Below are 57,671 nucleotides of genomic sequence, written 5' to 3' on the forward strand. Positions count from 1 at the left end.
ACCCGCCAATCCCCAATGGTATCAAATTATTCGGCGCAGATGCGGTGTTCTGAGGTTAAAATTTTTCATTCCATTCCGGTTGGGAATATTTTTCCCGCGCCAACTGGTCAATGCGTTGGCGGGGGAGTTCGGCAAGTGGCTCGGATGCTCCCCAAGCCTGGCATAAAGCAGCTTTGACCTGCGCCGCGTCCAAGGGCAGGTTCACCACAAAGTCGGCATGTCCCCGGTTCAAGCGATAGGCGGGCTGCTGGCTGGGTGGAGGTAAAAAACGGTGGATGGCGGTCAGGTCGAAGTTCAACAGGAAGGTGCCGTGAAACAGCAGACTGTTGCGGAAACGCCGTTGCGCGTTACCGGAGAATTTATGGTCGCCCAGGGTGAGGTCGGTGTGGCCCTGCACATGTACGGGTTGACCCAACACTGTGGCGAGCGCCGCGGCCTGACGCTCCATGATAAACCGGTTGGCGCTGGCAATGCTGGCCAGCGATCCGGCGGGGGTGACCTTTAAAATCAAGGTGTAGTTGAGACAGCCGGGACCCTGCAATACCGTGCCGCCGCCGCTGGGCCGGCGATACACCGGCACACCCGCTGCCGCACAGGCGGCCAGATTGGCTTCCCGGGCCTGTTTGTTGGCATAACCGACCACCACAAACCATTCCCGCGCTTCCCAAAAGCGCAACACCTCGGGCCCGCCCTGCTCGCAGGATTCAGCCAGGGCTTCGTCGCACGCGAGATTTTCCGCCGGCGTGGGCAACGTTTGGTCCAGATAGTTCACGCGCTCATGGTAGCGGTAACCAGGGTTTCGGGTCCATCCTGATTACGCAGGCAAAGGGATTACTCCTCCCGCTCTTTGGGGAGGGTGGCGACGTATTTGGTCCAGAGGTCCAGTTCCACATACATCTCCAGGAACACCGTGGGACGCAGCTCGTAATGGCCCACCATGAGATATTTCTTATTGGATTTCTCGTCCAAATAGGCCTGGAAACGGGAGTTGACGATGATCACGGGCGCGTAGGGATCGGCCGGCAGCGCGTCCCACCAGCCCACTTGCGAAAAATGGCGCAAATACCACGGCAACGGCCAATAGCTTTCATTGGAAATGACCTTGATCAACATCCGGTTGCCTTGCGGGTGTACTTTGGCGATGCCCGCCACTTTTTCCACCAACCGATAAATATCCGGCACGGTTTGCGCATAGACATAGGGATTACGCCAAGTGGCGGCGAATTGGAAGTTGGCACAGCACGCCTGCCAGCCCAAGTGCGTGCCACCACCGAGCAACAGCAGACTCAGCAACAGCTTGAGCCGGAAACCGCGCGTCCAAGTGAATAGGGCCACTACGCCCAGACCCGCCACGAGGATCATCGGTTGCAGGAAGCCCAGCAGGCACCAAGGCGTCTTGTAGCTGATCACGCTGTAGATGGCAGCGAGGAACCAGGTGTAAAACACGAGGCTCCGGGCCAGAAAGGTGTGGACGCCCGGCAGGGAAGTCCGCAAAAACGGTACGACTGACCCGACCAGCGCCAGTACCAGAATCAGCCCTTCCGACCACCGCGGGCCCTTGGGGGCCTGAAACCAGAACAGATGTTCAAAGTAAAAGTACCAGGGATGGATATGAGGAGAATGGCCGCCCGCGCGCTTCAGCCACGGCAGGTACGTGCGCAAGGCATCCACCGGCCCGCGCGCGTTCGTGCCGAAGGAGGAGAAGAATAATTCCGCCACGACCAGCGCGGCCAAGGCGGCGACCAGCAGGTGTCGGCCCGAAACCCATCCGGCGGGCGGCCGCAACGGCTGCCCCTCGCGGCAGCGGGCCACCAGCCGGGCGGCGAACAACGCGGCGAGGGCGGCGGCGACGTTCAACACGAACGTCTCCTTGGTGGCGTACATCAACCCCAACGCGGCACCGCCCAGAATAGCCCATCCCAACCGTGAGGATTGTGAGTAACGCCAGATCGCCGCGAGCAACAACAGGGTGAAAAACACGAACAACATCTCGTGGATGAAGTAGCGGCTGTAAAACACCATGGCCGGGGAAATGGCCGTGAGCACACCGGCGCTAAGGATTACGCCCCAGCCAAGGCCATCCCGCAAGAGGGGCAACAACAGAATCAACGCCACACCGAAAAATACCGGGGTCAGGCGCAACGTCGCATCCTTCATTTGCGCGGCATCTTGGGCCGGACCGAGCCAGAGGAAAGGCAGCGAGAAGTAATACAGGGCGGGACCATGGTATTCATCTGGATCGTACGCGTACTGGCCTTTTTCCCAAAGCGTCTGGAGTTTGAACGCGTTGATGGCCTCGTCGTTGTGCAGGGGACGCTGGTCAAGCCGGGGCAGGCGAAACGCCAGCGCTCCCAACGCGATCAACAACAGCAGCAAAAGCCGGCGGTTCATGCCAATGGAGCAGCGCCAGGCATCATTTCATCAATTCGAGCAATTGCCCACGCACGGCGGTGCCTTCCACTAATTTTGCCGTGGCGGACAACTTGCCCACTTTCTCCACTCGAATCCGTCCGGTCTGGTTGCCGGTAATGGTGTCAATGACATTGCCGGTGGCGGGATCCGTGACGAAGCGCGGTTTCTCACGCACAAGGAATTGATCACCCGGTTTCAGGCTCACATTCTCGCCGCCATTGACAATCACCGCGCCTTGATCAGACTCGGCCACCAAGGGATGCCAATAGTCCACGGGCAGCACCTTGAACAGCTCCTCAATCGCCTCGGTCATCGCCCGTTCCGTGGCCTTGCCCAACGGGGTGCGCATGAACGCTTCCCCGCCAAACTTGATGTTTTTATATTGCCCCGCCGCCCCGGCGCTACCGGAAGCGGAGTGCCCTTGCCCTTTGGCCGAGCCGATGATTTCACCGGTTTCCACGTCGTAAATGCGCATGTGCAGCCCCACCTGGGACCGGCTGCCACCCCCAAAGATTTTGTACGAGGAAACACCGACTCCGCCCGACAGACCTTCACCCCCGGAAAAATCCGTGATCGCCCCGCGAATCAGATATTTGGCGTTTTTCAAGCGACCACCGGCCACGCGGCCCTCCTGCCGGGAGACCCCCTGTTTCTGCAACGCCAGCTCGCCCAGAATGTCACGGATGTTTTGGCGTTCCAACACCACCACTTTTTTCGTATCCATCAGGCGGGTGACCAGCATGTCCGCCATGCTGCTGCCCAGGTTCCATTGGGAGTTGCCGCCGCCTTGGTTTTCAAACTCCATCACGGCGACCACCGGAGGAACTTCGCAGCCTTTCTTGAACGGGATGGCACCGGGGGTTACTGGCCGGTTGTCACTGGTGGTAAAGCATCCGGAGAACGTAAAACAAACCATTCCGGCCACTGCGGCCAGGGAAAGCTGAAGCAAAGCATGTTTTTTCATGGGCTCAACCGTATCCCAATCCCCGGTGCCGGTCAAGCGGGCGCAACACCTAATCCGTCACGGCGTGCCCGGTGTCCGCCATTTCCAGCTTGGGCCAGAAAGCGGCATAAACGGCGACCCCGATGAAGCAAATCATGGGCATCAGGAACCCGACGCGCATCGAGTACGTGTCCGCCAGCCAGCCCATCCACAAGGGCATGATGGCTCCGCCGACAATCGCCATGACGATCAGCGAAGAGGCCAGCTTGGTATGCTCGCCCAAACCCCGGATGCCCAGCGCAAAGATGGTCGGGAACATGATGGACATGAAGAAGAAACTCATGAAGAGGCCCGCGAGGGAAAGCCAACCCCACGGCATTATCACCAGCACCATGGCGGCGGCGCTCAGCACACAATAGACGGCCAGGGTGGAATGCGCCTTGCAGAAACGCAGCACGCCGCTGCCCGTAAACCGGCCCAGCAAAAACAGGCCGAACCCGCCAACCGAAAGCAGCAAGGTGGCCCCCTGCTCGGAAATGCGGAACAAGGAGGCGTTCAGGTACGGGTTGCGGACAATCAGGCTGGCGGGATAAGTGTCTTCCAGCAGACGACGATTGAGGCGCGCCAAGGTTTCACCCTGGGGATTCTGCGCGATGAGTTTTTTGGTTTCCTCCGCCAAGGTTACGCCCGCAAAGCGTTGGGCTTCATAGAGCGTGTTGGTTTGCAGTATCCGGTTGAACTCGGTTTCCAGGGCCGACACCTGTTTGCGCACCAACGTTTTCTGGTCGGCTTCCACCGCCACCGCCAGCGCTTGGGTATTGGTCGCAAATTTACCCCACAAGAATTGGGAAACCGGCTGGGTCTTGGCATCCGCATCCTGCCTTAGCCGGGCATATAACCCTTTGGCGTCCTTGATGTCTTCCGGCGCGAACATCGCCGCCGAATAGGTCATTTTGGCGGGCATTTTGGCGGCGGCCACCTGACTGAGGGTGGGGGTGTCACTGACGACGTAATTGATGAAAAAGCTAAAAATACCCGTCTGCGCCGCAACGTACAGGAATTGGGCCACCACCGCCATGGTGAAATGCCAGCGCTTGAAGAGCGGCTTGCCGGAGGTGGCGCCACCGCCATTGCCGCCTTCCGCTTTCGCTTCGTCTTCCGCCTGCAAATCCGGCACATTGGAAAATGCGAAAATCACAATCAGAATCGTAACGATGATGCCCACCATGAGGTAGGGCTTGTAGAGATTCTCGTTGCTGCGATTCACTTCGCCCGAGCCCGAGAACAGGAAAAAGCCGCCGATGATGGGACCGATAATCCAGCCGATGCCGTTACAGCTTTGCGCCAGGTTGATGCGCGTGGCGCCGGCTTCGGGCGGGCCAAGTACGGTCGTGTACGGATTCGCGATTGTTTCCAGGCAGGTCAGCCCCGTCGCCAAGATAAACAAGCCGGTCAGAAATGCCCAATAGGTGCCAATATGAACCGCCGGGATGAACCAAAAGGCCCCGGTGGCGATCAGCACCAGGCCGATCATGATGCCGCCCTTGTAGCCGAAGCGCCGGGCCAGCAGGCCGGAGGGGATGGCCATCAGAAAATAACCCATGTAATTCGCCATCTGCACCAGTGCCGATTGCGTCTTGCTGACGCTGAGCGAATTTTGAAAATGTTTATTCAACGTGTCGATCAGTCCGTTGCAAAATCCCCACAGGAGAAACAACGTGCAGATAAGCATGAATGTAACGGCGTGATTCCTCCCATCCGCCGTGCGGAACAGATTTGATACTTGCTTCATAGTTTTCAGTGTTCTTAAACGTTATTTATGGCCAGCCAGATAAAAAGGCGCTTTCACACCTTTCCGCCCATACACACATTTACGGCTGACCGTGCTTTGGTAACGGAATCTCACCGGCAGGTCAAGCAATCCCTTCTGCCCGTGGCGCGAGTTACTGGCTTCACCCCGTCAGCATGAGGTGGCGGCGCGCGAAAGGAAATGGCGAGAATTGACTTGTTCCTGTCAGTTTTTGACCTGCGCTACGGGCGATCCTCTTTGCCAGGTGGGATGGTCCGCTTGAGCAGCAGCCAGTCCTGCCCTTTCCGGCTGAGGGAACTGGTGTAGGCCTTTTTAATAACCAGTGTAAATTCAGGGTCGGCGAGCATTTGTTTGATCAAGGCGTCATGAAACTCCGGCGCCGCGCCGCCAATGACGAAATAACGCAAGCCGGTTATTTTAACGTCTTCCAGCGTTGCTTCTCTGGGGAAAAGGGTGACGTGCCGCCTCAGTTTGGGCGGATACCACAGTTGCATCAATGGCTCACCCCAGCCGGTGATGGCGCCGATGTTCTTTTCACTGCTTGGAATTTGCGCCACGACCGCTTCGCCGCAGTAATACCGTTGGGCGAACAGGTCATATTGGCGAATTTGGCTGAGTAGTGCGGCGGGGGCATGTATTTTATCCAGCAGCGCCAGGGTGTATTTCACCGGCCAGAGCGGATTGGTCGGGGTGAAGATGATCGCCCAGGCGGAAACGGTCACCAAGAGAAGTCCCCATCGGCGAACGGAACGGAATGAAATTTGCGCCAACCCCCATAAGGCAAAGGGCATAAAAAAAATGACAAAGCCGACCAGGGAACGGGCAATGCTTCGGGCGGATACTATCAGGGAGGAGAAAATGAACCCATACACGCCCGCCCAGATCAGCCAGTAAAGCCAGCGGGGGTTTTCCATGGACGTTTTCCAAGCCATTTTGGCGCCGAGGATCATGGCCAGGGAGTAGCACAAGCCCAGGCTGGCATTATCCACCAAAGGCAATTCGTGCGTATGCAGATTAAACAGCGGCGCATAATGAGTGATTCCGTGCTGGACCAGCCATTGGTCACTCAGGGTATTCCAACGGGAGGCCAAGGGTACCAATGGGGGTTGCAGCGCATGGTAAACCATCATCACGAAATTCCCGAGAAATTTACCCAAAGGCGTGCCCTGCCACACAATTTGAGCCGGCCCGGTCCAGGAACCATACGTTTCGTAATTCATCCAAAAGCTGTTCAAGGGTGACGTCGCCAGCGCGCCGAGCCCCACCAAGGGGGCATAACGCCAATTGACCACGCGCCAAGGCCGGGAGGGGCTGAACAGAAACCATAAAACCCAAGGCAAACCAAAAACGCAATACTGGGGTTTCGTCCCGGCAGCGACGGTGAAGGCAATCAGAGAAAACCAGGGATTGAGGGGACTTTGCTTTTCCTCGAACACCACGATGAAGTAGCCGGCGGCAATCAACAGCACGCTGGAATACATATCATTCATGCCGCGCGGGGCCTGCAACACGAATTCCATCGGCAAGGCGGCAATCAGCGCCAGCCATCTCGCTTTTTCGGCATCATTGGTCCAAGTTCGCACCCAGGCGCCCATGATCAGATAGAACACCACCCAGGCGATCACATTGGTGACTTCAGAGTAGTTGCCATTATCAATCGTTAATAATGGCAGGGCGGCCAACCCCCAGTTGTACGGCATGGTGTTGAGCCGCTCGTCCGTGACGGGTACGTGCGTTATGTGGCCTTCTTGCAGCCAGATGAACTGCCGGGGAATCCGGTAAGACACCGAGTCATGCACGGTGGCCGGGTAAATATGGGTCACGAGCAAAAACAACAGCACAAAGAACAAGAACGGCTTGAAGAGGAGCTGGGCTTTGAGTGGCGCCAGTTCACTGGGGGAATATTGGCGGAGCTGCCATCTGGCCCACAACAGGATGCCGACGGTCCATGGCACCGCCGTCCAAATATTATAAGGCAAAAGTACGGCCGCACTCCAGAGATAGGCGTTTAACAACAGGCCGGCAATCCACATCAGCCAAGCCTGGACGATTACCTGCGTGACGGGAACCTTAGACACGCCACCCCCTCTCAGCCAGCCTGGCAGGCAGCCGATTTTCAAGAGTGCCGTTGGTTGTGGTGAACGGGTTCTGTCTTATATCCGCAAACACTGGTTGCCTTTATACTGGCTCCGGTAAGCTTGGCAAGGCCTATTGTGTGATCACACAGAACTGGTTGCGTAGCGTATTCCGATGAGCCCCGGCCCCCTCATAGCTCATCCAGAAAACGTGAAGCGCGGATGGCATTCTCAACTTGAAGACAGGCGATGCCCCCGATCATGGGATACACCAGCTTCAGACGCGGATTGAACCACTGGCCATGTGCCTTCACCAACGCCCCGTGGTCTTGGGGACAGCCAAGAAATTCGGCTGCCATCCGGCCGGAGTGAGCGGGCTCTTTTTGAATGATATAAATCGCCGGGCAGTTCATGTGCGAACCGAAGCGGCATAGCTCATGCTTCCGCAAATTAAGGCCGAGCGTTGCGATGGCCTGGGGAATATCGCGCACGTAATCTTGCAGGATGAGCCGGCGCTTTTGAATGCGATCTCCCAGCTCGTAATCGGGCTCGATCAGGATCAAATACGAACCGGCCACCCGATACATTTCCCGCAATGCCTGGACCGTATTAAATGGCGATTGCTCCAGGCAATGAACCGTATAGACCACATCAAACGAGTTGTCCAGAAACGGCAGTTGGAAGATGTTGCCAAGCACGGACAGTTCGATCGGAAGCCCCTGCGAGCGAGCGTAGCGCTCGCCAACCTGCAGGCGGGACCATGACAGATCCATCCCGACGAACCGGCCGGGCGGGGAATTCCCCGAGCGTTTCCACCCGCCTACTGCCGAAGTATATTCGCCCACCCCGAGTTCCAAATACGAGGCGGCTTTCGGATCGAGGCGGAAAACATTTTCGGCGATAAGGCTGTCAAACCCGGCAAGGTATTTATCTGAGCCAATCTTCGCCGGCACGCCGTCAAGGCAGGCAACGATCTCGTGGGGTTGGGCGAGCGAAGCTTCCCGGCTTTTGATGTATTCCCCCGCCAGTTGATCATATTTTTCGAGGACTTGGCTGAGCGTGCGTTTGCGCTTTGGCAAAGCTGCGGCCAGGGCGGATAATCCCGCCGCCAGCGAGTGTGATAACCTTCTTAAAATTCGGCTCGGAATTTTGGTGAAGTAGTGGCGCGTTATCTTGGCCCGTGCGCGCACAATATCCGCCTCTTCCACGGACGGATGCGCACCGTTTTTGCCGGTATCGCCCCTCGTAGCGCCTTGCGGCGTACTGGGGGAAGACACTACCGCGTCTAGCTTATGCTTCATGTGTCGCCTACCGTACTTCCTGGCCTGCCAATCGTCAAGCTGGCCGACAGACTGACGGGAACCCGATCAATAAAACGGGTCACCTTATTCACGTTATTAGTGTAACCGGAGATTGCCCGACTTTAAAACGAAAAACCGCTGGCTTCTTTTTGCGCGCCCCACCTCGCTGAAATATTTGCGGGCAAAAAATCCAAAGGGCGCGGCAAAGCCGCCATGAAAGTGATCGCCGAAGATCAGGTGCGCGTGTTGCTGGTTGATCCGCCCGTGGGCCTGTCCGACCTGGAGTTCACTGGAACTGATAGAATTTGCTTTTTGGCACTGCTCATGCTTTCAATTGTCGCGTTGCGGTAACTTTTGAACTTTGCCAAAGAAATGTCAGATCAAATGAACTCGGAGATGCCATGAAGAATAATTTCATCCTGCCTGCGCTGTTTCTGCTTGCCATGCTGTTCTGTGGGCAAACTCAGGCCCAGGAAAAGACGCCAGAGTCGAACAACCTGTTGGTGGCCAATGTGCGCGAGTTCGGGGCCAAAGGGGACGGCAAAACCGACGACACTGCGGCCATCGAGAAAGCCTGGCGCACCGTGTGCAAGGGGCAGAAGCCGGGGTACCGTGGCAAGGGGCCGTCACCGCGCGGGTATGCGGCCGTGAACGAACCGGCACTCTACTTCCCGCCGGGTGTGTACGTTTACAAGGGCAAGGGACTGGAATGCCCCGACGCGCAGGTGTGGCACATCAAAGGCGACGGGCCAAACCAGGCACGGATTGAGCTTTCCGGCGAGGTGTACTTCCTCACCTGTGGCCGGGTTGAGTCCACCATCTTCGAGGGGCTCTCGTTGGTCGGTGGGAAAGGGGCCTTTCGCAGCATCTGGACGAAGAACATGGTCGGCGGGCGCCACATCTTCCGCGACTGCTACTTCATTGACTACTCCGAGTGCGCGATCGGCAACAACGCCGATGACTCGCCCTATCTTTCCGTCGAGGACTGCATCTTCTACGGGCGAGCCAAGTCGCCATCCATCGGCATTGCTTGGGGAGGATACTTCGACGACAGCCAGATTACGCGCTGCGCCTTCGAGCAGAACAAGTATCACCTCAAGCTGGGCGACCGCCTCAGCGGCAGCCTTCAGGTTGGCCCCCGTAACAGTTTCATCTCTTTCGGTGGCACGAAGAAGGAAGCCGACATCTGGCTGGTGCCCAACAGCGATGCGAAAAGCTGGGGCGTGAACAGCGGGCAGGGCATTCTCATCAGCGACAATAAGTTCGGCAACGAGAACCGTGACACCGACAAGCCGCGGATCCTCATCGCGCTTGAGGACAAGGCCAGCGGCAGCGACCGGCTCGCGCGCCAGCACAGCACGACGGTCGTTCCTGGGCAGGGCAGCTACGTCACCGGCGTGAAGCTCCGCGACAATCTGCTTTCGGGATCGGGTGGCGAGCAACGCGGCATCGTGTACTCGTACATCGCCCAGGCCGGGATCAGCTTCGACCACAACTACCACTACGGCACACCGTACCCGTACCTGATCGAATTCGATCCTGGCATCAAGCGGCTGCAGGATCACACACCCGGCAACACGAGCTACGTTTACTCGCAGGAACGCGACAACAAGCAGTGGGGACCTCTCGGGCCGGCGGTCTCCAATCTTCCCGGCTACGCGATCCCGTTCGATCCCGACCTCTTCCTCGCTGGCAGCCCCGAGGCACCGGCGGTGTGGCAGCGTGGCGACGACCCTGGCTACCAGCCCATCGCCTCGCTCACCGGGAGGGACATGCTGGCCAGCGGCGCGGGGCAGCTCAAGGCCGTGGCCGACGCGCACGGCGGCGAGACTGCGGCGGAGTTTACCGCCGCCGCTAAAAACGCCGGCCTGACGGTGCGGCTGGATGACACGAAGCAGCTCCAGGAGGGGCGGGTGGGGTTCATCGAGGTCGAGTTGAAACGGTCGGACGCCGCGCCGTTGGACACCGTGTACCTGTGGCTGGTGCATAACTACGGGCAGTCCAATGAACGGGTCTCGGCGAGGACGGTTCGCCTGCAGGCCAACTGGCAGCGCATCACCCTCCCCTTCGTGATCCGCAACCTCGACGGAGGGAGGTTCCACTTGGTTCTGCTCGCCGAACAGTTCCAGAAGGGCGAGCAGGAACGTTTCGTCTGCGGGAACGTCCGCGTGTATCATGCCACCGCACCGCATTCCGGGGTACGCGAGGGCTTGCGGAGCATTGGCGACCAGGACGCCGCGATCATGCTGGGCCGAGATCCCGAGCAGATCCATTTCGCTGCCGCACTGACCGCCGACCGCACCCTCACCTTCGCCACGCCGCATGCTTCGATCCAGCCCTTGCCCGGAACGCGGTTTCACCTCTCGCGTTCTGGAACCGGCCCTGGCATCCTGAAGGTCGTGGGCATCGCCACCCTCACCGGGGGTGAGTGGTGCGAGGTGACGCACGATGGCACCGCCTACCGATTGACAGCCAAGGGAAGCCTGAAATAATCCAAGCGATCAGTGGCCGTCCCTTGCGGGATCAAGGGGCGGTATCCACCTTTTCGCTGGCCTGTTTCCAGCCGGAAATGCCGGCGGACAAGTGCTTGACGTTCGTGTAGCCCAATTCCACCGCTGCTTGGGCGGCCGCCTGGTAAGCCCGGCAGCGCGGCCCGCCGCAATACGCCACAATCAGCGCCCCTTTATCCGAGGGTAGCAGCGTGGCCAAACGCTGTTTGTTGCCCTGGTAATCGATGGCTCCAGGAATGTGCCCGGCGTGCCACGATTCGCTGCCGTTTGCGTCCAGCACAACGACTTGCTTGGCCGCAATGGCCGATTTGAGGTCCGTGATGGAGATGTTGGCAAACTCGCCCGCATAAGCCGCCACCGCAAGCATCGCGGTGGCCAGGAGGAGGATCAGTTTTTTCATGGTTTCGATTTCGATTTGAGGGTTTGGATCAGGGATGTCCGCCCCGCTCCGGGACTCCCAGGCGTGGCGGTGATGCGCAGAACACGGCTGCTCGCCATCGGGCTCAGCGCCCGGCGGATACTGCACGTTGACGTAAACTTATGCATCGCATTAGAAGTATATATCTGAAACGCAGAATGCAAAATGCATTTTATTGCGGGTTCGCACCACTTCGCAGGCCGGCCGGGGAGGGGAAAATCGGGAAAGCTCCGGCGTTTCCCTGTGATTTTGGGGCACACGGTGCGATGGCTCAGCCCCACGCAACCACTTAAAGTGTCGTTTACATACCCAGTGTGCTAATCAAGGCAACCTGACACCTATACGATTCAAACCCGCTGGATGTATGTTGGAATTCAGGTGTTGGGTCACGTTGCTGAGGATGGTCGGCGGGAACTGGGCTAAAATCGTGAGGTCAACCCCAGCGCTCCTGCCAGCAGGCCGATGGTGAATGGGAGACGGCATTATGAGTGGCGAATTGGCGGGACAATGGTTGCTCCTTATTTTTCCACGGCAGCACCGGGTGGGAGCAACCGGCAACCCTCGCATAGTACCGCCGCCGGTTCGGGTTGGGATTCGGTCCCCGGCGGCAGCACGACCGGCTGGCTGGCGGACGGGACAGGTGGATGCGCTTTGCCGCAAACGGGACAGGCCGGGAGTCGGGAGGCAACGGAACGCAGCACACTGCGAGTCGCCTTGAGTTCGTCCGAAAGCCGATGGATACGGTCCAGGTCGCCCTTGATTTTGGCGATGGCCACGGCATTGATGACAAAACAGGTGAAGTGAACAATGTTATTCCAGTACAAATAGAAAACACTGGAATATTTCTGACCGGTCAGGGCGTCCGCAAACCCCCACGTCAGGGTTGCCGCCAATGAAATCAGGATGCCCGGCCAACGACCCAATTGCCAGGCCGCAACGCCCACCGGGCCGGAATAAAACACAAAAAAACCAAACTCATAACCCGTGACATAGTCCACCCAGCCCAACAGGGCCAGGCAGGCCAGGCAACCGGCTAAGATGGCGATTTGGCGTAGCAACGGCATGAACGTCATTCACTGGATGGTTCATTCCACCCGTGCGAACGCGAAAGATAGTCCTTGTTTTGCGGATTCCAAGCAACCGAAATCAGGACCGGTTTTTGTTAACACAAGGTGGTATCGAAGCTGTTTATGCCGGGTTGAGGGGGATTTGGCACTCACCTGCATCAAACATGCCGTTTTCGTGATTTTTGAGTTTTTTTGCGGTTAATGCCGTTTTCTATCCCGCCGACTTGGCAATCCCACTATTTGACAGCGCCCGGACGTGGGCTACTTTGCTCCCCAGTTGACTCGCTAATGAATATTATGAGACTAACGAATACTACGTTCTTTTGTGCGGCTGTCTTGAGCCTTGCCACCTTGGCAGGCTCAGCCCAAACCACGTTCACCAAGGTTGCCGATTATGGCACCCCTATCCCCGGGGGCACGGGTAACTTCCTCAGTTTGAGTAGTCCGCTCTTTGACGGAACCACTGTGGTGTTTGAGAGCATCGTGGATCCTGTCTTTAGCGGGGCGGCGAAACCCGGTATCTACCGGTGGTCCGGGGGCACCCTGAAACGCGTGGCAGATGGCACCACCACTGTACCCGGAAGCAGTGTGCTGTTTACCAATTTTGCATATGGTTTCGCCAGTTATGTGGGCAATGGGATCGTGACTTTCAAGGGCGAGAGCAGCGTGGGCGTCGGGTATTATCAACATAACGGCACCAGCCTGTCTCGGGTCTTCGATTCCAGCACGGTATCGGCGGTACCCGGTGGCACCGGGGCCTTTGCCACCTTGTACGCGCCGGTGGTTCAAGGCAATGTGGTATCCTTCATTGGTCAGGATGCCGCCGGATGGCGCGGAATCTTCCAATATAGTAATGGCACCCTTCGGGCGCTGGTACCGCCGGGAGCTGCTTATCCGGGGGGAACGGGAAAAATTTTAACCAGCAGCGACTTGGGATTTGCGGATAACCTTGTGGCGTTTTGGGCCAGTGATTCAACGAATTTCAACCGGAATGCCATTTTCGCGGTAACCGGAGGTTCCTTGATTAAAGCGGTGGAAGCTGGGATAACCACGGTGCCTGGAAAGTCTGAAAAGTTTACCGGTTTGGATAGCCCGCCTATTGTATTCGACGGAAAAATCATATTCCAAGGCCAATCCAGCAGTGGGGCCGGAATATTTTCGGTTAATCCTGACGGCACCGGCCTCACGAAACTGGTGGATTCTAAAACCGCCATACCAGGCCTGACGGGAACCATTTCATACCTCAGTTTGATCGGATACGATGGCACCAACCTGGTGTTCCAGGTGACAGTTCAGTCTAACAATAACTATTATCAAGGTTTTTATTCCCTACGGGGCGGCACCATTAAAAAAATCGTTGATAATAAATCGATGGTGGATGGAAAACCCGTCAGTTACCTCAGTGCCTATGGTCGGGTTTATGGTGCGGATCAAATCGCGTTTCAAGTCGCATTCACCAATGGCACAACCGGCATTTATATCGCCAAGGGTGGCACCACCGGCGGTGGTGGTGGTACCACCGACACCTCCCGTCCCAGCATCTCCATCGGAACCCCCAAGGCGACACGTACTATCTTGACCAATGGGTTCCTGCTGGTTTCCGGCACCGCCACTGACAACGTCGGGGTGGAGCAGGTCTATTGCCGGTTGAACGGCGGCCCTTGGTATTCCGCCGTCAGCACCAACAATCGTGACTGGTCTTATGGTTTCATTGCCACCGCTGGCAGCAACACTGTGAGCGCCTATGCGGTGGATGCCCAAGGAAACGTCTCCCTGACCAACAGCGTCACCATGTTTGACATTGCCTCGGGTTCACTAACCTTAATCACGAACGGGATCGGTGGCATCGTGCGCGTGGGCTTTACCGGTAATCAATTGGAGGTGGGCAAACAATATTCCGTGACCGCCGTACCCGGTCCGGGACAGGTCTTTTCCAACTGGTCCGGTGGCCTAGCCAGCACCACGGCATCGTTGAGTTTTCTCATGCAAAGCAACCTTTCTTTGACGGCCAACTTTGTGCCGAATCCATTTCTGGCAAATATCGGGAATTATGCCGGCATTTTTTCGCCGAAAGGCGCGGTGTATGCCACCAATGCCGGTTATGTTTCCATCTCCCTGACGGATAAAGGTGCGTTCACCGGCAAATTAATTCTCGACGGCAGCGCCATTCCCCTGAGCGGTATGTTCAGCGTGTCGGGAGCCACCATGGTGCAGGCACGTCAAGGCACCAAATTACTACTGGTCAGTTTGCGCTTGGTTGGATCCAGCCAGATGATTTCGGGTCAAGTGTATGGAGATGGCTGGTCTGCTTATCTCGGGGCAGTTCATTTGTTGCCCGCTGCGAGCAACACCTTTGCTGGTACCTACACAATGATAGTCGCCGAGAACAGCCTGACAAAAGGCGTGGGCAGTAGCAGTCCAACAGCCTTTAGTCCCCTCACGCTGTCGGTGACCACTGCTGGGACAGCCACCTTGAAAGGCTTTCTCGCAGATGGCATACCAGTGAGCATCCTCTCCGCGGTGACGGCCAACGGCTCAGTACCCTATTATGCATCGCTATACGGCAACAAGGGCATCCTGGTCGGTTGGTTGCAACTCAACGGCCCGCAGGCCGGTTCGGCTTATTGGACCAAGCCCGAGTCACTTAACGATAAATTCTATCCTGCGGGCTTTAACGAAATACGTCCCGTGACCGTAGCCAAATATTTAACTCCGACGCTCGGGCACAGCCCGGTGACATGGACCAACGGCGTGCTGGTCGTTGGCCAAGGAAACCTGGCCGCGCCATTGACCAACACCTTGACGGTGGTGAATAACCAGTTGCGGGCGGGTAACGGTGCCTTGAGCAATCTGGTGCTGACCGTCTCCGCACGGGACGGCCAAGTTACCGGGAACTTCAAGCTTCCGGGCGCAAAAGTTGTCACTCAGTTTAAGAGCGTCCTGATCCAAGGTGCCAACACCACAGGCGCAGGCTTTTTCCTAGGCACCAACCAATCCGGATTTGTGTGGATTAGCCAGTAATTGCTTGGTTCACCTGTTCTGCAAAACCGGCCACCGGCGCACGCCTCGGTGGCCGGTTTTTTTTCAGGCCCGTGATTTGCAGTTTCCTAACCCGAAATATGTATTCGTCACACCCCAACGAACTTGTGGCAGCTCTGATGGCAAACCCGTTTTGTAAATCGGTACTTGAGAGGTTTGAAATGAATTTGGGCAGTGGTGCTCTAGCAAATATGTCTGGAATCTTTATTTCATTCTCAAAGAAATAACTTCCCCGCGCACTTCCACTTTGACCAGCGCGGATTCAATGGCAATCACCTTGGCTTCGCCAATCGTGTCACCCACGTACATGGTGCGATCGTTGATCACGGCGGAGGGTTTAGACGGGCGATAGAAAATCCCCTGCAAATGCAGCACCACCGGTTCCGGCTTGGGTTGGGAATCCACCACCGGCGAGCGAATTGGCGGCGGTATCACCTTGGCCACGGGAGCGGGCGGGTTAGACCTCACCGGTTCCGGCTTGGCCGAAATCGCTGGCGGAATGACCGCAGGAGTATTCGCTACTGAAGCTGGCGGCGGCACGGGAACCGGAGGGGCCTGAGTGGGAGCCGGGGGGACCAGTTTTGGTTGAGGATTCCTGGCGACCGGAACCACCGGCGGGGAAACGACCGCCCCCACGGGAGACCCTTTAGCGTGGCTGCGATCCCACCACCAGGATCCGACCAGCATCATCCCGCCCAGCACCAGCACCAGCACCACAATGATCAGCCAGGGACCCAAAGCATCCACCGGTCGGCGCTGGTTCAGGGTATCCACCGGACGCAGCGCCTGGCCCAGCGGCGGCGGCTCGGACGGGCGCTGTTTCTGCGCCCGGCTGGCCTGTTTCAGTGCATCGTTGATGAGGCTCATGGCGCGCAGGGAGCGGTTTAACCCAGGTTTCCTTCCAATTCCCGAATGGCCAGGCCCACCATGAAATAATCAATGCGGTCGCTTTGCTTGACGTATCCGGCCAGCAGGCATTTATCGCACACGGCGTTGACCAGGCGCGGAATGCCCTGGCTGTAGCGGCGGATGCGCCAGAGCGCGCCGGGAGTAAAATACGGTTGCCCGTTGCCACCCGAGACATGCAGCCGATGCTGGATGTACTGGTTGATTTCGGGGCGGGTCAGCGGCTTGAGATGGTAACGCACGGTGATGCGCTGCCGGAGCTGGCGCAGCGAGTAATCATTCAGGCGATCCCGCAACTCCGGCTGGCCCATCAGCACAATCTGGAGCAGTTTGCGGTCATCGGTTTCCAGGTTGGAAAGCAGCCGGATTTGTTCCAGCAAATCGTTCGTCAGGTTTTGCGCCTCGTCAATGATCAGCACGCAATCCTTGTCTTTATGCACCATCTCCAGCAGGAACTGGTTGATCAGCGAGAGCGTTTCGAGTTTGTCCCTGCGTTTGACTTCCAGGCCGAATTCCATGGCAATGGCCTTGATGAGGTGGTTGGCATCCAACACCGGGTTGAGGATCAGCGCGGTGGCGTAATGGTCGCCCAACTTTTCCATCAGGGCGCGGCAAAGGGTGGTCTTGCCCGCGCCGACTTCACCGGTCAACTGCACGAACCCCTTGCGCTCGTGAATACCGTACAATAAATGATTGAACGCCTCGCGGTGCTTGGCGCTGTAGAACAGGAACCGGGGGTTCGGCGTGATGTCGAACGGCGGCTCTTTCAACCCATAGTACTCCAAATACACGCGCCGTATTTAACCGATCACCGACGCATTGTCGAGCAAGGAAGCAAGTGGGCGCACCTTTTAGCGGAGCCGCTTGCGGTGCGCGAACGAAATTTGGAAACCAAGGGTCTCGCCATTCGTTGTCTTTTCGGCGGGAACTACGGTAGAGTTGCTGGAGAATGATTCAGCGAAAGCCAAAGTACCGGTGCCGAAAGGAGCCGGCAAGAACATGTTTGCCAACCTGCGGGCAGACCTCGGCAATTAACCCGACAACCGCTTATTGGCGGCCACCTCGATAAATCGGGTGCTGACCTTGCCCTCCGCGGCGGTACAGATAAAGAAACCCTTCTCGCTGGTACGATCATGGTTCCCGCGCTTCAGGGAGCAACAGCGATTGGTATAGATCGGCGCTGCGCCGAACTTCCGTTCGGTAAACCCGTGAAAGTGACCACAGAAGATGGCTTGCAAGTTGAACGGCTTGAATTGCTCCAACACTTCATCCGCATTTTTCGGACGATACCGCACTTCCACTCCCAACGGAAAATGAGTGCACACCACAGTGGGTAATTTTTTATCCAGCTTGGGCAATGCATCCCGCAACCACTGCATCGTCTCGGGTTGAACGGAGGTTTTTTCGTAAAGTTTGCCTTCGGTGGTATCCAGTGCGACAAATTGCCAGCCATTGCTTTCAAACGAATAATTTCGCTGCCGCTCGTACAGCGCATCGTAATCAGCGGCGCTGCTTTGCGTCAGGTAATCGTGGTTGCCCGGCACCACGTAAAACGGTTTTCCAGAACTGCGCAACAGTTCGCGCATGGCGGCCAGGTGTTCCCGCTTGCCGTGCTCGGTGAGATCCCCGGCATGCAGAATGAAGTCAGGTTCTTCCTTTTTCATCAAATCCACCGCCCGGTTCAGCCATCTGCCGCACTCTTCGTCAATGTAATGCGTATCGTTCACCACGATGAAACGGGCCTTGCCGGAGCGATTGGAATCTTCCGCGCGCAATCTTCCCGGCCATTGCCCGGCCAACCATAAGGCTCCAGCGCCGGCCCGAGTCAGCCAATCACGACGATTCAAACTTTGCATGGCGACAGAGTAGCGCTTTCGGCCCCGGACTGCAATTGCGCCTTGAACCCGAAATCCGAAACTGACGCGCCACCACAAAATATGCCCAGCGCTCCCGGGCGACTTCCAATTCCTCGTGGGCGCGGCGGAGTTCCTGGTTCTGCATCTCCAGTTCGACCTGGTGGACGTGCAGTTCGTGGAGCGTCCGGCGAACCTCCTTCATTTCGGATTGCGGAATGCGGAATGCGGAGGGGCGGCTGGCTCCTGGGCTTGGAGCTGGGCTTGGAGCTGGGCTTCGGCGCGGCGGCGTAAATCGGCGGGGTTGGGCGCAGGGTTTTCTTGCATGGGTTGGCCTTTCTTTGGCGTCATCAGCTACAGGGGAGGGCGACCGCGTTTCGTACCGCAGACTTCCAAGTCTGCTGTGTCGCAGGTTTCTTAACCTGCGGAGGGTTAAAAATTCGCGAGCTCCAGGAAATGCCAAACCGTCTGCCGACTGGGAAGTCGGCGATACAGCAGGTTTGGAAACCTGCGCTACGGGGGAACCATGCCGCAGTGTTTTGCTTTCCGTATTCATCGTTTTGCAATACCCCAAAACTTGAAGTCAGGAGGCAAGGCAGTGGGTCGTAAACGTCAGTGGTAGATGGACAGGTACACCGACCTTTAGCAAGTACTATTGCAGTATTTTTTGGGGCGGAGAACAACAGTCTCCACCAAACACAGTGTCCGAGGCGGGCGGTAGGGGATTTCAGTACGCCGGCAGGTCCACCATGGTGAAACCAAGCGGGGACAAATCCCGCGCGAAGGAGCCGGCCCGCACTTCAACGTCCGGCAGTTTTTCCCAGCGCGGATTGCGATCATGCAGGGCGGTACCGGTAAAGGTCCAATTTTTGGCCAGCAGCGTTTTCTGGCTGCCGTTAATTTTTACAGTGACTTCCCGGGCGCTTTTGCCCTGGTTGGCCAGAAAGAGGGTCAGCGCCCGCGTCTGCGGGTTGCGGGTGGCAAACGCAAAGATTTCCTTGTCGCCGGTCTCCACTTTGACCATCTGGCTTTTCAGGTGTTCGTTCCAAATCGCCAGGACCTTGCCCATAGGCAGCAGGTCCCCGTCTATCGTGAACATGTTTTTCCCGCTCATTTTGGCGCAGTCGGCGGCGCGGTCGGTCCAGAAATGCATGTACTTCACGCGCGGCTCGCACAAGTTGATGCCCATGCGGATAAAATTACGCGTCGCTTCTTCCAGGTCGTTGTTGACCGGGTTGCCGGGCCGATAGGAACTGGTCTCCGTCACGCAGATGGGCCATTCCTGTTTGCACCGGTCCGGGATGCTCGCCCGGTCCAGGCTGGTATTGGCGCGCCAGATGCCGCCTTTGCCCGTGGGCGAATAGGCGTGTGCCACCACAAAGTCAATGTCCTGCCACACCTTTGGAATGACCTGGTCGAACCAGTTGGTCGCAAACCCGCCGTTGATGCCGACCTTCGCCTGCGGGTACGCGGCCTTGATGGCCCTGGAAATCTGGACGGTGACGCTGGCGTAGTGTTCCGGCACCCATTTCCGGAGCTTCATTTTATCGCCGTCGTTCAAGTCATTCTCATTCCCGATTTCAAACCAGATGCGCAGGCCCCGCTCCTGGCACCAGCGCGCCTGTGCTCCCGCCCCCGCCGTAATCGTCTCCAGCGGCTTGGGGATGATCCATTGCCATTCGCCCGGCTCCGCATTGATCGCGTCTATGCCGATGATGTAGAAAAAGTCGTTGACCCCGGCGGCCTGGCCGGTGGCGATATACTCTCCGAAATCCATCGCCTTCCGGAGGGTGCCATCGGCGTTGTAGAAGTCGTTGAAATATCCGCGTCCGGGCTGGTAGCAGGTCAGGTGCGGGTTCGGTCCGGCAAATGGCGGCATGGACCAGATGATGAAGTCCCCAATGTTGCCCTCCATGCCCCGGATTGTTTTTCCGCCCAGCATGCGGAGCGTCTCCGCCTGGGAGTGACGCCGGTTCGGGTAATGTTTATCGGAGGAGTAAAACAGGTTTTCTGAAACCCCGATGGGGCAGGCCGGCAAAGCGTCTTTGACGATCACCTCGGGCTGGACGGAGATGGCGACCGGACCATTTGCGCCCCCAGTTTGTGCGGCGGACGCCAGGCTGGTCAGCAGCAGGATTGTGCCCCAAGCGGGTATGAGAAAGGCGTTAAATCTTTTCATGGGTTGTTTTTACCAACGGTAATACCGGTAAGGATCATCCCCGGCCTGTGGGGCCTGGCGATATTTTTCCCGTGCTGGTGGTTATCCATGATTTCCCGCCGGTTTTCCGCGTTCCATCCAAGAGACCATCGGCCATGGGTGATTACCTGGCCCTCGGCATCGTGGACAAACGCTTCTATTTACCCGACTGCACAAACCACCGATGGGTTCCGGTATCGGTCTTGAGAAATTTCAGCAGGAGCTCGGTGACCTTATGGCAGCCGGAATTGCTGGGATGCAAATGATCCTCGCGCACATCTTGTTCGGACCATATCAAGCCATCGGTTTTGCGAGGCTGGTGGCCGCATGTCCACAGATACGGTCCCCAGATGGCAATGGGTGCTTTTTCCTCGCCGCGCGCCGGATCAAAATTCAACTGCGGGTCGCCCGTGATTTGTTTTTGTATCAGCCAGCGCACACTGAAACCTGATTCGTAGGCATACGGCTCCGGGCTGCCGCTGGTGCGGCTGGACCAGCCGCCATACGTGCGGCTGGAAAACAGCGCGACCCGCAGGTTGGGAAACCGTTTTTTGGCAATGATGAGAATATCCGCGAGGTCCGCCGTCAATGCTTTGGCATGGGCCGGGAATTCACCCAGGGCGCTGGCCCCGGCTTCGACGTGCTTCATCCAAACGGCCTGCACCTGTCCGGCACTGACCCCGGCCTCTTTCAGCCGCAATTCCAGCGTGGGCCAGGAATCCCGCTCTTGGGTGACCGCCCTGACACGCCGCCCCTGTTTGGGCATGTGGAGCACGTCCATTTCCTTATCGAGCCGTTCTTGCTCGGACGTTGGCAACACCTCCGATCCGTCATACGCCCACATAACGGCAGCGCGCCCGCCAATGGCGCCATCCACGATGGTGACCCGGGGCGACTTTTCCGGGTCGGCATCGGCGGTGCGCTTGAAGTCTTCCGATTCCATGTGGGTGTTGGAGAAACCGATGGTGAGCAGCACAATCTTGCCGTCCGGGGCTGGTCGACCGGTGGCATCCAGCGGCTGGATTTTCTCCGATTCCTTTTGGTATGCCGCCTGGTGCGCTGCCGGTGGTTCATTGTGCCCGCCACCGTACAGCCCGCCATCCTCACCCTGATAGGTGCTGGTCAAATCAGTCAATGGGATCAACCGGCTCCAATCGTTCGTGTTCCGCGGTCCGCTGGCGGCAGCGGCTGGCCGATCCGTCGGGCGTTGCCCGCTACGCTTGCGTATCTCCTGTCGCACACGATCCAGATAGGCGCGCTCTTCCGGCGTTAACGCTTCGCCACGCTGAAATTTCTGCATCAGTTCGCGGCCCCGAACTGGGTTGATCGGCTCTTCGGTGGCGGCGAATGTGCCAAGGGCGGCACCAACCATGGCACAAAGCAAAAGCTTCAGACCAATCGGCCGGTAAGTCGCTGCGAGCGCGGAACCAAAATATCTTTGCATTGGTTGGTGAGACGCCATGCTGGACCTTGGGGTTACACGCTAATTGATTGGCAATAAACCAATTCGGAACTGCGGATTTTGTGCTTGTCATTGAACCTTGAATCGGGTTGTATCAGGTCAGCTTAACATTAAGCGTGTACGAATGGCGCAAACTGAAAAAACAAAAGGTGCCGATAATGCGGTGGATGTTTTCATCGTGGACGACGATCCTTTACTGCGGGAATTGGCCGTGTTGTTCGTGAAAGAGACTGGGTTTTCCTATCGTGAATTTCCTAATGCCGAACATGCTTGGGAGGCTTATAAGCTTGCTGATCCGCCCCCCAGACTGATTATCAGCGATTATTTCATGGCCAAGATGACGGGGCTGGATTTGTTGGTGCAGTCCAAAGCCATGAACCCCTCGCTCAAAACGTTGTTGGTCAGCGGTACGGTTGAGGAGTCAGTCATTCGGGGCGCCAACGTGGACGGTTTTCTTGCCAAACCATACCGACCAGAAATGCTGGTCGCCAAAATAAACGAATTCATGAATCAAACTCGCCCTGCCGAATAGCTGGTCGGTACGATTCACTTTCTCCAGGAGTCTTCGGTTTGGTGGTTCAATGTGGGAACTCATCTTTTGGAGAATTCGCCCTCCTGAAACAACCGAAATTTTGAGGTGGAAAAACGGCGCCTCCCTTGGCACGCTCAGACAATGGACTTGATTTGTCGAATGGGTTGGCCCCTCGCGGGGGTTGTTACCACCTGGATGGCAGCCAGCCTGGTCGCGTTAGCGGCCATACCCGGGGCCGTCCCCCCAAACATTTTGCTCGCGGTGGCGGACGATTGGTCGTTTGGCCATGCCGGGGTTTACGGTTGCAAATGGGTCAAGACCCCGGGGTTTGACCGCGTGGCCAAAGAAGGGATTCTTTTCAATCGCGCCTATACTCCCAATGCCAAATGCGCGCCATCCCGTGCCTGTATCCTGACGGGACGCAATCCCTGGCAGTTGGAGGCGGCTTGCAATCATTGGTGCTTTTTCCCCGCCAAATTCAAAACCTACGCCGAGGCGCTGACGGAGCATGGGTATTCCGTGGGCATGACTTGCAAGGGGTGGGCGCCGGGAGTTGCCACCAATTTGCAGGGCGCCGCCCGCGCTATGGCCGGCAAACCATTCAACAAACGCAAGGCTACGCCACCGACACCCGACATCAGCAATAATGATTACGCCGGTAACTTTGCGGATTTCCTGGAAGCCACGCCCACCAATACACCCTGGTGTTTCTGGTATGGGTCGGTCGAGCCGCATCGCGGGTACGAATACGGCAGCGGGGTGGCCAAAGGCGACAAAAAGTTGTCTGAGGTGGATTGGATTCCCGCGTATTGGCCGGACAACGAAGTGGTGCGCAATGACTTGCTCGATTATGCCTTTGAAGTGGAGCACTTTGATCGCCACCTGGTGCGTATGTTGGAGCTGCTGGAAAAACGTGGCCAACTTGACAACACGCTGGTGATCGTGACTTCAGACAACGGCATGCCTTTCCCGCGCGCCAAAGGTCAGGCGTATGATGAATCGAATCATTTGCCGCTGGCCGCGATGTGGCGGCAGGGCATCAAAACCACCGGGCGGGTCGTGGAAGATTACGTGGCGTTTATTGATCTGGCACCCACCTTCCTGGAACTTGCCGGATTGCCTTGGGATAAGAGCGGCATGGCACCCATCACCGGACGCAGTCTCACGGATATTTTTTACTCCTCACAAACCGGCCAGGTCAACCCGGCGCGAGATCATGTGTTGCTGGGCAAGGAACGCCACGATGTGGGACGCCCAAACGATTGGGGCTATCCGATCCGGGCGATCTTGAAAAACGAGTCGCTGTACATTCACAACTTTGAAATCGCGCGCTGGCCGGCCGGCAACCCGGAAACCGGGTATTTGAATTGCGACGGTGGCCCCACCAAAACCGAGGTGATCAAGTCTCGTTTAGAACCGGCTACCAAACGTTTCTGGGACCTTTGTTTCGGCAAACGCGGGACCGAGGAACTGTATGACCTGCGACGCGACCCGGATTGCCTGAACAACCTGGCCGCCAGCCCAACGCAACAATCGCTCAAGGAACAACTTCAACAACAGCTTTTCAAGGAACTCAAGGAGCAGGAAGACCTGCGCATGTTCGGCCAAGGGCAAGTGTACGAGCAGTTTCCCTATGCCGATCCGACGGGGCGTAACTTCTACGAGCGCTATCGTAAAGGCGAAAAGGCCAAAGCCGGCTGGGTGAACCTCAGCGATTTTGAGAAGGTACCGCTGGAATAAATTCGAGAGCAGAGAACCGTGTCTTTTTGTTTTGAATTGTTCATCCGTGACAGTGAAAGTTGGCGGATGACTACGGCACCAACCTCAAATTCACTGAAAATCCTTGCGGCGACACTTTATCCAGGCTGTTGCTCAGCTTCTGCCAATGCGCTACTCCATTCGTTCTGACGAAACTCACATATCCCAGCCACATGCCTTTGCCTGAGTATAGCGATTGATACATCACCACTTCGTTCTGCACAGTCAAAGGCAGCGATCCGGTCAATTTCGTTTTATCTGATAAGGTTCCGGTTAGGATTACGGTTCCAGAAGGCAGAACTGACAATTGAAAGGTTCCATTCGTATTGCCAAGCTGAGTTACCGCCGTCATCAAGTAATTCGCCTTCTGCGCTACCTTCAACACCTTATCCGCCCACAAATCAGCAGCCCAGGTCGTTCCTTGCTTGATTCTGCCAGATATTCCATTACCTCCACTCAAATCCAGATTCATCATTATTTGTAGCGCCGGATCTTTGCCACGAGCGATTGAATTCGAGAAAACCCCACCCACATCAAACGTTCCCCCTGCTGGATACGCTTTGCCTTGATAGGTGAGTTGACCAGTGAATGTGCCTTTGTCAGTTACGGTTAGTTTCAAAGTTCCGCTATTCGTCCAGTCAGCATTGGATAAATCATTGCTGGGGCTGAAAATACCCACGTAATCACCTTTGCGGGATAGGAATGCGTTGGTGATGAAGTTGGCGGTTAAGGTCAGGTTGGATCGCATAGTGAACTTTAAGATTGGTCCGCTTGTCATGACGATCCCACCGCCATTAATCCAGTTGGAGAGCTGATAGCCCATTCCCGGTGTCGCCGTCATCATATAGCTTTGCCCAAGTTCCAACAGTTTGCCGTTATAGCTGCCTTTGATCGTGCCGATGCCATTGGTCTGAACCGTTAATGTGTCACTCGCAATGTAGAGAAAACTAACGCTGTTGGTTGCGGAATAGTTGCCGGCAGCGTCCAAGGCGTATGCCTTGACCGTATTGGAGCGCGTCGTCAATGTCATTACCGCCGACCAATTAGTCCAGTTATTGACCGAGACAGCGTTGCTCCAGGCACCACCGTTCAATTGCCACAGTGCATTGGCTACTGCAATATGATCCTTGGCTGCTCCTTTGGCAGTTAATACCATATTGCTCACTCGTTGTCCCGTCACCAGATTGGTAATGCTCAGAATCGGTTTGCTTGTGTCCACAAAGTTGGCCTTCAATACCAAATTGCTTTGCATCACGAACTGCAATGTTGCACCGTTAGTTAGTACTGTCAGCGGCGATGAAATACCGCCCATCCAGTTCGCGAAGGCAAACCCCGCTCCCGCTGTCGCTGTCATGGAATAACTCTTCCCGACTTGCATGAGTGTATTGTTGAAGTTCGGTTTCAGAGATCCCAACCCGTTGGTGCTAACCGCTAGTGCTGTGCTTAAAACTCCGATAAAACTTACACTGTTAGTTGCCGAAATGTTACCAGTGGTGTCCATCGCATAGGTTTGGATTGTGTTGGTACCCGCAATCAGGTTTACTGTCGCCGACCAGTTGCTCCAGTTATCGGTAGTCGTCGCCTTTGTCCAAGCTGTGTCGTTCAATGAATACAAAACATTTGACACCGTTACATTGTCACCGGCCTTGCCTGTCACCGTGAATACTCCGTTGCTCCACCGTTGCCCTGACGTCGGCGAGGTGATGTTGTTGGTTGGCTTTTGAATGTCCACAAAGTTGGCCTTCAATACCAAATTACTTTGCATCACGAACTGCAATGTTGCACCGTTAGTTAGTACTGTCAGCGGCGATGAAATACCGCCCATCCAGTTCGCGAAGGCAAACCCCGCTCCCGCTGTCGCTGTCATGGAATAACTCTTCCCGACTTGCATGAGTGTATTGTTGAAGTTCGGTTTCAGAGATCCCAACCCGTTGGTGCTAACCGCTAGTGCTGTGCTTAAAACTCCGATAAAACTTACACTGTTAGTTGCCGAAATGTTACCAGTGGTGTCCATCGCATAGGTTTGGATTGTGTTGGTACCCGCAATCAGGTTTACTGTCGCCGACCAGTTGCTCCAGTTATCGGTAGTCGTCGCCTGATTCCAACCTGATCCATTTATTTGATACCACACATTGGATAATTGGACATTGTCTCTGGCGGTACCCATTACGGTAATTACAGAATTGGGCCATCGCTGACCGGGCAGAGGCAAAACAATGGTATTCGTCGGTATTCTGATATCAATAAAATTGGCTGTTAACGTGCGGTTGGTGTTAAGAACAAAAATATATTCTGGCGTCGTACTAGCCACAGTTCCATTTTCTGTCCAGTTGGTAAATGCATAACCGGCATTAGCAGACGCGGTTACTGCTTGGGAATTACCAGCCGCAAATGTGCCGCCACCGCTAGTCATGCCACCGATACTTGGTGATGCAGAAACACTAATTGAATACGCTAAAGTGTAAGTACCGAGAAATGCATTGGTAATGTTTTGACTAACGCTAACAGTTTGACTTGCCGGAGCAAGCCACCCGACAATGTTCTTGAATGTCACGGTGTGATTGCCAGCGGAAAGATGGTTCACCACAGCCTCGTTGGTTTGGAAAATCCTGCCATCTACTTGCCATTGCGCGCCATTGGTCACCGCCTCTGCGGGATTTAGCTTCAGTGCCAAAGAGCCGTTTGGCGTGCCCGTTGGCGGATCGAAAATCTCTGCATGGGTACCAATGGAATCGCCTCCTGTAACTAGCACTTCGCCATTGCGCAGCAAGGTTGCCGTGTGTGCAGTACGTGCATAGACCATCGGGGTGGCTGTCGCCCAAGTTCCAATAATCGGATCGTAAAGTTCTGTGCCTACACCAAAGCCTCCGGCGACAAACACTTTGCCATTAGGCAGCAGCGTTGCGGTGTGGCTGCTGCGAGAGCTACTCATCGAACCTGTCACCGCCCACGTTCCCACAGTGGGATCATATAACTCGGAGCTGGAAAGCTTTGCACTGCCGCTATCCCCTCCCGCAACCAGCACAAGCCCATTGGGCAGTAAAGTTGCCGTATGAAAACCGCGTGCAGCAGTCATTGCAGCGGTCGGTATCCAAGTTTCAGTGGATGGATTATATAGTTCTGCGCTAGAAAGATTGTTGCCAGTGGAGGGAGTGTAATAGACACCACCTGCAACCAGCACAAGCCCATTAGGCAGTAAAGTTGCAGTATGACCACAGCGTGCAGAGGCCATTGATCCCGTTTTTGACCACGCCGATGCAGCAGGGTCATATAGCTCCGCGCTAGAACGAGTATATACGGCATAAGGGACCACATCCCATGCTCCCCCGGTAACCAGCACCTTGCCGTTAGTCAGCAAGGTTGCGGTGTGGAGCCCGCGTGTGTCGTTCATTGGGCTGACTAATGCCCATGAGTTGACAATTGGGTCATATAGCTCTGTTCTGGAAATATATACTGGGTTAACCCTCCAGGTTTCACCTCCTGCGACAAGCACCTTCCCATTGGGCAGAACCGTCCCTGAATGGAATTCGCTGGGCGTATTTAAAGGGCCGGTCGCCGTCCATGTCCCACTCGACGAATCATACAGCTCTGTGTTAGAAGCACTTGAATTGCCGCCAGCGACAAGCACATGACCATCTGTCAGCAGGTTGGCTGTATGAAAACTGTGTGAGGCAATCATCGGCCCAACCGTCGTCCAATAACCATCAGGCGCATCGTATAGTTCAGCGCTAGAAAGGGTTGAGCAATAAGAACCAGCGTCCGGACAAATGACACCGCCGCCTGCAAGCAGCAGTTTTCCATCAGGCAGCAAGGTCGCCGTTTGTCCTCCACGCATAGTCGTTAATGGGCTAATAGTCGTCCAAACTCCACTTGGTGGATCGTAAACCTCAGCACTGGAATATGTCACCGTTGCTGCGTTGCCCCTGCGTGACCATCCGCCCGTCACAAGCACCTGTCCGTTAGGCAAAAGGGTCATCGAGTGTCCAGATCGTGGGTTTTGCATACTTGCTACCGGCGACCATACCGGTGACCATGTTCCTGTGGCGGGATCGTATATTTCACAACTAGCCAATTCCGATGCAGACCCACTGCCTCCTGCTACCAGTACTTGGCCGTTGGGAAATAGGATTGCCGCATGACCAGAGCGATTATTATTAAGCGAACCAGTTGTTGTCCATGTCCCAGAAACCGGATCATACAGCTCTGAAATACGTCCAGCTCCCCCTGCAACTAATACCTTTCCGTTAGGTAGCAAGGTGCTTGTGAATGATGTATGTTTGGTACGCATGATCCAAGCAGTCGGAGTCCACATATCACTCAATGGATCATATATCTCAGATGTGGAATGAAGAACATTGGGGCCACGCCACCAATTGGTTGAAGTGCCGCCTACAATCAGCACTTGCCCATTCGTCAGCAGAGTAGCTGTAAGGCTATTTCCACATGCATAATTCATTGGTCTGGTTGAAGCCCAGGTATCCGCCGCAGGATCGTAAAGCGCCGCACCGTCCCCTGCAGCACTTCCCCCCACGACTAAAACCTTACCATTGCGCATCATCACCGCCGCACCGCTACGCGAGGCGACCATGGAGCCTGTAGCGGTCCAGATCCCTGATTCGGGATCGTATATTTCAGCGTTCGCACCCGTGGTATTTCCCCCAACAATTAAAGTCTTTCCGTTGGGTAAAAGAGTGGCAGTATGATTTACGCGCGCTGTAGTCATCGCGCTAGGGACAGAGGTGGCCTTTACTGGTTGAATGACCAGTAAAATAGAAAATAATGAAACCATCACCAACGTCCGAATGAATGAAGTAATAGTTCGCGGTTGAGTTTTCATAGCTGTCATAATCTCGCCAAAGACCTCACTTCGTCCTTAAGTTCAGACTTGTATTTACTACCTGGTTTCCACCGACGCGCGACTTCTGCGAGCGCCAGTTTCAATGCTTTCATGGCGATTCGTGGGCAGTTCTTGGTTTGCTCGCACTGCTGGGCCACCCAAGCCAGAATGAGAAGAGCAGGTGCACTGGGTAACCATCTAAAACGTGAACCACGTGCGTTGGGGTATTCCCTTTGCAGCCTAGGAGCATTAAACTCTGGGTCTAGGCAAACATCTTTGAAGAAGAGAACGTTGTGCCGCTTCAAAGAAGGTGGTAATGAGACCAGCAACTTTTTTGTACTCGTGACGATTTTCAAGTTAACTTTCTGATTGGGGCAAGCACTTAACAATATTAATTTAGTAGCTTCCGCGATGTAGAAGCAAAAGCCAAATGACCATACCCCATTTTTCCATTGCTGCTGCAGAGCTATCATCGACTCGGGCCGTTTAAACTCGGGCCGTAACAGTTTGGTCATGCGCTGAGGATCGGATAGAAATGTTTCACGAATGGCGTTAAGAATCTCAGATTCGTTCCAGCCTTCGAAAATTTTGCTGTCCCCAAAGATTTTTACACATTCCGATTTATTCATTGGGAACCTCGGCGTTTCGGCGTTCATATTAACAGGTGAATTGCTAGAATTTCGTTTTCTGCCGCACTATTTGCATTTACTTGGGAATGGCTATCCGAGAAGCTAAGCGCAAAGGCCATACCACTCAAAGGCAGAATCAGAAGAAATCTTTCCGTTGGGTATCAGATTGGCAGTATGATTTGCGCGCGCTTTAGTCATCGCCCAAGTTGGGACGGAGGTGGCCTTTACCAGTTGGATAAGACAAAGAACAAGTAGCAACTGGACCGACGCCAGCGCTCGCGCGGCAGAGGTACGATTTTCGGGATGCACTTTCATAAGGGCTCGTGATGAAGATCGCCACTCCGATGTATCAAAATTCCGGCTTTATAGCATTTCTCGATTATGAGTTTCCGCGTCTGCGGGCTGCACTCGTCCTCCGCCACAACCCACGCCCCGAGCTTGTAGCCATACCCATTTTTATCTTGCTTTGGACTTGTAAATAACTCTAGTTTCAGGGCGTCGTACTCTTCGGTCTCCCGGTTGCTCCTTTTCTTGACCTCTACAACAAGCAGATTACTTTCATCGTTTCGCCGCTCATGCACGACGATGTCTGGCGCAACTGAGAAGACGTAAAATCCGTCGTCGTCTGCCTCCAGATTCCTGCGCCTCGCCGCCTTTACGATTACCCTAATCCTCTCTTCGGCATCCGCTGCCAGCAACTTCTTTTCCCCAACGTGCCGATTGTATTCGCAGTCCACGACAATTTGGTTGGCTCCCCCCAAGCACAACCTCCGTAGTTCGCATTCGATGTAAACCGCCAAGCGATGGGCTATTGCACGCTCACTGGCTCCAGCCCAATCAGGTGAATGTTCCAGCGTGTCTTCGCTACGGGGACAAAGCAGAGTGCATGGCTCTCCACTTTGGTTGAAGCGGTCAATGCCTTTTCTAAGGCATTGCCAGACGAGGTCTTCCACCCTGGCAGAGGTAGATCCAAGATGTTGACTATCATCCTTATTGCTCATATGTGATGAACCTACGCCCATACCGGCTGGGGAATCAAGCGTAATTGTTTATCGGGAAAGTCAGCAGCCGATCTGCGCCAAACTGACACTTCTCCTTGCATCCGGGCGGGGGCTGATTAAGCTGTTTCCCATGCGAATTTTATCAGGCATACAACCGTCGGGCACGCTGCATCTCGGGAATTATTTCGGGATGATGATGCCGGCCATGGAATTGCAGTCCAAGGGCCAGGCCTATTATTTTATCGCCAATTACCATTCCATGACCTCGCTGTTTGATGCCGAACAGCGCCGCAAAAACACCCTCGAAGTGGCCGTTGACTTTCTGGCGTGCGGTCTGGACCCCAAGCAGGCCACGTTCTTCCGGCAATCCGATGTGCCTGAAGTGTGCGAATTGACCTGGCTGCTCACCACCATCACCCCCATGGGTTTGCTGGAGCGCTGCCACAGTTACAAGGACAAGCTGGCCAAAGGCATTTCGTTCAACCACGGTTTGTTTGCCTACCCGGTGCTCATGGCCGCCGACATCCTGATTTACGATTCCAACATCGTGCCGGTGGGGCGCGACCAAAAACAACACCTGGAAGTCGCCCGCGACATCGCCGGCAAGTTCAACGAACAATATGGCCAGACCTTTGTCATCCCGGAGCCCATGATCCGCGAGGAGGTCGCGGAAGTGCCCGGCGTGGATGGCCAAAAGATGAGCAAGAGCTACGGCAATGCCATCGAAATCTTTGGTGACGAAAAAGTCCTGCGTAAAAAAATTATGAGCCTGGTAATGGACAGCCGTTCGCCGCAGGAACCGAAGCCGGACGCGGAAAAGAACCTGGCGATCAAGCTGCTCAAGCTGGTGGCTCCCCCTGCCGTGGCGCAGGATTTTGAAGACCGTCTGCGGGCGGGCGGGCTGGGTTATGGGGATTTGAAAAAGGCGCTGTTCGAGCATTATTGGAATTGCTTTGCCGCCGCACGCACTCGCCGGGCGGAATTGGTGGCCAACCTGGATTACGTCGAACAGGTTTTACGAGACGGCGCGCAACGCGCCCGGACGGAAGCCGTGAAAGTGCTCGACCGCGCCCGCCGCGCGTCCGGAGTATCAGCCTAGCAGTTCTTTATGAAAACGGGGCCTGTTGTGAATCGTGCCGGGGGCCTGCATCCGGGCCTCGGATGGACTTTGGCCACCGCTGTGGTGCTGGGCTTGCTGATCTGGTTGTTACCCCGGCAGAAAACACCCGGCGGCATGACTGGCGAGCAACCGGCGCTGGTGGTTTATTGCGCGGCGGGCATCCAGTCACCGGTGCAGGAAGTGGCGCGGGAATTCGAGAAACTGTATGGCGTCAAAATCCAACTGCAATACGGCGGCTCGGGAACGTTGCTTGCCAATTTGAAGGTGTCCAAGATCGGCGACCTGTTCATCCCCGGTGACGAGAGTTACATCACCCTGGGAAAACAGCAGGGCTTGCTGGCGGAAGTTCTGCCGCTTGCGCACCAGGTGCCGGTGATCATCGTGCGCCGGGGCAATCCTGCAAAGATTCAAACGGTCAAGGATTTGCTGCGGACCGGCATCAAGGTATCACTGGCCAATCCGGAAGCCGCTTCGATTGGAACGATTGTCAAGCGGGTATTAAGCGCCTCGGGCGACTGGGCCGCCTTGGAAGCCCAGACCCGGAAGTCGGGCGTATTCAAACCCACCGTCAACGATGTGGCCAACGACGTAAAGCTGGGGGCGGTGGATGCCGGCGTGGTCTGGGATGCCACTGCCCAACAGTATCCCGCATTAGAGATGGTGCGGGTGCCGGAATTTGCCCAAGCCGGTCAAACCATCAGTGTGGCCGTCTTGAACAGCACCCGGCAGTCGGCCTTGGCGTTGCGCTTCGCGCGCTACCTGGGGGCGCGCGACAAAGGCCTCAAGGCTTTCACCCGCTGGCATTACAGCGTGGCGGAAGGTGATGCGTGGGCGGAGATCCCCCAAATCACACTGTTCAGCGGTGCAATGCTGCGACCCGGCGTCGAGCAAACCCTCAAAGATTTTGAGCAGCGCGAGGGCGTGCGCATCAACACCATTTACAACGGCTGCGGCATCCTGACCTCCCAGATGCGCGCTGGGCAGCGCCCCGACGCCTATTTTGCGTGCGACACTTCTTTCATGAAATCCGTGCAGGACCTGTACCACGACAGCGTGACCATTTCAGAAAATGAAATCCTCATCATCGTGCCCAAGGGAAACCCGCAAAAAATTCAGACGGTGGAGGATCTGACCAAACCCGGCTTGCGCCTGGGCCTGGCGCATCCGGAGAAATCCGCCATGGGCGCGCTGACGAAAAACATGCTGGTGGCGATGGGACGCTACGAAGCGGTATGCCGGAACCTGAAGTTGGATTCGCCGACCGGCGACTTCCTGATCAACCAACTACGCACCGGCTCGCTGGATGCCATCATCGCCTGCCGCAGCAACGCGCAGAATGTGCGTGAACATGTGGAGGTCATCCGCATTGACCATCCGTTGGCCACGGCGGTACAGCCCTACGGCGTGGCCAAATCCACCCAATACCAGCAACTCATGACCCGGCTCTTGGAGATGATTGAAAGCCCCGCCTCGAGCAACCGTTTTACCGGTGCCGGTTTCTATTGGCGTTTTCAAGCCCGGACCAATTAAATCCGAACTTTGGATCAAACCGCCTTGCGGGCAATGCTGTTACGCTGTGCCCAGGCGGGATCGGCGTTCGGATAATCCAAATTGTGATGCAGCCCGCGGCTTTCGGGGCGTTGCAGGGCGCAACGCACCACCAATTCCGCCACCGTGGCAATGTTGCGCAATTCCAACAAGTCGCTGGTGATGCGAAAATCCCAGTAGTACTCCTGGATTTCCGATTGCAGCAAATCAATGCGGGCCTTGGCGCGTTGCAGGCGTTTGTTGGTGCGCACAATCCCCACATAATCCCACATTACCCGGCGCAGTTCGTCCCAGTTGTGCGACACCACCACAAATTCATCCGCATTGGTGGCGTTACCATAATGCCAGTCGGGAATCTTCACCTCGGTGAGCGGCAACGGATTGGCCACAGACTTCAGGGCCGCTCGGTGGGCGCAAACCACGGCTTCCAACAGCGAATTACTGGCGAGCCGGTTGGCACCATGCAGTCCGGTGCAGGCCACTTCGCCAATCCCATACAGCCCGGCGATTTCCGTTTCGCCGTCCAGGTTGGTCACCACGCCACCGCATTGGTAATGGGCCGCCGGGACCACCGGGATGTATTCCTTCGTGATATCAATGCCGTATTGCAGGCAGCTCTGGTAAATGTTGGGAAAACGGTTCATCAGGAACCGCGCAGATTTGTGCGTGATGTCCAACCAGACGTGTTCTGCGCCGGTGCGCTTCATCTCGCTGTCAATGGCGCGGGCCACAATGTCGCGCGGGGCGAGCGACTTCAACGGATGGACGTGGTCCATGAATTCGTTGCCCTCCAAGTTTTTGAGCACTCCGCCCTCCCCGCGGACCGCCTCGCTGACGAGGAATGATTTCGCTTTGGGATGAAACAGGCAGGTGGGATGAAACTGGACAAACTCCATGTTGGCGATGGACGCTCCCGCCCGGAACGCCATGGCCACGCCATCGCCCGTGGCGATATCAGGATTGGTGGTGTACAGATACACCTTGCCGCAACCGCCGGTGGCCAGTACCACGGTGTTGGCCGCAAAGGTGATGACCTCCCCGGATTCCTTGCTGAGCACATACGCCCCGAGGCAGCGGTTGGTCCCCACATAACCCAGCTTTTGCGTGGTGATCAGGTCCACGCCAAAATGATTCTCGAATATCTCGATGCGCGGTTCGCGGGCACAGGCTTGGAGCAACGCTTGTTCAATTTCCCGTCCGGTCATGTCCTTGGCATGCAGGATGCGGCGGTGCGAATGCCCCCCTTCCATGCCCAAATCCAGCTCTTTTTTGCCGGCGGCGTTTGGGGAGGTTTTTTCGGAGAACTGAATGCCATACTCAATCAGTTCGGCGATGCGCGCCGGGCCCTCGGAAATGATGGCGCGTACCGCCGGTTCGTTGCACAGGCCCGCGCCTGCCGTCAGGGTATCCTGGATATGGCTGTCCAGCGAATCATCCTTGGCCATCACGGCAGCGATGCCCCCTTGGGCGTAGTTGGAATTGGATTCGGCGCTGTTCTTTTTGGTCACCACAGCCACCCGTCCGTGTTTGGACGCCTTGAGCGCGTAAAACAGCCCCGCAATGCCGCTGCCCAGTACCAGGAAATCGTATGATTTCATAGGAGTGCGTTATCAATCAAACGGGTTTTGCCAATGAATACCGCCATCGCCATGTGCGTGCCATGCCGCACCTGCGCGGCCGGTTGCAAGGTTTCCGGATCAAAAAAATGGATGTAATCCACGCGGGCATCCGGGCGGGTTTCAATTTCGGCGCGCAACGTCTGGCGCAAGGCATCTGCCGATAACGGACGCGCGGCGGTCAGCACCGCCTTTTGCGCCGCCTGGATGGTCAGCCACAGGCACATCGCTTGCGGGCGCTGGGTAGGCGTCAGGTATTTGTTGCGTGAACTCATGGCCAGCCCATCGTTCTCGCGGCGCGTATGAGCAACCTCGATTTTCACCGGGAAATTCAAATTCTCCGTCATGCGCTGAAGGATGGCGGCCTGCTGATAATCCTTGGCACCAAACACCGCCACGTCCGGCAGCACCAGATTAAACAACTTGGCCACCACCGTGGTCACGCCGCGAAAGTGTGCGGGGCGGGACTCGCCTTCCATGAACTGCGAAAGATTTTCCTCCACCACGTAGGTGCTGTAACGGCCTTCGGCTTTACCAGGGTACATGTCTGCGTCGTGCGGCGTGAACAGCACATTCACCCCTGCCGCCCGGCATTGCCGGGTGTCCCCGGCCAGGTCGCGCGGATACTTGGCCAAGTCCTCATGCGGTGCGAATTGGGTGGGATTGACATAGAGACTAAGCACCACCACGCCCTGTTTGCCGACCAATTTCCGGGCGCGCTGTACGAGGCTGAGATGCCCCTCATGCAGGTAACCCATGGTGGGTACCAACCCCACCTTTTTACCCTGCCGACGCCATTTTAACGCCAGCAACTGCATTTTTTTCACTGATGGAATGACTTGCATGACTTTGTCTCTACCGCAAACCTAAAACAAATGCACGCTGGAAAAACAAAAATCGGGAAACGAGTTTTCCAGTTGACACGCGGCGACAATTTCCTAGAATGCCCCCCGTAAGTACGCATAAACCATTAACATGCGGCCACCGGGCCGTTGTTCGCGATGTCATTATGACTGAACGACTTCGATGCGCAGTAATTGGCACAGGGGCCATTGGCCTCGACCATTTAAACAGTTTGCTTCATTGTCCACGCGCCACGGCGGTGGCCATCTGTGAAATCCATCCACAGCGCGCGCGGGAAGCCGCTGAACGTTATAAAATCGCCCGTAGTTACTCGGATTATCGCGAGTTGCTCGACCAGCCGGATATTGACGCGGTGATTGTGGCCGTGCCGAATCACTTGCACGCCAAAGTGGCGGTGGATGCCTTGAAGGCGCGCAAGCACGTGCTGCTCGAAAAGCCCATGGCCACCAACGCCAAGGACGCCGCCAAAATCGTGGAGACTGCCCAAGCCATGAAACAGGTGTTGATGGTGGCGCAGAATCTTCGGTTCCATCGCCATACCCAGGTGGCCCGTAGCTTCTTGCAACGCGGCGACTTGGGCCAGATTTACCACGCCCGCGCCTTCTGGCTGCGGCGCAACGGCATCCCTCGTATTGGCTCCTGGTTCACCCAGAAAAAGTTTTCCGGTGGCGGCTGCACCTATGATATCGGTGTCCACATGCTGGATTTATGCCTGCATTTACTGGGTGAATTTGAGGTGACCCGGGTGACCGGCTACCTGGCGGCAAAATTCGGGCCTCGCGGGCTGGCCGAGACAGATTGGGGGCGGAGCGAAATTGATCCTTTGAAACCTTTTGATGTGGAAGACTTTAGCACTGCTCTGCTTCAGCTCAAGAGTGGCCGCACGGTGGCCCTCGAGGCATCCTGGGCCGGGATGCATGCGCCTGACGCGCGTGAACAAGGCGTGGACCTGTTGGGAACAACCGGCGGGTTGAGCCTGTTTCCGGCCCGGCTGTACCGGCAGGGTGCCAACGGCACCGAGGCTACCTGGTTGCACACTCCCAAGGTATCCTGCCCGGAAGACCGGGTGCATCATTTCGTCCAGTGTGTGTTGGAAGGCAAAAAGCTGCTCGTTCCCCCCGAGGAATCCTTGAAAGTTCAGCAGATTCTCGATGCGATTTACACCTCTGCTGCAACCGGCAAGGAAGTGACCTTAAAATGTTAACCCTCAATTCCCGCCAGTCGGCCCCACCGTGTGCTGTTCGGCAATCCGAATTCCGAATTCCGAATTCCGAAATCAGGTGTTCCGCATTCTCTGCTTTCCGTCTCCTTACCTCGACGGCTACTTGGGGCTTGCTGGCCCTCACTTGCGGTTTGTTGGTCCACTCACTCCAAGCCCAATCGGCGGTGGAGGCAGGCGCTCTCGCGAAGGAGATTTTGAAGGCCACTGGTGTCAAAGGCGGCTTAATTGTGCATTTGGGCATTGGCGATGGCCAATTAACCGGCGCGCTGCGCGTCGGCGAGCAATACCAGGTGCAGGGATTGGACCGCAGTTGGCCAAAGGTGGAGGCGGCGCGCGCCAATCTTAAAAAGCTGGACGTGTATGGCCCGGTTTCCGTGGACCGCTTGCAAGGTGGGGTGCTGCCTTACATTGATAACCTGATCAACCTCGTTGTGGTTGAGGACCTGAGCGGGATTTCCATGCCGGAAATCATGCGGGTGCTTTGCCCAAACGGGGTGGCTTATGTCAAACAGGGCGGTGCTTGGCAAAAAACCGTGAAATCCCGTCCGCCGGAAATGGACGAGTGGACCCATTACTACTATGACGCTCGTGGTAATCCGGCATCCAAAGATCTGGTCGTGGCTCCTCCGGAACGCCTCCAGTGGGTGGGTAGCCCCCGTTGGTCACGGCATCACGACCGCATGTCCAGCTTGAGCGCGCAGGTATCGGCAGGCGGGCGCTTGTTCTATATCATGGATGAAGGGTCGCGCATTTCGATTCTGCTGCCCTCGAAATGGTTTCTCACGGCACGTGATGCCTTCAATGGCACCATCCTTTGGAAACGGCCCATTGCCGAATGGCAAACCCATCTTTGGCCGCTAAAGTCAGGCCCCACGCAACTGGCCCGTCGCCTCGTCGCCATGGGGCAGCATGTCTATGCCACGTTATCCATCAATGACCCGGTGAGTTGCCTGGATGCCGCCACCGGTGAGACCGTGCGCGAGTATGCCAATACGGCGGGCGCCGAGGAAATCGTCATGGTCAACGGGGTGCTGTATGTGCTGGTGAACCCGGAACTGTGGGTGCTGCATGACTTTGCCCCGAAGCAAAACACGGGCGACCAAAAGCGCGTGGAAACCGAGTTCAATTGGGATGAGAAAAAGCGGTTGCTGGTGGCGGTGGAAGCGGCGACTGGGAAATTGCTATGGAAACAGGAAGCCAAAGTGGCACCGCTCACCCTGGCTGCCGATGGCCAACGGGTGGTGTATCATAATGGCGAAAGCATCGTGTCCCTTGATCCCGCCAGCGGGAAACAACAATGGAAGAGTACGCCGATGGGAAAACGCCGGTTGTTTGAATTTAATTACGGCCCGCGGGTGGTGCTGCACGGCGAGGTCGTGCTCTACGCCGGCGGGGATGGCGCGATGAAAGGCGTGGCCGCCGCGAGCGGTAAGGAACTCTGGTCCGCCCCCCATCAAAAATCCGGTTATCGCTCGCCGGAAGACCTGATTATCACTGGTGGCTTGGTGTGGAACGCCCCCACCACTTCTGGAACCATGTCGGGCGCATTCTCTGGACGCGATCCGCTTACCGGTGAGGTCAAAGTCGAATTTCCCCCCGACGTGGACACGTACTGGTTTCATCATCGTTGTTACATCGCCAAGGCCACGGAACGCTTCATCCTGCCCTCGCGTACTGGCATTGAATTTGTGGATATCAATAAAAAGAGCTGGGAAATCAACCACTGGGTGCGTGGTGCCTGCCTCTACGGGGTCATGCCGTGCAACGGCTTGGTTTATGCCGGTCCGCATAACTGCGCGTGTTACCCCGAGGCGAAGCTGGATGGCATGAATGCCCTGGCCCCCGGCACGATGTCCGCTCATCCCAAACCCCGGCCGGATGCGGAACGGTTTGAGCAAGGCCCGGCCTACGGGCAACCCCTCCAGGAACTTGCCGCGCATGTGAATGACTGGCCCACGTACCGTCATGATGCCGCCCGGAGCGGACATACCGATCAGCCCTTATCAGACAACCTTGAGGAATCCTGGAAAGTCGAATTGAGCGGGCGGTTGAGCGCGCCCACCATCGCCGATGGCAAGGTATTTGTGGCGCAAGTGGACCAGCACATGGTGCATGCATTGCGCGCGGATTCCGGCGGGATACAGTGGACTTATATCGCCGGTGGACGCGTGGATTCACCGCCCACGTACTGGCAGGGCCGGGTCTTGTTCGGTTGCATGGATGGCTACGTGTATTGCCTGCGCGCGGACGATGGCGCGTTGATTTGGCGGTTCCATGCCGCCGCCATTGACCGGCGGCACACCGCGTTTGAACAGATTGAAAGTGTCTGGCCGGTGCATGGCAGTGTACTGGTCGAAAATGGCGTCGTCAGTTGCGTCGCCGGACGCTCGGTGTTCCTCGATGGTGGGCTGCGATTTGTCCGTCTGGACGCCGCTACGGGTAAAAAATTGGTGGAAACGGTGTTTAACGAAAAGGATCCGGAGACCGGCCTGAACCTGCAAACACGCGTCAAAACCCTGCAAATGCCCGTCGGTCTGAACGACGTGCTCTCCGGCGATGGACATTACATTTACCTGCGCACGCAGAAAATCAAACCGGACGGCATCCGCGTGGATATTGGCCCGATTTCCGGCAACGCCGCCCAGCAAGGCGGCGCGCAACGGGGCGAGGGCGCGCATATTTTCGCGCCTACCGGCTTCCTGGATGACTCCTGGTTCCACCGCAGTTACTGGGTGTACGGCAAAAGCTTTGCTGGCGGCCACAATGGGTATTACCAAGCCGGCAAATACGCGCCCTCCGGTCAAATCCTGGTGTTCGATGATAAAACTGTGTACGGCTATGGGCGCTTGTCGCAATACTTCAAGTGGACCACCACGATGGAACGCCAGATGTTCGCCGCCAGCAAAGAGGCGCCGGAGGTGCCGATCCAAGCGCTTCCAGTTGGCGGAAATCAGAAGAAGGGCAAAGCAAAAGGTAAAGCTGCGGTGGCTGCCCCCGGGCCCAAGACTCCGCGGATTACGTTTGATGATTCGCCAAAACTGGATCCCGCCAACCAGGCGATTACCGTTGCGGCATGGATCGAGCCTCATGACAAAGATGGCGTTATTGTGTCCCACGGCGGCGGAAATCATGGCTATGCACTGACCTTGCAAGACGCCATCCCTGCCTTCTCCGTGCGCGCTACCAAACAGGAAACCACCGCCACCGCCGCCCGGCCCTTGGGTGATGGCTGGCATCATGTCGCGGGCGTGCTGGGTCTCGATAAATCCGTATGCATCTATGTGGATGGCCAACTGGCGGCCCAAACCAAGGCCCCGAGCCTGATCCCGCAAAAACCCAATCTCGGGCTGTTCCTTGGAGGTACCGGTAACTCGCTCGTCACCAGCCATGGTAACGGTGAACCCTTCACCGGCACGCTGGATCAATTCTTCCTGTACCACCGCGCTTTGGACGCCGGGGAAATCGCTGAACTCATGAACCAGGGCAAGCGCGGCAATAAATCGCAGGGACTGGTCCTGGCGTGTTCGTTCGATACCGGTACCGCGCGCGATGAATCCGGCAACGGCATCCATGGCGTGGCCACCGGCACGGAAACCGCCAAGGGCAAAGTGGGAAGCGCCATGTTGTTTCCCAACCCCACCGAGAACCTCGCCGCCGCCGTCCCAGCCGGAAAAGCTGGCATCACCAATGTCCCCGCCCGCGCCGGTTCATTCGTCAAAAACCAGTGGGAACGCAAAGTCCCCTCGTTTACCCGGGCGATGGCCATGGCCGGCAAAAAAATCTTCATCTCTGGACCGCCCGATACCATTGATGAAGAATACGCCTTCGAGCGCCTCACCAAACATGATAAAGCCGTCAAACAAGACCTCGCTGAACAAGATGCCGCGCTGGATGGCAAACGCGGCGCCTCCCTCTTCGCGCTGGACATGGATAGCGGCAAAATGGGTGAAGGCATTGATATGCAAAGTCCACCGGTTTGGGACGGCATGGCCGTCGCTCGCGGCTGCTTGTTCATGTCCACCCAGGACGGCAAAGTCATTTGCTACGGCAAACCGAAAAATTAATTCATGGTGTTTCGGACATTCGGATTTTCTTTTCACTTTTCTGTCCCCCGGGTTTCAGGTTGAATGCGGTCATGAAATGTTTTGTCACGGGCGGGTCCGGCTTCATCGGCGCGAACCTGGTCCATGAACTCAATGCGCGTGGTCACCAAGTAAAAGCGTTACTGCGGCCTGGAGCGGATTTGCGCGGATTGCAGGGCGCCGACTACGAACGCGTCGAGGGCGATGTGGGCAATCCCGCGTTGCTCGAACAGGCCATGCGTGGCTGCGACTGGTGCTTTCATGTGGCCGCCAGTTACCATCTTTGGCTGAAGGAGTACGCCCCCATGTACGCCGCCAACGTGGACGGCACACGCCATGTGCTGGAAGCGGCGGCGCGCGCGGGCTGTGCGCGAATCGTTTATACGAGCACGGTGGGTTGCATCGGCCTGCCACGGGAGGTGGATGGCAAAGTCATCCCCACGGATGAAAACACACCCGTCAGCGAGGCCCAGATGCGCAATCATTACAAGCTTTCCAAATGGCGGGCGGAAGTCGTCGCGCGCGATCTGGCGGGACGCGGCTTGCCCATCGTGATTGTGAATCCCAGCGCCCCCGTCGGCCCGCGCGACGTCAAACCCACGCCCACCGGCCAGGTGATTGTGGATTTTCTGCGCCGCAAAATGCCGGCGTATCTGGACACCGGATTGAACTGGGTACATGTGCGGGATGTGGCCATCGGGCATCTTCTCGCCGCCGAGAAAGGCCGGGTGGGCGAGCGTTATATTCTGGGGCACACCGAAGGAAACTGGACCATGAAAGAAGCGTTTAAGGTGCTCCAGGAGGTCACCGGTGTGCCCGCGCCAAAAGTGCAAATCCCGTACTGGGTGGCGCTGATGGCGGCGCATGTGGACGAAACTTTCGCCAAGGTCACTGGCAAACCGCCCAAAGCGCCGCTGGCCGGCGTGCGCATGGCCAAATACAAAATGTTCTTCAATCCAGCCAAGGCGGTGCGCGAACTGGGCTTGCCGCAAACCCCGCCCCGGCAGGCGCTGGCCGATGCCGTCGCGTGGTTCAAGGCCAACGGCTACGCCTGATTTTTCAGGGCACGCTCCCGCTCTTCCGCAAGTTTGGAGTACCGGCTTCAGCCGGCGGCACATACGTATTCCAATGCACTTTTGAAATACTCAACACGCTTCAGAATCTCATAGCCGCACCGCCTGAAGGCGGGACTCCCAACTCCAGCTTTACGCATTTTTCCGTTAATCTGTACTACAATTTGAGGGCCTGCTCCCGCTCGATCACGGTGGGGTGCGAATAATAGAAGGCGCTATACAGCGGATGCGGCGTCAGGTTGCTCAGGTTCTTCTCGCTCAACCGGCGTAATGCGCCAACCAGAGGTGCGGCCTCACCCACCGCTTCCCGGGCGTAAGCATCCGCCTGATATTCGTATCGGCGCGACCAGAAATTCGAGAGCGGCCCGAACCAGAACGTGACCAAACCACTAACCAAACCAAAGAGCAGCAGCGCGAGCGCCACGTGGGGTTGATTGTGCCCGAACCATTCGTAAAACCACTCCTGCCGGGCTAGCCAGGCCAGCGCATAAAAACCCACGAGTGACGCCAGCGCGGAGAATGCCAACATCTTGGGGATATGCCCTTTCTTGTAATGCCCGATCTCGTGAGCCAACACCGCCTCGAGTTCCGGTTCGGTCAGTTGTTGAACGAGCGTGTCGAATAGCACGATTTTGCGCCAGCGTCCCAGGCTGGTGAAGAAGGCGTTGGAGTGACGCGAACGTTTGCTACCGTCCATCAGGAGGATGTTGCGCGCTGTGAATCCAGTGCGTTCGCCCAAGGCTAACAATCGGTCCCGCAGGGAACCCTCAGGCAAAGGTGTGAGTTTATTGAACAATGGCAGGATGAGGACCGGCGCCAGCACGGACATGACCAGTTGCACCAGCATCAGGCAGGCCCAGGACCAAACCCACCAATAAGCCCCCGTCCACTCCACCAATTTTAATATCAGGAGCAACAGCGGGTAACCGAGCAGCACGGCCAGCACCAGCCCTTTGAGGCGATCCAACCACCAGAGTTTCGGCGTGGTGGTGTTAAAGCCAAACCGGGCTTCGAGCCGGAATTGATGATGCCATTGCAGTGGCAGGCCCGCCAGGGAAAGCACGATCCCCATCGCGAACAAATACGCCGCCATCGCCCCAGCGGAGTTGCCCAGGGTGGCGACGAAGGCGTGGCAGGAAAACGGCAGCCAACCGCTAAACAACACGAGCAGCAGCACCGCCAGATCGTACCCGATTTCAAACTGGGAAAACCGGCTCTGTGCCAGCGTATACGCGATGGATTTCCGGTAGGTGGCATCGTCCATGGTATCGCGGAATGCCGCCGGGATGGCGTTTTCATGTGTACGCGCATGGCGTTGGTTCAACTGTTCGAGCCGGAATTGAACCACCGCGCGCAACAAGAGCAGTATAAGAATGGTCAGCGCAAAAATAGACATATAGAGGATTGGTCTCGGAAATGGACGTGTCGAGAACTTAACTCTTTGGGATCAGCAGGTACCGCCCATCTTTGGCCGTCTCAAAACTTATCGCGCCTTTTCCGGATTTTACGGGAACGGGTTTGCCGGCAGACTCAACCATCACTTCGGCCCCGGTGCGTATCGCACACGATTTGCCAGCCAGAGAACGCAGCGTCGCTTTGGCCAGTTGTCCGTTCTTCCACGCCATATCCACTTCAAAGCCGCCACGCGCGCGCAGCCCTTTCACTTCCCCGGTGGGCCAGGCTTTGGGTAGCGCAGGCAGCAGGTGGATTTCGCCTGTATGGCTTTGCAACAGCATTTCTGCCACGCCTGCCGCCGCGCCGAAATTACCATCAATCTGAAATGGCGGATGACCATCAAACAGGTTCACGTACACACCGCCACCGGTGGAATAATTGTACCCCTCAAAATCAATCACGTTCAATAGGCTGCGTAACAGACGTTCTGCGTGGTCGCCATCCTGCAGCCGGGCCCAGAAGTTGATCTTCCACGCCTTGCTCCAGCCGGTGCCATCGTCACCCCGGGTTTCCAGCGACTTGCGGGCGGCCTCCATGAGCGCTGGCGTGCCAGGGGTAATCATGGTCCCCGGGTGCAACGCAAACAGATGAGAGACATGGCGATGATGCGGCTCAGGCTCCTTGTATTCTTGCGCCCATTCCATCAGGCGGCCATCGCTACCGATGCCGGGCAGCAACAGCTTGGCGCGGGCCTCGGCCACGCGGCGGGTGAAGTCATCCTCGATGCCCAGCACCTTCGCTGCGGCCAGCACATTGCCAAAATTTTCCCAGATGATTTCCTGTTCCATGGAAGGCCCCATGGAGAGCGATCCGCGCTGGCCGTCGGCCGTGAGGAATGCGTTTTCAGGCGAGTTGGCGGGGCCGCTCACCAGCTTGCCGGTCTTCGGATCAGGCACCAGCCAATCCAGCGAGAACTCGGAGGAACCTTTGAGCACCGGCCAGACGCGCCGCAGATAATCCAAATCGCAGGTGAATTGGTAGTGCTCCCAAAGATGCGTGGCCATCCAAGCGCCGCCGGCGGGAAACAGGCCCCAGCCGGGATGCTCGCCCGGCGCGGTAAAGCCCCAGGGATTAAAGATGGTATGCACCGTCCAACCGCGTGCGTTGTAATGAACCTTGGCAGTTTTCGCGCCGGGACCACTCATAGCGCGGGTCAGTTCAATCAGCGGTTCATTGCATTCCAGCAGGTTGCCCACCCCGGCGGGCCAATAGTTCATCTGCACATTAATGTTGGCGTGATAATCGCAGTTCCATGGCGTCTGGATGCCGTCGGCCCAAACGCCCTGCAAGTTCGCCGCCAGATCGCCCGGTCGGGAACTGCTCATCAGCAGATACCGGCCATATTGAAAAAAAAGCGCTTCCAAACCCGGATCAGCCGCCCCTTTGCCAAACGACGCCAACCGCTCATCCGTCGGCAGCTTGGCGTTATCCGTGCTCCCGAGATCGAGGCTCACCCGGCGGAAAAGTTTCTGGTGGTCATTAATGTGAGCGGCGCGTAAAACCGAGAAATCCAGCGCCGCCGCCGTTTTGAGTTGTCGTTCGGTGATGGCTTCCGGACTCTCGCTGCCTCGATAGTTTGGCGCATCAGCCTGGTAATCTGTCGCCGCCGTGAGCAGCAGGATGGCCTGGTCCGCGCCTTCCACGCGCCACTGGTTGCCATCCGCAATTAGTTTGCCGCCGGTCGTCAGAATTTTCAGCCGGGCGGCAAAGCGCATGCCGTTGGTGGCCTGCCCATCAAATAATTGCCCGGTCATCAGCAACTCATCGCTTCCAATGGTCCGGGTGGTACTCATTTCCGGACGAGTCAGTGCGGCGTTGAAATAAAGGAATCCCTGTTTGCTGGCACCCAGCAACACCATAATGGCCTGATGCGGGTGGCTCGCAAAAATCTCCCGGGTAAAGGTGACATCACCCATCTGATACTCCACTTTGGCCAGCGCGGTATCCAAGTCCAGTTGCCGCCGGTATTCAGCGGGGGCCAGATTTGTGTTCCCGGAGAAGTTCAACTGCAAATCACCAAAGGTCTGGTAACAGCCAAACGGGAGTCTGGCACCCTTGGCCTGGCCCGAACCTTTGCCGGCACAAATCAGCTTCTTCACTCCCAATTGATCGGCCTCCTTCTGTTTGCCATCCGCGAGCAGCTTGCGGATCTCCGGTAGCGCGGCGAGCGCCTCTGGGTTATTGGGTTCCTCGGGGCCGCCGGACCATAGGGAATCCTCATTGAACTGGATGCGCTCGGCCCATACGCCGCCATGCACCATGGCACCTAGGCGCCCATTGCCAATGGGCAATGCCTGCGTCCATTTTTTGGCTGGCTGACGGTACCAGAGCGCCATGTCCTCGCCACGCAAGGCACCGGGCAGCAGCACGGCACCCACCAGAACGGCAAAACCGAGATAGTTCATGCCGTCACCATAGGGTAGTCGTTACCAGTTGGCAAGCCACCGGGCAGGCCATTCTAGCTCCTGACTTCAAGCTCCTATCTTCAGGTCAATATTTTTCTGCCGGTTCATTTTTCTGCAAAAGTTTCCCATGCGCGTCCCTTCGCATGATTCGCGGGCTCAACTTTCTGGGTTCGAAATTCGGGTTTCGGACTTCTTTCGGTTTTCGATTTTCGGTCTTCGGATTTGTCATATTCCCTCCATTTTCCCCTTCCATCTCTCGCCCCTTTGTCTTACCTTTTTCGCAAGTTCCTGTTGTTCGTGCGTTTACTGATGAAATGGCACCTGCATAACCAGATCGTGTATGGCTTCTGTCACCGGAAGCGGACGCTTCCCCCCACCTCATAACGCAATCACTAACACATCCATACCCATGCCCACCCTCGTTCCTGAAAAAATCCTGAAGATCGTTGATGACATAGACACGCAAGGGAACGTGTCACTGATGCGGCTGACGGTGTTAAAAAAATGGTTTGAACACCCCGGTCGGTTACCCGCCTTTGGCCTTTGGATCGCGCGCCGGGCGGCGAGTCGCAAGGGGAAGACGGCGGGTGTGCATGGAGCCCTGCTCAATGAGGCGCGGAAACTGTTGGGCACCACGTCCACGCGGGAAAGCCTATTTCAGCAGATTGCTCCAAAGGCGGCAGCGGATCTGCATACGCGGGCAAAGCTGGCCCAGCATGAATTCCAGAACCAACAATGGGGACGGGTGCGGATCATTCGATGCTGGCCGCTCATGCTGGTGGAGCAAGGGTTGGCCCTCCACGCCGGTCTCGCTCGCCATCCCAGCGATGGCTACAAGCTGGCCGCCGACTGGGCGCAGAACTACGACTCCAGCTATGGCAATGGCCTGAATGGTCCCAGTCGCACCAAACTGCTTGAACTGATGCGTTTCATGTTCAACGTTGAAGCGCAGGAGGAAGAACAATGCTCCTTTACCGCAGCGCGACAAATGAAAGCATGAACAGTGCCGAACAGTAATTTCGTATCCGTTTATGAAAACACCCGGCCGCAATCCCATGAAAAAATTCCTATTCCTCCTCGTGATCGTAACCATCGGCGCCCTTTCGCTGCGGGCCGTGCCATTCGACCAGCAGATCAAGTTTATTCAACCGGATGGCACACCCATCATCCTGCACGGTTGGGGTGATGAATTCCAAGCCGTGTTCGAGACGGCAGACGGCTACACGGTGGTCTTCGATCCGGCACAACGGGCTTACTGCTACGCCCAAACCGACGCCGGGGGCGATCTGGTTTCAACGGGCGTGCAAGTTCATCGCCAAAATGCGGCGACCCTGGGACTGGGTCAGCATGTGCGGATGAGCGACGCGGTGCTCAGACCAAAGGTGGAGCAGCGGCGGCAGGAGTGGGAGCGGGTGACGCAAACTACGCAGCGCTGGAACGCGCGCAAGGCGGCCATGCGGCAAGTGCTGGGGCAGCCGGCGGCTGGCGAAGGCGCGATGAGTCCGGCAGAGCTTCAGGCGGTGTCACACACCACGCTGGGAAATAAGATGGGGCTGATCGTGCTGATTGATTTCGATGACGAACCGGCAACCATTCCACAGGCCGAGGTGATGAATTACGCGAACGGCGACAACTACACCGGCTTTGGAAACAACGGCTCCATCAAGCAGTATTTCTTAGACAACTCCAGCGGTGCGCTCACCTACAGCAACGTGGCCACGGTGTATATCCGCATTCCCAATTCGCTCCATCCCAAAAGCTATTACAACGATCCAACCAAGAGTGCGGGCAGCATCGAAGCAGAACTTCTCCGTGACGCGATCAACATCCTGACCAACCTGCCGAATTACACGTCCGACATTCTGCCAACCTTTGCTTCGTTGACCCACGAAAGCGATGGGCGAATTGTGGCAACAAGCGTTTATTTTGCCGGTGCCAACAGCGGGGTTTGGACCAAAGGACTGTGGCCGATGTCCGGCATGTATGGCGGCCAGGAGCTTGGCAATGGCATGCATATCGGTACCTTTTGCGTCATTGATATCGGCGCCAGCCTGACCATTGGCACCTTTTGCCACGAGAACAGCCACATGCTCCTCGGCTACCCGGACGAATATGCTTACGTTGGCAATTCATCCGGCGCGGGCAGTTGGGACCTGATGGGCTCCGGGAACTACAATGGCGGCAGCAAAAATCCCTCCCCGATCAGCGTTTACCTCAAACGGGCCTCGGGCTGGGGCACCACCATTGACCTCACGACCAACAGCTCGCTGTTGGCTTCTTCAATCTGGAGAGGCGCCGACTATGACAAATGCTACCGCTTCCAGAAGCCCGGCGTGTCCACGGAGTATTACCTGATTGAGAATCGCCAGAAGACCGGGCGCGGGGCCGATGGACCTGGTGCGGGGCTGCTGCTTTGGCATGTGGATGAACTGGGCTATCACGACTACGCGAACACCAATTACAATACCACCCACACCAATTACGAAAACGGCCTCGTCCAGGCGGACAACCTGTTTCAACTGGAAAACGGCAGCAATGGTGGCGATGCACAAGATCCCTTCTACCGCGGCAACCCGGCGCTGGCATACACCAACAACGCCTTCACGGATAGCACCGGCCCCAGCGCGCGGTTTTGGGACGGCAGCGCTTCCGGAATTGTGTTTGCCGATTTCAACTCGAACAACGCCACGATGACTTTTCGCGTGGGCAACGCCCGGCTGCCGTTGAGCGTGGCGTCCACGATTTTGGTGGACGGTAATGGCAACGGTAACGTGGACCCGAATGAAACCAACCGGCTCTATGTCGTGCTCCGCAACGAAGACACCCGCACCGCCACCAACATCTCGGCGACCATTTCCTCGACCACGGCCGGAGTGAACGTCGGCACGGCCACGGCCAGTTATCCGAATGCTGCGCCCGGCGCGCTGGTGACGAACACCACGCCGTTTATTTTCTCAACCACGCCGGGATTCGTCTGCGGCACCACGCCCCAGTTTACCAACGTGGCCAGTTGCACCGGTCTGAGCACGACCAATTCTTTTGCCCTGGCCTCAACGGCACCGTGCGTGGACGGCAGCTTCCTGCCGCCGGTGGTCACATTCACCAGTCCAACCAACAACCAAATTTTCCAGAATGGAACCGCCATCACCCTGACGGCCACCGCTACCGACGCTGATGATGCCGTGGCGCGGGTCGAGTTCTACGATGGGACCAACTTGCTAGCGACCGCTACGTCCAGTCCTTACACTTATGTGTGGTCCGGCGCTTCCGGCGGGATGCACACCTTGAAGGCGCGGGCGGTGGATCAGTCCGGGCTATTTGCGGTAACGAACATCACTGTTGGCGTATCCGCCGGCGGCGCGCTCACCTGGGTTGGCGCGGGTGCCAGCGATAATTGGAGCGATGCTTACAACTGGAATCTTTTCCGCGCTCCGACCAACGGCGAGCCAGTGACCTTCACCGGCGCGCTCCGCCTCACCCCGGCCAACGACGCGCTTGCTTCGCTGGGCGCAGTTACGTTGAGCAGTGGCAACTTTGTCGTCAGCGGCAACTGGCTCACGTTGTCCAACGGCATTTCCAGTTCCGGCGACAACACGTGGGCGGCGATCTCCAGGTTGGGCGCGGCCCAGAGTTTCGTCAGCAGCAGCAGCACGCTGAACGTCAGCGGCAACGTGACCAACGCCGGCTTCGGTTTGACCCTGGATGGCGCGGGCAGCGTCAGCGTCAGCGCGCCCATCTACGGTTCTGGCAACTTAACCAAGGCGGGCGCGGGCACCGCGACGCTGGGCGCCCTGACTGATACCAACGCGACCGGCACGACCACGGTCAACGCTGGGCGGCTCATCATCGCGGCGGGTGCGTCCGGATCCGTGCGGGCAATCGGTTCCGGCCTGCTTACCGTCAACAGCGGCGCCACCGTGCAGTTCACCAAAAGCTACGGCTATGGCGGAACGGTCAGCAAACCCGTCACCATCAATGGCGGCACGCTCCAGTTCGACGCGTTTCAATACCTCGGTGCCTTGAACATGACTGGCGGCTCGGTCATCGGCTCCGGCTCCGTTTCTTCGCTGGCCTCGCACACCTTCAACGCCGCCACCACCACGGCGACTATTTCTGTTCCGTTCAAACTCTACTGGACCGGCGACACCACGTTCACCGTCGCCGACGGCGCGGCGGATCCGGATCTTAACATCACCACGTCCATCACGGAGCAGACCAGCCCCGCCAATCTCGTCAAGGCCGGTGCGGGCCGCATGGCCATCGGTGGCGGCACTTATACTGGCACTACGGTCGTCAAAGCGGGCACGCTGGATTTGTGGGGCAGCTTGAGCGGCGGCGGCGGCGTGACCGTGAGCAACAGCGCCGCCCTCACCGTGAAGATTCTTGCCTCCGGAACCAGCGTCTCGGCCTCGGCACTTTCTTTGGGCAGTGGCAGCGGCAGCACCACGCTGAATTTGCTTAACTTCGCCGGCAGTCCCAACGCCCCGATTAACGTCATCACCCTGACGGCCAATGGCACCGCGACGATCAATGTTTCGGGTGGATTCACCGTCGGTCAATACCCGCTCATCAAGTATTCGGCGCTGGCGGGCACCGGATTCCCGGCTTTGCATCTCGGCACGCTGCCAATGGGCATCAGTGCCAGCCTGGTCAACAATTCTGCCAACCTTTCCGTGGACCTGCGCATCACCGGCGTCACTCCGATGGTATGGTCGGGCACGACGAATGGAAATTGGGACATCAACACCACGACGAACTGGACTTCCGGCGGCACGCCGACCACCTATCAGGATTTCAACAGCGCGCAAATGGATGACACCGCCGGCGGCACAACGGCCATCAATCTATCCGCCACCGTCCTGCCCAGTTCGGTGCTGGTGTCCAACACCGCCAAAAGTTACAGCCTGTCCGGCAGCGGCGCGCTGGCCGGCGGCATGGGCCTGACGAAGCAGGGCAGCGGAACGCTCACGGTGGGCACGACTAACAGCTATTCTGGCGCTACCACCATCGGTGGCGGCACGGTGCAGATTGGAAACACCAGCGCGCTCGGCACCAGCACGCTGGTGGTGAGCGCCGGCACGCTCGACTTGAATGGAAACTCCATGACCGTCGGCACGCTCTCCGGCATCGGCGGCACGATCACGGATAACAGCCCGGGGGCCGGCACCACCACGCTGGCGATCAATCAGAGCGCGAACGGAACGTTCAGCGGCGCGATTGCGGATGGCAGTTCGAAGCAACTTGCCGTCACCAAGAAAGGCTCCGGCACATTGACCTTGAGCGGCAACAACACCTTCTCCGGCGTGCTCAATGCGGACGAGGGCTTGAGCGCGGCCAACGACGGCGCGGTCAAGATCACCGCCAGCGCCGCCGTGCAGAATGTTTCCCAAATCACGCTCTACAACCCCGCCGGCGGTGCCTCCACGCTCCAACTCGACGGCTCCGGCGGCCCCATCGTGGTCAACGCCCTCATCGCCCTGAGTTGTCGCGACGCCACCAACTCTGTTCCCCACCTCCAGAACCTCGCCGGCAACATCTCAACTTCGTCCGGTGATCCGAACAACCTCATTCAATGCGACAGTGGCACGCTAAACTTGGGCGGCATTCTGACCTGCCGGAATGGCTCCGCGACTTATACGATCCTCGGAAGCGGCGATGTCGTCGTGTCCGGCACGTTCCAAGGTTTGAGCGCCAACCCCGTGACTGTGCTGAAGACCAACAGCTCCGGCGCGCTGACTTTGAGCGGCCCCCAAACCCACAAAGGCGGGACCGTGGTTTGGGGCGGCCAATTGAACCTGAACAGCGCCACCGCGCTCGGCCACAGCAGCAGCGCCTTCACCAACGCGGGCGTCAGCACCATTGATAACACCAGCGGCGGCTCCATCACGCTGGTCAACAACAACACCAATTACTGGAATGCGGACTTCACGTTCGTCGGCAGCAATCCTTTGAACCTCGGCAACGGCCCGGTCAATTTGGGAGCCAGCGTCCGGACGACGGTGAGCGCCAGCACCTTGACCGTGGGCGGCGCGCTCAGCGGCAGCGGTTTCGGTTTCACGAAAGCGGGCAACGGCACGCTCAGTTTGGGCGGCACCAACACCTACACCGGCCCCACCACGGTAACCGCCGGCGCGTTGAACGTGACGGGTAAACTCGCTGGCGGCGGCGCGGTCACGATCAATGACGGTGCCAGCCTGTTGGTGAACGCCAACGCGGGGCTGACGGCAGCGGGGCTGAACCTGGGCAGCAGCGGAGCCACGACTTTATCGCTCACCAATTTCACCGCCAGCGCCAGTGCTCCCATCAATGCCACCAACCTCACGGCTAACGGCACGGTGACGGTGAATATCTCCGGCATCAGCGCGGGCGCGGGCCAATATCCGCTGATTAAATACACTTCACTCGGCGGCGCAGGATTCCCCGCCTTTGCGCTGGGCACATTGCCGCCCACCTGGCGGGCGGCCAATCTCATCAACAACACCGCCAATCATTCCGTGGATTTGAACCTTACCGGGATCGCTCCGGCGATATTGGCGGTAACGCCCGCTTCCGCGACGGTTTACGCCGGGTCGAACGCAACCTTCACCGTTTCCGCCAGCGGTTCGTCGCTGGCTTACCAATGGCAGTATGGGGAAAACAACGTTCCCGGCGCGAACGGCACCAGCCTCACGCTGGCCGGCGCGCAGTTCACCAACGCCGGCCTTTATCGCGTCATCGTGACCAACAGCTACGGCTCCGTCACCAGCGCGATGTCCGCGCTCACAGTGATCCCATCGCAACCTTACCGGGCGCAACTGCTGGCGGATGCGCCGGTCGCGTGGTGGCGGTTGAACGAAACTTCCGGCACGACCGCTTACGATTCCGCCGCCAGTTACAACGGCGCGAACAGCGGCAGTCTGGTTCTTGGCGTCAGCGGCCCAAATGCGCCGATGTTCCCGGGAATTGAATCCGGCAACACCGCATATCAATTCAGCGGTTCGGGCACGAGCATTTCCCTGCCCGCACTGAATCTCACCAGCAACATCACTCTCACCGCCTGGGTCAAACCCAACGCCGCGCAGGGTTATTACCCGGGCGTCATCGCCTGGAGCAGCGGCGGCAATACCATCTCGTTGGGTTTTGGCAACGCCACCAATCAACTCACCTATGTTCGCAATGGTTCGGTTTACTCATCGACGTCGCAACAGGTACCCACCAACCAGTGGACGTTTATCGCGCTCGCCTTAAGCCCGACCAATGCGGTGCTTTACATGGCGACCAACTCCAATCTGGTGACATACAAACCCAGCACCACCAGCCCGGCCCTGACGTCGTTCACCAATACGGCGTATATCGGCAAAAGTCCCTATGGGAGTTACAACGGAAGCATTGACGAAGTCGCCGTCTTCAACCAGTTACTCACGCCGGCCCAAATCACCAACCTGGTTTCCGCCGCACTCCTGTCGCTGCCCGGCGTGACGCTCACGGCCCCGGCGGATGGCAGTTCATTTCCTGTGTCCTCCAACATCGTGCTGACGGCATCCGTCACGACCAACGGCCATGCGATTTCAAAAGTGCAGTTTTTCAGCGGTGCCAGCCTGCTTGGCGAGTCCGCCGCCGCACCGTATCAATACACCTGGTCTGGCGCGACCGCTGGCGCTTACACGCTGCTCGCGCAGGTCGTTTATGATGGCGGCAACGTTTTGGGTTCATCGCCGGCATACATCACAGTGACAAACGCACTTGTGTCCGTTTCCACCAACCCAACGAACATCCTCGCCACCATCAGCGGCACCAATCTTATCTTAAGCTGGCCGGGTAGTCACACCGGTTGGCGCTTGCTAATGCAGACCAACAACCTGGCCAGCGGCGTCAGCAGGAACACGAACGACTGGGGCCCTGTCTCCGGCTCGACTGCCACCAATCAGATGTTCATCCCAATGGATCCCAGCAAGCTGGTGGAATTCTATCGCCTTGCTTATCCGTAAGGAAAACTGTCTTATACCATTTCCAGTTTGTAACTGCATCATTCAAACCGTTCAGGCGTATGCCTTGTCATCGTAGCGCAGGTTTCCAAACCTGCTGTGTCGCCGACTTCCCAGTCGGCATACCTTTAATTACACAACCACTCGCTGATTGGTAATAGTGCAATTGCATGATGAAAATGGTCTTAGCCGAAACGACCGTACAAGCGACGGGCACTACGGCGGTTGCTGGGGTGGTCCCGCCGATGCTCCGGGTTCCATAAGGAGCGTGCGCGGCAGCGTTCCTGGACAAATCATGTCCAGCGCAAATACGGCCAATGTGCTGGTTTCCGCCGCTGCCTTGGAACATCACTGAACATAGCGGAAGCCGGAAGTCTTTCCACGCGGAGCAATATGCGCCGGCGCATTCTTATCCGTCACCAGTTCCCCCGCGATCCGGAGATTCTCGAAGGTGACATTCGAAATTGTTCCCGGCTCGCTGCCGTTGCCGTCAAACACGCTTGGGTGAAGGGGCAACTGGGCGCTCGTGATGTTCTTTAAGATCATTCCGTCCACGCATCCCCGCCCTTCCCGGTAGCTTGCGTGGCCCGGATCTTCCGCCGCAAGCTTGATGCGCACGCCAAAGAGTTGATAGGGCCTGCCTTCGTGCCGAATGTTCTCGATGACGATATTCTTATAAACGGTGCGATTATGCATATCCATCAAGGCGACGGCATTCGCGTTTAGCCAATCATGCTTAGTGCGGGTTCGACCCATGTCGTTGCCTATGATGTCGAGCCCATCGGCGTGCTCCCCATCCACACTCTGCTTGACATTCCAGCCCATCTGGAGCGCGCTGCCGGCCGCCTGCAGCCAGACGACATTATTAATCGCTTTCATGCCCGATACGTGGAAGTGGATATTGTCATCATTGACTTTGAGAAAACAGCCTTTGACCAAACTCCCGGCGCCGCCACCGATCCCGTCAGAACATCGGGTCCACGCAAGCAACTTCACATTCTCAGCGGTGAGTCGTCCCCCACAGAAGCATCCAGGGCCGGGAGAATCGGTAACGACGATTCCTTCGACGGAGAGATCGGTCGCGGGCTTTTGCGAGGAGGCATCAATCATGAACTGGCCAAAGGTGCCCCGATTTTCCGTGATGCCGATGCCGGAGAGCACGCCCCGACCGCGAATGGTGACACCTTGTTTACCCTGCCTGGCAGTGGTCTGTAATCGGCCCTTTACGTAGGCCCCACCGGCCAGATAGACCGTTTGGCCATCCGCAACACTATGGGGCGTGGCCCCCAGATCCGTCACGCCTGGACCAAAGTAGATCACGTTCGGCGTGGATGCAGTAGGAGCGTTAGCCTCAGGCGGATTGGCAAAGATGAACAGTGGCTCGCGCGGCTGGCCATCCAATTCCACGAAGAGATTGGCTGGTTTCGTGAGGGTGAAGGACACCGTATTGCCGACCACAGTGGCGCGAATCTGCTTCGCCAGCGGGCGCACAGTTGCGAGCTTAACGGCGTTCCCATTCCGAACGGTTATCAGCACAGTCACCGGACCGCTGAAAGAGAAGGAGGTCCAATGGTTGGCATCCGTCGTAAAAACATTCCATGGGTTGGGGCCTTGCCGGGTGCTTTTATAGACATACGAGGGATGACTCTGGCCAGCCTGGGAGACAGTCACCTCGTAAAGGTCGGAGCCATACTGGTGATTGGGCAGTGCGGGATACACGGTCACCTCTTGAGCCTGCAAATCATCCGGGCCAGCAAAGCTCAAGCATGCCGAGAACACCATTGAAACAAGCGATGAGATGCGATGGGTGGCAATCATGGATTGGAAGTCCGGGCGAGTTTCTCATTGTGGTCGCGCAGCAATTTGAGCTGCCAGGCGCGCCGGTTCGTGGCGGTGACGTTCCGGCTGGATTCCTGCGCCGACAAGTCAAACACCCAAACCGCTGCCAAGGGAACCTGCAAGCGGTCCAGTTTGGCGAGGAACGCGGTAAAATGAGTGCGTGCTTCGGGGGAGTCCGGGGCGAAATCACTGGGAAACTGAAACTCCCCGACAAAAAGCGGCTTCCCGAGTTTTCGAGAGTCAGCCACGATGGCATCCAAACGTTCCATGGCATTTCTGCGCTGACCGGATTTGCCCAGGAGGTCGTTGTAGCAATGCACACTGATGAGATCCATCGGGTCGGGGGCGCACAACCCGAGCATGAATTCGCGTTGCTCCGGGTTATCGCCGATGCCGAATTTGTGTTCCTTGTAGAAATGCCAGGCATTGGTGCGCGGGAAGTCGCTGCCGCTCTCGATGAGCCGGTGCGGGTCGTCCTGGCGCACGGCCTTGCCAAACTCGCGAAAGGCAACGCCAAGGTCCGTGTGGGTGGGATAGTCGCGGGCCGTGCGAGACGCAGGAGTCCCATCTCGAGGTGAGACCGCTGGCCGGTTGTGGGCCGGGAGGTATTCCAAAGCATTGGGCAGGTCAGTATCGCTATTGAACTCGTTGCCCATTTCCCAAGCCCAGATGGCTGGGGAGGTACGGTAGCGGCTGACGACTTCATGGGTGTACTGGCGCATGAAGGCATGGGTCTTACTATTCGGGTTGCCCCATTGATCAATGGGCTCACCCACCAAATCGGGCACGCAGGCATGGAACCAGAACAGCGATGGGATGAGGCCAATATTATGCCGCTCAGCAGCGCGCACGACACCATCAAACCGGCGAAAATACTCCGCGCGATTGGTCTGATAGAGCTGCATATTGCGCGGCCAGAAGCCAGTGCCGGCAAAGCGCACGAATGGAATACGGTTGGTGGCCAGGACACGGAAGCCTTCCTCATACGAGGTATTGGTCGTACTCTGCAAGGTGCGATAAAAGCAGTCGAAGAAATTGATGCCCACGCCGCGATAAGGTTTGCCTTCCAACAGCACGGTGCCGTTGGGACCCTGGGTAAGGCCAAGCGGCTTTTCGGCGCAGCACACGCTGAACACCGCCCAGCAAAAACCGATGGTGAAACAGAATTTTGTTCGCATATAAAGCGATTGGCAAAGACTACTTCTTCGGCAGCATAAGGTTGGCCGGGCGCTGCGTGGTCACGGATACACCAACTGGTAGCTGACAAAGGCCACTTTCTTGCTGTCCGGCGACCAGGAAGGAACGTTGATGGTGCCCTGTCCGCCAAAGAGTTTGGTCAGCAGCCGAATCGGTCCGCCACCCGTTGGCATTATCCGCAACATCACGTCTTTGTTGGCGGGATGGGCGTTGGCCGCAACGTCCTTGTTAAAGCTAAGAAAGACAATCCACTTGCCATCCGGCGATGGATGCGCGAACCAGTTGTGATATCCATCGGCAGCCACGGGCTCCTGCCCTGAGCCATCGGGTTTCATCCGCCAGATCTGCATCATGCCGTCGCGTTCGGAATTGAAGTAGATGTATTTGCCATCCGGGGAATACTCCGGGCCATCGTCCAAACCCGGATTGGTGGTCAAGCGCGTTTCCTCGCCACCTGCGGCAGGAATGGTGTAAACATCATAGTTGCCATTCCGCTCGGCACAATAGGTCAGGGTTTTCCCATCCGGCGACCAGCC

General features: G+C 57.2%; 36 protein-coding genes (1 of these 36 running past the window's edge). 12 read left to right on the forward strand and 24 right to left on the reverse strand.

Features of this window, described 5'->3' with window-relative positions; all coding sequences use genetic code 11:
• Positions 1-55: 55 nt before the first annotated feature.
• From WCO56_03955 to WCO56_03980, 6 genes are all read right to left on the reverse strand, one after another.
• Positions 56-772, reverse strand: a complete 717-nt coding sequence (locus tag WCO56_03955) for a lipoate--protein ligase family protein (protein MEI7728695.1) — start codon at positions 770-772, stop codon at positions 56-58.
• A 59-nt stretch (positions 773-831) separates the two neighbouring features.
• The gene (locus WCO56_03960; protein MEI7728696.1) at positions 832-2,391 is read right to left on the reverse strand and encodes a flippase activity-associated protein Agl23; all 1,560 of its coding nucleotides are present in this window, start codon (positions 2,389-2,391) and stop codon (positions 832-834) included.
• A 22-nt stretch (positions 2,392-2,413) separates the two neighbouring features.
• Complete coding sequence (locus tag WCO56_03965; protein ID MEI7728697.1) at positions 2,414-3,376, reverse strand: CsgG/HfaB family protein; 963 nt, start codon at positions 3,374-3,376, stop codon at positions 2,414-2,416.
• Positions 3,377-3,425: 49 nt separating this feature from the next.
• The gene (locus WCO56_03970; protein ID MEI7728698.1) at positions 3,426-5,147 is read right to left on the reverse strand and encodes an MFS transporter; all 1,722 of its coding nucleotides are present in this window, start codon (positions 5,145-5,147) and stop codon (positions 3,426-3,428) included.
• Positions 5,148-5,386: 239 nt separating this feature from the next.
• A complete protein-coding gene (locus tag WCO56_03975) occupies positions 5,387-7,243 on the reverse strand; it encodes a hypothetical protein (protein MEI7728699.1) in 1,857 nt (618 codons plus the stop codon).
• A 188-nt stretch (positions 7,244-7,431) separates the two neighbouring features.
• Positions 7,432-8,541: a class I SAM-dependent methyltransferase gene (locus WCO56_03980; protein MEI7728700.1), complete on the reverse strand. Its 1,110-nt coding sequence runs from the start codon at positions 8,539-8,541 to the stop codon at positions 7,432-7,434.
• A 213-nt stretch (positions 8,542-8,754) separates the two neighbouring features.
• Between WCO56_03980 and WCO56_03985 the strand changes: the two genes are divergently transcribed.
• Together WCO56_03985 and WCO56_03990 are read left to right on the forward strand one after the other, a co-directional pair.
• Positions 8,755-8,892, forward strand: a complete 138-nt coding sequence (locus WCO56_03985) for a hypothetical protein (protein MEI7728701.1) — start codon at positions 8,755-8,757, stop codon at positions 8,890-8,892.
• Between the two features lie 50 nt (positions 8,893-8,942).
• Positions 8,943-11,033, forward strand: coding sequence for a glycosyl hydrolase family 28-related protein (locus WCO56_03990; GenBank protein MEI7728702.1), 2,091 nt, complete (start codon positions 8,943-8,945; stop codon positions 11,031-11,033).
• Positions 11,034-11,064: 31 nt separating this feature from the next.
• On the opposite strand, the gene WCO56_03995 is transcribed toward WCO56_03990, so the two are convergent.
• Together WCO56_03995 and WCO56_04000 are read right to left on the reverse strand one after the other, a co-directional pair.
• Positions 11,065-11,451, reverse strand: a complete 387-nt coding sequence (locus WCO56_03995) for a rhodanese-like domain-containing protein (protein MEI7728703.1) — start codon at positions 11,449-11,451, stop codon at positions 11,065-11,067.
• Positions 11,452-11,987: 536 nt separating this feature from the next.
• Positions 11,988-12,533, reverse strand: coding sequence for a hypothetical protein (locus WCO56_04000; GenBank protein MEI7728704.1), 546 nt, complete (start codon positions 12,531-12,533; stop codon positions 11,988-11,990).
• A gap of 300 nt (positions 12,534-12,833) precedes the next feature.
• Between WCO56_04000 and WCO56_04005 the strand changes: the two genes are divergently transcribed.
• Complete coding sequence (locus tag WCO56_04005; protein MEI7728705.1) at positions 12,834-15,557, forward strand: Ig-like domain-containing protein; 2,724 nt, start codon at positions 12,834-12,836, stop codon at positions 15,555-15,557.
• Positions 15,558-15,779: 222 nt separating this feature from the next.
• On the opposite strand, the gene WCO56_04010 is transcribed toward WCO56_04005, so the two are convergent.
• The 6 genes from WCO56_04010 to WCO56_04035 all read right to left on the reverse strand — a co-directional run bounded on the left by WCO56_04010 (position 15,780) and on the right by WCO56_04035 (position 21,903).
• Positions 15,780-16,442 carry a hypothetical protein gene (locus tag WCO56_04010; GenBank protein ID MEI7728706.1) on the reverse strand — a complete coding sequence of 221 codons (663 nt, stop codon included), beginning with the start codon at positions 16,440-16,442 and terminating at the stop codon, positions 15,780-15,782.
• Between the two features lie 17 nt (positions 16,443-16,459).
• Positions 16,460-17,272: an AAA family ATPase gene (locus WCO56_04015; GenBank protein ID MEI7728707.1), complete on the reverse strand. Its 813-nt coding sequence runs from the start codon at positions 17,270-17,272 to the stop codon at positions 16,460-16,462.
• A gap of 240 nt (positions 17,273-17,512) precedes the next feature.
• Positions 17,513-18,337, reverse strand: coding sequence for a metallophosphoesterase (locus WCO56_04020; protein ID MEI7728708.1), 825 nt, complete (start codon positions 18,335-18,337; stop codon positions 17,513-17,515).
• Positions 18,315-18,539, reverse strand: a complete 225-nt coding sequence (locus WCO56_04025; protein MEI7728709.1) for a hypothetical protein — start codon at positions 18,537-18,539, stop codon at positions 18,315-18,317. Before WCO56_04025 ends, WCO56_04020 begins: the two co-directional genes overlap by 23 nt.
• 522 nt (positions 18,540-19,061) lie before the next feature.
• Entirely contained in the window at positions 19,062-20,513 is a 1,452-nt protein-coding gene (locus WCO56_04030) for a hypothetical protein (protein ID MEI7728710.1), read from the reverse strand.
• Between the two features lie 175 nt (positions 20,514-20,688).
• Complete coding sequence (locus WCO56_04035) at positions 20,689-21,903, reverse strand: hypothetical protein (GenBank protein MEI7728711.1); 1,215 nt, start codon at positions 21,901-21,903, stop codon at positions 20,689-20,691.
• 214 nt (positions 21,904-22,117) lie between these two features.
• On the opposite strand from WCO56_04035, the gene WCO56_04040 reads away from it, so the two are divergent.
• Together WCO56_04040 and WCO56_04045 are read left to right on the forward strand one after the other, a co-directional pair.
• On the forward strand, positions 22,118-22,525 hold the full coding sequence (locus tag WCO56_04040; protein ID MEI7728712.1) for a response regulator: 408 nt from the start codon (positions 22,118-22,120) through the stop codon (positions 22,523-22,525).
• A gap of 159 nt (positions 22,526-22,684) precedes the next feature.
• Entirely contained in the window at positions 22,685-24,265 is a 1,581-nt protein-coding gene (locus tag WCO56_04045) for a sulfatase (protein ID MEI7728713.1), read from the forward strand.
• A 70-nt stretch (positions 24,266-24,335) separates the two neighbouring features.
• On the opposite strand, the gene WCO56_04050 is transcribed toward WCO56_04045, so the two are convergent.
• From WCO56_04050 to WCO56_04060, 3 genes are all read right to left on the reverse strand, one after another.
• Positions 24,336-29,120: a kelch repeat-containing protein gene (locus WCO56_04050; GenBank protein ID MEI7728714.1), complete on the reverse strand. Its 4,785-nt coding sequence runs from the start codon at positions 29,118-29,120 to the stop codon at positions 24,336-24,338.
• Positions 29,121-29,125: 5 nt separating this feature from the next.
• Positions 29,126-29,776, reverse strand: coding sequence for a hypothetical protein (locus tag WCO56_04055; protein ID MEI7728715.1), 651 nt, complete (start codon positions 29,774-29,776; stop codon positions 29,126-29,128).
• A gap of 284 nt (positions 29,777-30,060) precedes the next feature.
• On the reverse strand, positions 30,061-30,486 hold the full coding sequence (locus WCO56_04060) for a hypothetical protein (protein MEI7728716.1): 426 nt from the start codon (positions 30,484-30,486) through the stop codon (positions 30,061-30,063).
• A 394-nt stretch (positions 30,487-30,880) separates the two neighbouring features.
• Between WCO56_04060 and trpS the strand changes: the two genes are divergently transcribed.
• Positions 30,881-31,849: a tryptophan--tRNA ligase gene (trpS, locus tag WCO56_04065; protein MEI7728717.1), complete on the forward strand. Its 969-nt coding sequence runs from the start codon at positions 30,881-30,883 to the stop codon at positions 31,847-31,849.
• Positions 31,850-31,876: 27 nt separating this feature from the next.
• Complete coding sequence (locus WCO56_04070) at positions 31,877-33,400, forward strand: substrate-binding domain-containing protein (protein ID MEI7728718.1); 1,524 nt, start codon at positions 31,877-31,879, stop codon at positions 33,398-33,400.
• 14 nt (positions 33,401-33,414) lie between these two features.
• On the opposite strand, the gene nadB is transcribed toward WCO56_04070, so the two are convergent.
• Both nadB and panC read right to left on the reverse strand, forming a co-directional pair.
• A complete protein-coding gene (gene nadB, locus WCO56_04075) occupies positions 33,415-35,016 on the reverse strand; it encodes an L-aspartate oxidase (protein ID MEI7728719.1) in 1,602 nt (533 codons plus the stop codon).
• The gene (gene panC, locus WCO56_04080) at positions 35,013-35,879 is read right to left on the reverse strand and encodes a pantoate--beta-alanine ligase (GenBank protein ID MEI7728720.1); all 867 of its coding nucleotides are present in this window, start codon (positions 35,877-35,879) and stop codon (positions 35,013-35,015) included. The genes nadB and panC overlap by 4 nt, the downstream gene beginning before the upstream one ends.
• A 164-nt stretch (positions 35,880-36,043) precedes the next feature.
• On the opposite strand from panC, the gene WCO56_04085 reads away from it, so the two are divergent.
• From WCO56_04085 to hpnA, 3 genes are all read left to right on the forward strand, one after another.
• The gene (locus tag WCO56_04085) at positions 36,044-37,102 is read left to right on the forward strand and encodes a Gfo/Idh/MocA family oxidoreductase (protein ID MEI7728721.1); all 1,059 of its coding nucleotides are present in this window, start codon (positions 36,044-36,046) and stop codon (positions 37,100-37,102) included.
• 128 nt (positions 37,103-37,230) lie between these two features.
• Complete coding sequence (locus WCO56_04090) at positions 37,231-41,184, forward strand: PQQ-binding-like beta-propeller repeat protein (protein ID MEI7728722.1); 3,954 nt, start codon at positions 37,231-37,233, stop codon at positions 41,182-41,184.
• Positions 41,185-41,255: 71 nt separating this feature from the next.
• A complete protein-coding gene (gene hpnA, locus WCO56_04095; protein ID MEI7728723.1) occupies positions 41,256-42,257 on the forward strand; it encodes a hopanoid-associated sugar epimerase in 1,002 nt (333 codons plus the stop codon).
• A gap of 175 nt (positions 42,258-42,432) precedes the next feature.
• Here the strand turns inward: hpnA and WCO56_04100 are convergent, their stop codons facing one another.
• Both WCO56_04100 and WCO56_04105 read right to left on the reverse strand, forming a co-directional pair.
• The gene (locus WCO56_04100; GenBank protein MEI7728724.1) at positions 42,433-43,671 is read right to left on the reverse strand and encodes a M48 family metallopeptidase; all 1,239 of its coding nucleotides are present in this window, start codon (positions 43,669-43,671) and stop codon (positions 42,433-42,435) included.
• A gap of 37 nt (positions 43,672-43,708) precedes the next feature.
• Positions 43,709-46,135, reverse strand: coding sequence for a glycoside hydrolase family 95 protein (locus tag WCO56_04105; GenBank protein ID MEI7728725.1), 2,427 nt, complete (start codon positions 46,133-46,135; stop codon positions 43,709-43,711).
• 409 nt (positions 46,136-46,544) lie between these two features.
• Between WCO56_04105 and WCO56_04110 the strand changes: the two genes are divergently transcribed.
• On the forward strand, positions 46,545-47,135 hold the full coding sequence (locus tag WCO56_04110; GenBank protein MEI7728726.1) for a hypothetical protein: 591 nt from the start codon (positions 46,545-46,547) through the stop codon (positions 47,133-47,135).
• A 55-nt stretch (positions 47,136-47,190) separates the two neighbouring features.
• A complete protein-coding gene (locus WCO56_04115; GenBank protein ID MEI7728727.1) occupies positions 47,191-54,102 on the forward strand; it encodes a M6 family metalloprotease domain-containing protein in 6,912 nt (2,303 codons plus the stop codon).
• Between the two features lie 345 nt (positions 54,103-54,447).
• On the opposite strand, the gene WCO56_04120 is transcribed toward WCO56_04115, so the two are convergent.
• The 3 genes in view from WCO56_04120 to WCO56_04130 are tightly spaced (at most 60 nt apart) and all read right to left on the reverse strand, a layout consistent with a single transcriptional unit that may run on beyond the window.
• Positions 54,448-55,863: a hypothetical protein gene (locus WCO56_04120; GenBank protein MEI7728728.1), complete on the reverse strand. Its 1,416-nt coding sequence runs from the start codon at positions 55,861-55,863 to the stop codon at positions 54,448-54,450.
• 50 nt (positions 55,864-55,913) lie between these two features.
• Complete coding sequence (locus WCO56_04125; GenBank protein ID MEI7728729.1) at positions 55,914-57,116, reverse strand: cellulase family glycosylhydrolase; 1,203 nt, start codon at positions 57,114-57,116, stop codon at positions 55,914-55,916.
• A gap of 60 nt (positions 57,117-57,176) precedes the next feature.
• Positions 57,177-57,671, reverse strand: partial view of a hypothetical protein gene (locus WCO56_04130; GenBank protein MEI7728730.1) — the end only. Its footprint extends 1,035 nt past the window's final position; 495 of the gene's 1,530 nt are visible here — the last part of the coding sequence; its start codon lies beyond the right edge, outside the window; it ends in the stop codon at positions 57,177-57,179.

This window comes from Verrucomicrobiota bacterium (assembly GCA_037139415.1).
GTDB lineage: Bacteria > Verrucomicrobiota > Verrucomicrobiia > Limisphaerales > Fontisphaeraceae > JBAXGN01.

Bases quoted from the DNA above. Each gene is read 5' to 3' on its own strand.
- panC (MEI7728720.1), bottom strand. From the start codon at position 35,879: ATGCAAGTCATTCCATCAGTGAAAAAAATGCAGTTGCTGGCGTTAAAA.
- WCO56_04110 (MEI7728726.1), top strand. From the start codon at position 46,545: ATGCCCACCCTCGTTCCTGAAAAAATCCTGAAGATCGTTGATGACATA.
- WCO56_04010 (MEI7728706.1), bottom strand. From the start codon at position 16,442: ATGAGCCTCATCAACGATGCACTGAAACAGGCCAGCCGGGCGCAGAAA.
- WCO56_04085 (MEI7728721.1), top strand. From the start codon at position 36,044: ATGACTGAACGACTTCGATGCGCAGTAATTGGCACAGGGGCCATTGGC.
- nadB (MEI7728719.1), bottom strand. From the start codon at position 35,016: ATGAAATCATACGATTTCCTGGTACTGGGCAGCGGCATTGCGGGGCTG.
- WCO56_03980 (MEI7728700.1), bottom strand. From the start codon at position 8,541: ATGAAGCATAAGCTAGACGCGGTAGTGTCTTCCCCCAGTACGCCGCAA.
- WCO56_04000 (MEI7728704.1), bottom strand. From the start codon at position 12,533: ATGCCGTTGCTACGCCAAATCGCCATCTTAGCCGGTTGCCTGGCCTGC.
- WCO56_03970 (MEI7728698.1), bottom strand. From the start codon at position 5,147: ATGAAGCAAGTATCAAATCTGTTCCGCACGGCGGATGGGAGGAATCAC.
- WCO56_04055 (MEI7728715.1), bottom strand. From the start codon at position 29,776: ATGAACGCCGAAACGCCGAGGTTCCCAATGAATAAATCGGAATGTGTA.
- hpnA (MEI7728723.1), top strand. From the start codon at position 41,256: ATGAAATGTTTTGTCACGGGCGGGTCCGGCTTCATCGGCGCGAACCTG.
- WCO56_03965 (MEI7728697.1), bottom strand. From the start codon at position 3,376: ATGAAAAAACATGCTTTGCTTCAGCTTTCCCTGGCCGCAGTGGCCGGA.
- WCO56_04035 (MEI7728711.1), bottom strand. From the start codon at position 21,903: ATGGTTGGTGCCGCCCTTGGCACATTCGCCGCCACCGAAGAGCCGATC.
- WCO56_04020 (MEI7728708.1), bottom strand. From the start codon at position 18,337: ATGCAAAGTTTGAATCGTCGTGATTGGCTGACTCGGGCCGGCGCTGGA.
- WCO56_03960 (MEI7728696.1), bottom strand. From the start codon at position 2,391: ATGAACCGCCGGCTTTTGCTGCTGTTGTTGATCGCGTTGGGAGCGCTG.
- WCO56_04030 (MEI7728710.1), bottom strand. From the start codon at position 20,513: ATGAAAAGATTTAACGCCTTTCTCATACCCGCTTGGGGCACAATCCTG.
- WCO56_04105 (MEI7728725.1), bottom strand. From the start codon at position 46,135: ATGAACTATCTCGGTTTTGCCGTTCTGGTGGGTGCCGTGCTGCTGCCC.
- WCO56_04100 (MEI7728724.1), bottom strand. From the start codon at position 43,671: ATGTCTATTTTTGCGCTGACCATTCTTATACTGCTCTTGTTGCGCGCG.
- WCO56_04125 (MEI7728729.1), bottom strand. From the start codon at position 57,116: ATGCGAACAAAATTCTGTTTCACCATCGGTTTTTGCTGGGCGGTGTTC.
- WCO56_04040 (MEI7728712.1), top strand. From the start codon at position 22,118: ATGGCGCAAACTGAAAAAACAAAAGGTGCCGATAATGCGGTGGATGTT.
- WCO56_04045 (MEI7728713.1), top strand. From the start codon at position 22,685: ATGGGTTGGCCCCTCGCGGGGGTTGTTACCACCTGGATGGCAGCCAGC.
- WCO56_04115 (MEI7728727.1), top strand. From the start codon at position 47,191: ATGAAAAAATTCCTATTCCTCCTCGTGATCGTAACCATCGGCGCCCTT.
- WCO56_04005 (MEI7728705.1), top strand. From the start codon at position 12,834: ATGAGACTAACGAATACTACGTTCTTTTGTGCGGCTGTCTTGAGCCTT.
- WCO56_03985 (MEI7728701.1), top strand. From the start codon at position 8,755: ATGAAAGTGATCGCCGAAGATCAGGTGCGCGTGTTGCTGGTTGATCCG.
- WCO56_04050 (MEI7728714.1), bottom strand. From the start codon at position 29,120: ATGAAAACTCAACCGCGAACTATTACTTCATTCATTCGGACGTTGGTG.
- WCO56_03995 (MEI7728703.1), bottom strand. From the start codon at position 11,451: ATGAAAAAACTGATCCTCCTCCTGGCCACCGCGATGCTTGCGGTGGCG.
- WCO56_04025 (MEI7728709.1), bottom strand. From the start codon at position 18,539: ATGAAGGAGGTTCGCCGGACGCTCCACGAACTGCACGTCCACCAGGTC.
- WCO56_03990 (MEI7728702.1), top strand. From the start codon at position 8,943: ATGAAGAATAATTTCATCCTGCCTGCGCTGTTTCTGCTTGCCATGCTG.
- trpS (MEI7728717.1), top strand. From the start codon at position 30,881: ATGCGAATTTTATCAGGCATACAACCGTCGGGCACGCTGCATCTCGGG.